Origin of the sequence: Pseudomonas petrae (genome assembly GCF_021728295.1) — a bacterium.
GTDB lineage: Bacteria > Pseudomonadota > Gammaproteobacteria > Pseudomonadales > Pseudomonadaceae > Aquipseudomonas > Aquipseudomonas petrae.
The window spans coordinates 287,303-344,973 of record NZ_JAKJXE010000004.1 but is presented as its reverse complement, the minus strand read 5'-3'; the positions used below and the strand labels follow the sequence as shown (position 1 = coordinate 344,973).

Annotated in this window: 50 protein-coding genes and 1 pseudogene (2 of these 51 running past the window's edge); 29 read left to right on the top strand and 22 right to left on the bottom strand. The window is 61.8% G+C overall.

Annotated features, from left to right (window positions below; translation table 11 throughout):
- The 10 genes from L4G42_RS09245 to L4G42_RS09200 form a co-directional block, all read left to right on the top strand.
- Positions 1-154 carry the final stretch of a chemotaxis response regulator CheY gene (locus tag L4G42_RS09245; RefSeq protein ID WP_172612850.1) on the top strand. Its footprint begins 221 nt before the window's first position, so 154 of the gene's 375 nt are visible here — the last part of the coding sequence; its start codon lies off the left edge, out of view; the stop codon is at positions 152-154.
- A gap of 19 nt (positions 155-173) precedes the next feature.
- Positions 174-962, top strand: coding sequence for a protein phosphatase CheZ (locus L4G42_RS09240; protein WP_237254370.1), 789 nt, complete (start codon positions 174-176; stop codon positions 960-962).
- A gap of 144 nt (positions 963-1,106) precedes the next feature.
- Positions 1,107-3,419: a chemotaxis protein CheA gene (locus tag L4G42_RS09235; protein ID WP_237254369.1), complete on the top strand. Its 2,313-nt coding sequence runs from the start codon at positions 1,107-1,109 to the stop codon at positions 3,417-3,419.
- A 472-nt stretch (positions 3,420-3,891) separates the two neighbouring features.
- Positions 3,892-5,055, top strand: coding sequence for a protein-glutamate methylesterase/protein-glutamine glutaminase (locus tag L4G42_RS09230; RefSeq protein ID WP_237254368.1), 1,164 nt, complete (start codon positions 3,892-3,894; stop codon positions 5,053-5,055).
- On the top strand, positions 5,055-5,795 hold the full coding sequence (locus L4G42_RS09225; RefSeq protein ID WP_237254367.1) for a flagellar motor protein: 741 nt from the start codon (positions 5,055-5,057) through the stop codon (positions 5,793-5,795). Before L4G42_RS09230 ends, L4G42_RS09225 begins: the two co-directional genes overlap by 1 nt.
- A 7-nt stretch (positions 5,796-5,802) precedes the next feature.
- On the top strand, positions 5,803-6,684 hold the full coding sequence (gene motD / locus L4G42_RS09220) for a flagellar motor protein MotD (protein WP_237254366.1): 882 nt from the start codon (positions 5,803-5,805) through the stop codon (positions 6,682-6,684).
- 37 nt (positions 6,685-6,721) lie between these two features.
- Positions 6,722-7,510: a ParA family protein gene (locus L4G42_RS09215; protein WP_237254365.1), complete on the top strand. Its 789-nt coding sequence runs from the start codon at positions 6,722-6,724 to the stop codon at positions 7,508-7,510.
- Positions 7,511-7,623: 113 nt separating this feature from the next.
- Positions 7,624-8,580 (top strand): CheW domain-containing protein, encoded by a 957-nt coding sequence (locus tag L4G42_RS09210; RefSeq protein ID WP_237254364.1) that lies wholly within the window; start codon positions 7,624-7,626, stop codon positions 8,578-8,580.
- A gap of 85 nt (positions 8,581-8,665) precedes the next feature.
- Complete coding sequence (locus L4G42_RS09205) at positions 8,666-9,145, top strand: chemotaxis protein CheW (RefSeq protein WP_065987319.1); 480 nt, start codon at positions 8,666-8,668, stop codon at positions 9,143-9,145.
- The gene (locus L4G42_RS09200) at positions 9,146-9,547 is read left to right on the top strand and encodes a DUF2802 domain-containing protein (protein WP_237254363.1); all 402 of its coding nucleotides are present in this window, start codon (positions 9,146-9,148) and stop codon (positions 9,545-9,547) included.
- Positions 9,548-11,243: 1,696 nt separating this feature from the next.
- Here the strand turns inward: L4G42_RS09200 and L4G42_RS09195 are convergent.
- Both L4G42_RS09195 and fliK read right to left on the bottom strand, forming a co-directional pair.
- Positions 11,244-11,564 (bottom strand): EscU/YscU/HrcU family type III secretion system export apparatus switch protein, encoded by a 321-nt coding sequence (locus L4G42_RS09195; protein WP_237254362.1) that lies wholly within the window; start codon positions 11,562-11,564, stop codon positions 11,244-11,246.
- Complete coding sequence (fliK, locus tag L4G42_RS09190; RefSeq protein ID WP_237260770.1) at positions 11,564-13,183, bottom strand: flagellar hook-length control protein FliK; 1,620 nt, start codon at positions 13,181-13,183, stop codon at positions 11,564-11,566. The genes L4G42_RS09195 and fliK overlap by 1 nt, the downstream gene beginning before the upstream one ends.
- A gap of 161 nt (positions 13,184-13,344) precedes the next feature.
- On the opposite strand from fliK, the gene ccmA reads away from it, so the two are divergent.
- The 10 genes from ccmA to L4G42_RS09140 all read left to right on the top strand — a co-directional run bounded on the left by ccmA (position 13,345) and on the right by L4G42_RS09140 (position 20,937).
- Positions 13,345-13,980, top strand: coding sequence for a cytochrome c biogenesis heme-transporting ATPase CcmA (ccmA, locus tag L4G42_RS09185; protein ID WP_237254360.1), 636 nt, complete (start codon positions 13,345-13,347; stop codon positions 13,978-13,980).
- Positions 13,977-14,648 carry a heme exporter protein CcmB gene (gene ccmB / locus L4G42_RS09180; protein WP_237254359.1) on the top strand — a complete coding sequence of 224 codons (672 nt, stop codon included), beginning with the start codon at positions 13,977-13,979 and terminating at the stop codon, positions 14,646-14,648. The genes ccmA and ccmB overlap by 4 nt, the downstream gene beginning before the upstream one ends.
- 165 nt (positions 14,649-14,813) lie before the next feature.
- The gene (locus L4G42_RS09175) at positions 14,814-15,593 is read left to right on the top strand and encodes a heme ABC transporter permease (RefSeq protein WP_237254379.1); all 780 of its coding nucleotides are present in this window, start codon (positions 14,814-14,816) and stop codon (positions 15,591-15,593) included.
- A complete protein-coding gene (ccmD, locus tag L4G42_RS09170) occupies positions 15,590-15,766 on the top strand; it encodes a heme exporter protein CcmD (protein ID WP_237254358.1) in 177 nt (58 codons plus the stop codon). Before L4G42_RS09175 ends, ccmD begins: the two co-directional genes overlap by 4 nt.
- Positions 15,763-16,233, top strand: a complete 471-nt coding sequence (gene ccmE / locus L4G42_RS09165) for a cytochrome c maturation protein CcmE (RefSeq protein ID WP_237254357.1) — start codon at positions 15,763-15,765, stop codon at positions 16,231-16,233. The genes ccmD and ccmE overlap by 4 nt, the downstream gene beginning before the upstream one ends.
- 3 nt (positions 16,234-16,236) lie before the next feature.
- Positions 16,237-18,210 (top strand): heme lyase CcmF/NrfE family subunit, encoded by a 1,974-nt coding sequence (locus tag L4G42_RS09160; RefSeq protein WP_237259702.1) that lies wholly within the window; start codon positions 16,237-16,239, stop codon positions 18,208-18,210.
- Positions 18,207-18,743 (top strand): DsbE family thiol:disulfide interchange protein, encoded by a 537-nt coding sequence (locus L4G42_RS09155; protein WP_237254355.1) that lies wholly within the window; start codon positions 18,207-18,209, stop codon positions 18,741-18,743. The genes L4G42_RS09160 and L4G42_RS09155 overlap by 4 nt, the downstream gene beginning before the upstream one ends.
- Entirely contained in the window at positions 18,740-19,276 is a 537-nt protein-coding gene (locus L4G42_RS09150; protein WP_237254354.1) for a cytochrome c-type biogenesis protein, read from the top strand. The genes L4G42_RS09155 and L4G42_RS09150 overlap by 4 nt, the downstream gene beginning before the upstream one ends.
- Entirely contained in the window at positions 19,273-20,478 is a 1,206-nt protein-coding gene (gene ccmI / locus L4G42_RS09145) for a c-type cytochrome biogenesis protein CcmI (protein ID WP_237254353.1), read from the top strand. The genes L4G42_RS09150 and ccmI overlap by 4 nt, the downstream gene beginning before the upstream one ends.
- 30 nt (positions 20,479-20,508) lie before the next feature.
- Complete coding sequence (locus tag L4G42_RS09140) at positions 20,509-20,937, top strand: hypothetical protein (protein ID WP_237254352.1); 429 nt, start codon at positions 20,509-20,511, stop codon at positions 20,935-20,937.
- Between the two features lie 944 nt (positions 20,938-21,881).
- On the opposite strand, the gene L4G42_RS09135 is transcribed toward L4G42_RS09140, so the two are convergent.
- From L4G42_RS09135 to L4G42_RS26290, 5 genes and pseudogenes are all read right to left on the bottom strand, one after another.
- Positions 21,882-22,883 carry a sulfate ABC transporter substrate-binding protein gene (locus L4G42_RS09135; protein ID WP_237259700.1) on the bottom strand — a complete coding sequence of 334 codons (1,002 nt, stop codon included), beginning with the start codon at positions 22,881-22,883 and terminating at the stop codon, positions 21,882-21,884.
- Positions 22,884-23,016: 133 nt separating this feature from the next.
- A complete protein-coding gene (locus L4G42_RS09130; protein WP_237254350.1) occupies positions 23,017-23,883 on the bottom strand; it encodes an ion transporter in 867 nt (288 codons plus the stop codon).
- Positions 23,884-23,928: 45 nt separating this feature from the next.
- Positions 23,929-24,810, bottom strand: coding sequence for an urea transporter (locus L4G42_RS09125; protein WP_237254349.1), 882 nt, complete (start codon positions 24,808-24,810; stop codon positions 23,929-23,931).
- Positions 24,811-25,335: 525 nt separating this feature from the next.
- Complete coding sequence (locus tag L4G42_RS26295; RefSeq protein ID WP_419789360.1) at positions 25,336-26,070, bottom strand: methyl-accepting chemotaxis protein; 735 nt, start codon at positions 26,068-26,070, stop codon at positions 25,336-25,338.
- A gap of 123 nt (positions 26,071-26,193) precedes the next feature.
- Positions 26,194-26,829, bottom strand: a pseudogene (locus L4G42_RS26290) (cache domain-containing protein); the annotation flags it as partial.
- Between the two features lie 780 nt (positions 26,830-27,609).
- Here L4G42_RS26290 and L4G42_RS09115 point away from each other — a divergent pair.
- Positions 27,610-27,987, top strand: a complete 378-nt coding sequence (locus tag L4G42_RS09115) for a response regulator (protein ID WP_237259699.1) — start codon at positions 27,610-27,612, stop codon at positions 27,985-27,987.
- Positions 27,988-27,990: 3 nt separating this feature from the next.
- Here the strand turns inward: L4G42_RS09115 and L4G42_RS09110 are convergent, their stop codons facing one another.
- Positions 27,991-28,599: a TetR/AcrR family transcriptional regulator gene (locus L4G42_RS09110; RefSeq protein WP_237254346.1), complete on the bottom strand. Its 609-nt coding sequence runs from the start codon at positions 28,597-28,599 to the stop codon at positions 27,991-27,993.
- 238 nt (positions 28,600-28,837) lie between these two features.
- Here L4G42_RS09110 and L4G42_RS09105 point away from each other — a divergent pair, with 238 nt between their 5' ends.
- Positions 28,838-29,062 carry a hypothetical protein gene (locus L4G42_RS09105; RefSeq protein WP_065988731.1) on the top strand — a complete coding sequence of 75 codons (225 nt, stop codon included), beginning with the start codon at positions 28,838-28,840 and terminating at the stop codon, positions 29,060-29,062.
- 111 nt (positions 29,063-29,173) lie between these two features.
- Here the strand turns inward: L4G42_RS09105 and L4G42_RS09100 are convergent, their stop codons facing one another.
- The 8 genes from L4G42_RS09100 to puuE all read right to left on the bottom strand — a co-directional run bounded on the left by L4G42_RS09100 (position 29,174) and on the right by puuE (position 37,457).
- A complete protein-coding gene (locus L4G42_RS09100; RefSeq protein WP_237254344.1) occupies positions 29,174-29,932 on the bottom strand; it encodes a COG4705 family protein in 759 nt (252 codons plus the stop codon).
- Positions 29,933-30,142: 210 nt separating this feature from the next.
- Positions 30,143-30,931: an outer membrane protein OmpK gene (locus L4G42_RS09095; RefSeq protein ID WP_237254343.1), complete on the bottom strand. Its 789-nt coding sequence runs from the start codon at positions 30,929-30,931 to the stop codon at positions 30,143-30,145.
- 358 nt (positions 30,932-31,289) lie between these two features.
- On the bottom strand, positions 31,290-32,645 hold the full coding sequence (locus L4G42_RS09090) for a nucleobase:cation symporter-2 family protein (RefSeq protein ID WP_237254342.1): 1,356 nt from the start codon (positions 32,643-32,645) through the stop codon (positions 31,290-31,292).
- 234 nt (positions 32,646-32,879) lie between these two features.
- Positions 32,880-34,223, bottom strand: a complete 1,344-nt coding sequence (locus tag L4G42_RS09085) for a urate hydroxylase PuuD (RefSeq protein ID WP_237254341.1) — start codon at positions 34,221-34,223, stop codon at positions 32,880-32,882.
- 47 nt (positions 34,224-34,270) lie between these two features.
- Positions 34,271-34,774 carry an ureidoglycolate lyase gene (locus tag L4G42_RS09080; protein WP_237254340.1) on the bottom strand — a complete coding sequence of 168 codons (504 nt, stop codon included), beginning with the start codon at positions 34,772-34,774 and terminating at the stop codon, positions 34,271-34,273.
- Positions 34,775-34,981: 207 nt separating this feature from the next.
- The gene (gene alc / locus L4G42_RS09075) at positions 34,982-35,977 is read right to left on the bottom strand and encodes an allantoicase (RefSeq protein WP_237254339.1); all 996 of its coding nucleotides are present in this window, start codon (positions 35,975-35,977) and stop codon (positions 34,982-34,984) included.
- Between the two features lie 41 nt (positions 35,978-36,018).
- Entirely contained in the window at positions 36,019-36,534 is a 516-nt protein-coding gene (uraD, locus tag L4G42_RS09070; RefSeq protein WP_237254338.1) for a 2-oxo-4-hydroxy-4-carboxy-5-ureidoimidazoline decarboxylase, read from the bottom strand.
- On the bottom strand, positions 36,531-37,457 hold the full coding sequence (puuE, locus tag L4G42_RS09065) for an allantoinase PuuE (protein ID WP_237254337.1): 927 nt from the start codon (positions 37,455-37,457) through the stop codon (positions 36,531-36,533). Before puuE ends, uraD begins: the two co-directional genes overlap by 4 nt.
- 397 nt (positions 37,458-37,854) lie before the next feature.
- On the opposite strand from puuE, the gene uraH reads away from it, so the two are divergent.
- A complete protein-coding gene (gene uraH, locus L4G42_RS09060) occupies positions 37,855-38,208 on the top strand; it encodes a hydroxyisourate hydrolase (RefSeq protein WP_237254336.1) in 354 nt (117 codons plus the stop codon).
- Between the two features lie 119 nt (positions 38,209-38,327).
- Here the strand turns inward: uraH and L4G42_RS09055 are convergent, their stop codons facing one another.
- Positions 38,328-38,954 (bottom strand): LysE family translocator, encoded by a 627-nt coding sequence (locus tag L4G42_RS09055; RefSeq protein ID WP_237254335.1) that lies wholly within the window; start codon positions 38,952-38,954, stop codon positions 38,328-38,330.
- Positions 38,955-39,064: 110 nt separating this feature from the next.
- Positions 39,065-40,411 carry an NCS2 family permease gene (locus tag L4G42_RS09050; protein WP_237254334.1) on the bottom strand — a complete coding sequence of 449 codons (1,347 nt, stop codon included), beginning with the start codon at positions 40,409-40,411 and terminating at the stop codon, positions 39,065-39,067.
- 358 nt (positions 40,412-40,769) lie between these two features.
- Here L4G42_RS09050 and L4G42_RS09045 point away from each other — a divergent pair, with 358 nt between their 5' ends.
- Complete coding sequence (locus L4G42_RS09045; protein ID WP_192174191.1) at positions 40,770-41,534, top strand: GntR family transcriptional regulator; 765 nt, start codon at positions 40,770-40,772, stop codon at positions 41,532-41,534.
- Between the two features lie 219 nt (positions 41,535-41,753).
- On the opposite strand, the gene guaD is transcribed toward L4G42_RS09045, so the two are convergent.
- The 4 genes from guaD to xdhA all read right to left on the bottom strand — a co-directional run bounded on the left by guaD (position 41,754) and on the right by xdhA (position 47,920).
- Entirely contained in the window at positions 41,754-43,070 is a 1,317-nt protein-coding gene (gene guaD / locus L4G42_RS09040) for a guanine deaminase (protein WP_237254333.1), read from the bottom strand.
- 24 nt (positions 43,071-43,094) lie between these two features.
- The gene (xdhC, locus tag L4G42_RS09035; protein ID WP_237254332.1) at positions 43,095-43,934 is read right to left on the bottom strand and encodes a xanthine dehydrogenase accessory protein XdhC; all 840 of its coding nucleotides are present in this window, start codon (positions 43,932-43,934) and stop codon (positions 43,095-43,097) included.
- A gap of 70 nt (positions 43,935-44,004) precedes the next feature.
- Positions 44,005-46,458 (bottom strand): xanthine dehydrogenase molybdopterin binding subunit, encoded by a 2,454-nt coding sequence (xdhB, locus tag L4G42_RS09030; protein WP_237254331.1) that lies wholly within the window; start codon positions 46,456-46,458, stop codon positions 44,005-44,007.
- Entirely contained in the window at positions 46,451-47,920 is a 1,470-nt protein-coding gene (gene xdhA / locus L4G42_RS09025; protein ID WP_237254330.1) for a xanthine dehydrogenase small subunit, read from the bottom strand. Before xdhA ends, xdhB begins: the two co-directional genes overlap by 8 nt.
- A gap of 318 nt (positions 47,921-48,238) precedes the next feature.
- Here xdhA and L4G42_RS09020 point away from each other — a divergent pair, with 318 nt between their 5' ends.
- From L4G42_RS09020 to L4G42_RS09000, 5 genes are all read left to right on the top strand, one after another.
- On the top strand, positions 48,239-48,898 hold the full coding sequence (locus L4G42_RS09020; RefSeq protein ID WP_237254329.1) for a GntR family transcriptional regulator: 660 nt from the start codon (positions 48,239-48,241) through the stop codon (positions 48,896-48,898).
- Positions 48,899-48,901: 3 nt separating this feature from the next.
- The gene (smc, locus tag L4G42_RS09015; protein WP_237254328.1) at positions 48,902-52,390 is read left to right on the top strand and encodes a chromosome segregation protein SMC; all 3,489 of its coding nucleotides are present in this window, start codon (positions 48,902-48,904) and stop codon (positions 52,388-52,390) included.
- A gap of 274 nt (positions 52,391-52,664) precedes the next feature.
- Positions 52,665-53,513: a cell division protein ZipA gene (gene zipA, locus L4G42_RS09010; protein WP_074889308.1), complete on the top strand. Its 849-nt coding sequence runs from the start codon at positions 52,665-52,667 to the stop codon at positions 53,511-53,513.
- A 169-nt stretch (positions 53,514-53,682) separates the two neighbouring features.
- The gene (gene ligA / locus L4G42_RS09005; protein ID WP_237254327.1) at positions 53,683-56,031 is read left to right on the top strand and encodes an NAD-dependent DNA ligase LigA; all 2,349 of its coding nucleotides are present in this window, start codon (positions 53,683-53,685) and stop codon (positions 56,029-56,031) included.
- A 1,013-nt stretch (positions 56,032-57,044) separates the two neighbouring features.
- Positions 57,045-57,671: the 5' portion of a zinc-binding metallopeptidase family protein gene (locus tag L4G42_RS09000; RefSeq protein ID WP_237251441.1), read on the top strand. The gene runs 540 nt beyond the window's last position; only the first 627 of its 1,167 coding nucleotides appear in the window; the start codon lies at positions 57,045-57,047; its stop codon lies beyond the right edge, outside the window.

The following is a 57,671-nucleotide window of genomic DNA, read 5'->3' as shown; positions in this document are numbered from 1 at the left end:
CAGCCTGCCGGTGCTGATGGTCACTGCCGAAGCCAAGCGCGAGCAGATCATCGAAGCCGCTCAGGCCGGTGTGAACGGCTACGTGGTGAAGCCGTTCACCGCGCAAGTGCTCAAAGAAAAAATCGAAAAGATATTCGAGCGCGTCAATAGCTGATGTCCGCTGCGAGGGCGCTATGGATTCCAAAGATTCGACAATGGGTGACTTTGAGTTAACCCTGAAGAAACACGCACAAGAGCTGGTCTCGAGCCTTGAAAAAGGCAAGTTCGGCGACGCTGTGCAACTGATCCATGAGCTTAACCAGACCCGCGACCGCGGCCTGTATCAGGAAGTCGGCAAACTGACGCGCGAGCTGCACAGCGCGATCGTCAACTTCCAGATCGACCCGAACATGCCGCAGGCCGAGGAGGTCTCCCAGATCACCGACGCCACCGAGCGGCTGTCGTACGTCGTCAGGCTGACCGAAAACGCGGCCAACCGGACCATGGACCTGGTTGAGCTGAGCACGCCGTTGATGAGCGGGCTCAGTGCTGACGCCAAGTCGTTGAGCGCCGATTGGGGACGCTTCATGCGTCGCGAGATCAGCGCCGAAGAGTTTCGTGATCTGGCCCGCCGCGTCGATGTGTTCCTGACCCGCAGCGAGAAGGAGACGACCGAGGTCTCTGCGCATCTGAACGACATTCTGCTGGCCCAGGATTTCCAGGACCTTACCGGTCAGGTGATCAAGCGCGTGACCACGCTGGTCACGGAAGTCGAGCGCAATCTGCTCAAGCTGGTGCTCATGGCGAGCCAGGTGGATCGCTTCGCGGGCATCGAGCACGACCAGGAAGAGTTCCGTCAGCAAAAAGAACAAGAAAAACTTCACTCCAAGGGTGAAGGTCCGCAGATTCATGCCGATAAACGTGAAGACGTTGTATCCGGACAGGATGATGTTGACGATCTGCTATCCAGCCTCGGATTCTGATTCGGTCATTCTGATTCGGACTCCAGGTTTTCTGTGAAAGTGGCTGCTGGACCGGCGCGCCAATGCTTCGACGAAAGCAATGCGCGCAGGCCGTCAGTGCAGCCTCCGGATCGGTTTGACGGTTAATTTTAGGAGCACCCCCCAATGAGCTTCGGCGCCGATGAAGAAATCCTTCAGGATTTTCTGGTAGAGGCCGGCGAGATTCTCGAGCTGTTGTCAGAGCAGTTGGTCGAGCTGGAAAGCCGGCCAGACGATGCGGACCTGCTCAATGCAATTTTTCGCGGTTTTCACACTGTAAAAGGGGGCGCCGGCTTCCTCCAGCTCAACGAGCTGGTTGAATGCTGTCACATCGCCGAGAACGTGTTCGACATCCTGCGCAAGGGTGAACGCCGCGTCGACTCGGAGCTCATGGACGTGGTGCTCGAAGCACTCGACACCGTCAACAGCATGTTCGGTCAGGTGCGCGAGCGTTCCAGCGTCACCCCGGCCACGCCTGAATTGCTGGCCGCGCTGGCTCGCCTGGCCGAGCCGGCATCGGCAGAAGAAATCGCTGCGGAGCCGGTGGTTGAAGAGCCGGTTGCCGAAGCACCGTCCGAAGACATCACCGATTATGAGTTCGAACAGCTTCTGGATTCGCTGAACGCCGTCAAGGCGCAAGCGGCAGGGGCGCCTGCTTCGGCTGCAGCGGTGTCTGCACCTATAGCAGCGGCACCTGCGGCTCCGGTTTCCGCTGCACCGGCCGGCACTGCGGCCAGCGATGAAATCACCGACGCCGAATTCGAATCACTCCTTGATCAACTGCATGGCAAAGGCCAGTTCGCCGTCGATGCCGTGCAACCGTCGGCCGCTGTGGCGCCATCTGCCGCACCGGCCAGTGACGAAATCACTGACGACGAATTCGAGTCGCTGCTGGATCAGTTGCACGGCAAAGGCTCGTTCTCGCCGGATGCCGTTGGCGCTGCTGCTCCGGCTGCCGCTGCACCTGCCGCGCCGGTTGCGCCCGCTGCCCCGTCGAAAGCCGCTGCCTCGGACGAAATCACCGACAACGAATTCGAAGACCTGCTGGATCAGTTGCACGGCAAAGGCAAGTTCGAACCTGCCGTCGCTGGCGCCCCACCTGCTGCTGCACCTGCTGCTGCACCGGCCAGGAAGCCTGAGCCTGTCAAAGCCGAACCGGCTAAAGCAACGCCTGCCGCTGTGGTTCCGGCCAAAGCCGCTCCTGCTGCCGCCCCTGCACCGGCTCGTGCTGCTGCTCCGGCGCCCAGCGAAAAACCGCCGTCTGAAGCGGAAACCACCGTGCGCGTCGACACCGCGCGGCTGGACGAGATCATGAACATGGTCGGCGAACTGGTGCTGGTGCGTAACCGCCTCGTGCGTCTGGGCGCCAACAGCGCCGACGAAGCCATGTCCAAGGCCGTGTCCAACCTGGACGTGGTCACCGCTGACCTGCAGACCGCGGTCATGAAGACCCGCATGCAGCCGATCAAGAAAGTGTTCGGTCGCTTCCCGCGACTGGTTCGCGATCTGGCGCGTCAGCTGAAGAAAGAAATCAGCCTTGAACTGGTGGGTGAAGAAACCGACCTGGACAAGAACCTCGTCGAGGCCCTGGCCGACCCGCTGGTCCACTTGGTGCGCAACGCGGTCGATCACGGTATTGAGTCGCCGGAAGAGCGGGAAGCGTCGGGCAAGCCCCGGAACGGTCGTGTGATTCTGGCGGCCGAACAGGAAGGCGATCACATCCTGCTGTCGATTTCCGATGACGGCAAAGGCATGGACCCTGCGGTTCTGCGTGCGATCGCGGTCAAGCGTGGTGTGATGGACAAGGATGCAGCGGATCGCCTCAGCGACACCGACTGCTACAACCTGATCTTCGCGCCGGGCTTCTCGACCAAGACCGAGATTTCCGATGTGTCCGGGCGTGGCGTGGGCATGGACGTGGTGAAAACCAAGATCGCCCAGCTCAACGGCTCGATCAGCATCAATTCCACCAAAGGCCTGGGCTCGAAGATCATCATCAAGGTGCCGCTGACCCTGGCGATCATGCCGACGCTGATGGTCATGCTCGGCAACCAGGCCTTCGCGTTCCCGCTGGTCAACGTCAACGAGATCTTCCACCTGGACCTCTCGACCACCAACGTCGTCGATGGTCAGGAAGTGGTGATCGTGCGCGACAAGGCACTGCCACTGTTCTACCTCAAGCGCTGGCTGGTCAGTTCGGCGGCCCACGAGGAGCAGCGCGAAGGTCATGTGGTGATCCTGTCGGTGGGCACGCAACGCATCGGCTTCGTCGTCGACCAGTTGGTCGGCCAGGAAGAAGTGGTCATCAAGCCGCTGGGCAAAATGCTGCAAGGCACGCCAGGCATGTCGGGCGCCACCATCACCGGTGATGGCCGCATCGCACTGATTCTCGATGTCCCGAGCATGCTCAAACGCTACGCGGCACGACGGATTGGTTAAGCAGTGTGGGACCGGCTTCAGCCGGGAATATGGCGGGGGAACACCCGTGATTTTGTGGTGTGACACCTGACGCTTTCCCGAGTAGGACCGGCTTTAGCCGGGAAGAGGCCGGTGTGGACACCATAGATTTTGCGGTGTGGCATCCGACGCTTTCCCGTGTAGGACCGGCTTTAGCCGGGAAAGGGCCGGTATGGACACCGTGAATTTTGCGGTGTGACAACTGACGCTTTCCTGAGTAGGACCGGCTTTAGCCGGGAAAGGGCCGGTATAGACACCGTGGATTTCTCGGTGTGACATCCGACGGGTTCCCGGCTAAAGCCGGTCCTACAGGTATAGGTCCTACAGGTCCCGCGGGTCCTGTTTTAAGCGCGAAACCAGTCCCACTGGCCTGTTCCGCATCGCCAATGTGACCCAAGCTACGTGATTCAGGGCGTGCGGCCCCTCTGGGTGGCGCGCGCTCTTTGGAGTGTTTATGGCAGTCAAGGTTCTCGTCGTGGACGATTCGGGTTTTTTCCGACGTCGTGTCTCGGAAATTCTCTCTTCAGATCCCACGATCCAGGTGGTCGGTACTGCCACCAATGGTAAGGAAGCCATTGAACAAGCCCTGGCCCTCAAGCCCGACGTGATCACCATGGACTACGAAATGCCGATGATGGATGGCATTACCGCGGTCCGTCACATCATGCAGCGCTGCCCGACCCCGGTGTTGATGTTCTCCTCCCTGACCCACGAAGGCGCCCGAGTCACACTCGATGCGCTGGACGCTGGCGCGGTGGATTTCCTGCCGAAAAATTTCGAAGACATCTCGCGCAACCCCGAAAAGGTCAAACAGATGCTGTGCGAGAAAGTACACAGCATCTCCCGCAGCAACCGTCGTTTCAGCGGTTACGGCAGCACGCCTGCTACATCGTCGGCGCCGGCTCCATCGGCCCCCTCATCGGCACAGCCCGCTGCGCCGCGCAGCACGCCTGCCGCACCGAGCCCGTCGCGTCCCGCGCCAGCCCCTGCGACTGCGCGTTCCGCCGCGCCGGCGTCGCATCACCACGCGCCAACGTCGGGTGCGCCCAAGCGCAAGGCCTACAAACTGGTCGCGATCGGCACTTCTACCGGTGGCCCGGTTGCCTTGCAGCGGGTGCTGACCCAACTGCCGGCCAACTTCCCGGCGCCCATCGTGCTGATCCAGCACATGCCGGCCGCCTTCACCAAAGCCTTCGCCGAGCGTCTCGACAAGCTTTGCCGCATCAGCGTCAAGGAAGCTGAAGACGGCGACATCCTGCGTCCCGGCCTGGCACTGCTGGCCCCGGGCGGCAAGCAGATGATGGTCGATGGTCGCGGGGCGGTGAAAATCCTGCCGGGCGACGAGCGCCTGAACTACAAGCCGTGTGTTGACATCACCTTTGGCTCGGCGGCGAAGTCCTACAGCGACAAAGTCCTCGCCGTCGTCCTCACCGGGATGGGCGCTGACGGCCGTGAAGGTGCGCGTCTGCTCAAACAGAGCGGCAGCCAGATCTGGGCGCAGGACGAAGCCAGCTGCGTGATCTACGGCATGCCCATGGCGATCGTCAAAGCCGAACTGGCCGACGCCGTTTACAGCCTCGACGACATCGGGCGCCATCTGGTGGAGGCCTGCAGCTGATGGATGTCTTGACGCTCATAGGGATCATTCTCGCGTTCGTCGCGATCATCGGCGGCAACTACATCGAAGGCGGGCACCTGGGCGCCTTGCTCAACGGCCCGGCGGCGTTGATCGTCCTTGGCGGTACGCTGGCGGCCTGCCTGCTGCAGACGCCCATGAGCGCGTTCAAGCGGGCGATGCAGATCTTCATCTGGATTCTGTTTCCGCCACGCATCGATCTGGCGGGCGGCATTGATCGCGTTGTGTCCTGGAGCCTCACCGCGCGCAAGGAGGGCCTGCTCGGCCTTGAAGCCGTGGCTGATTCGGAACCTGATGCCTATTCGCGCAAAGGCCTGCAACTGCTGGTCGACGGCGCTGAGCCCGCAGCCATTCGCGGCATCCTGGAAGTGGATTTCATCACCCAGGAAAGCCGCGATATCCAGGCCGCCAAGGTCTACGAAAGCATGGGTGGTTACGCGCCAACGGTCGGCATCATCGGCGCGGTCATGGGCCTGATCCATGTGATGGGCAACCTCGCCGATCCCAATCAGCTGGGCAGCGGCATTGCTGTTGCGTTCGTGGCGACTATTTATGGCGTTGCCTCCGCCAACCTGATTCTTCTGCCGGTGGCGAACAAGCTCAAGGCCGTGGCGATTCGCCAGTCGCGCTATCGGGAAATGCTCCTCGAAGGCCTGCTGTCGATTGCCGAGGGCGAGAACCCGCGCTCGATCGAACTGAAGCTGCAAGGCTTCATGGAGTGATGGACTGATGGCCCGCCGACGTCGCCAGGAAGAGCACGAAAACCACGAACGCTGGCTGGTGTCCTACGCCGACTTCATCACCTTGCTGTTCGCTTTTTTTGTGGTCATGTATTCCATCTCGTCGCTGAACGAAGGCAAATACAAGGTGCTGTCCGAGGCGCTGGTCGGGGTCTTCAACGAGCCTGAGCGCAGCGTCAAGCCGATCCCCATTGGCGAGCAGAAACCGCAAACCGTGCGACCCGCCGACCCGCTGGTTCAGGACAGCGAGCAGACCGACGCAGCGCTGGGGCAGGGCGCCCAGGACCCACTGAAGTCGATAGCCGATGACGTCAACGCCGCGTTCGGCGACCTGATTGCCTCCAAGCAAATGACCATACGCGGCAACGAGCTGTGGATCGAGATCGAGCTCAATTCCAGTTTGCTGTTCGGCAGCGGCGACGCGATGCCGAGCAATCAGGCGTTCGATTTGATCGACAAGGTCGCGAAAATCATCAAGCCGTTCGACAACCCCGTACACGTCGAAGGCTTCACCGATAACCAGCCGATCAACACCGGGCAGTTCCCGACCAATTGGGAGCTGTCGTCGGCGCGTTCATCGAGCATCGTGCGCATGCTGGCCATGGACGGGATCAACCCGGCGCGGCTGGCCTCGGTGGGATACGGCGAATTCCAGCCGCTGACCTCCAACGCCACCGCCGATGGCCGCGCGCGCAACCGCCGCGTGGTGCTGGTGATCTCGCGCAACCTGGACGTGCGCCGCAGCCTGACGGGCTCGGGCACCACGGCCAACGCAAAACCGGATGCGGCGCTGCGCCGTGCTGGCACACAAACTGCACCGGTCCCGACCAAGCCGCCGCAAGGCGTCAAATCTTCGTCATCTGCCCCTTAAACCCGGTCGTCGCTTTGGTCGGGGGGAAAACGAGTACATGAGAGTCTGGGCAGTAGCCAATCAGAAAGGCGGGGTCGGCAAGACCACCACCTCCATCGCTTTAGCCGGCTTGCTGGCAGAGGCGGGCAAGCGCGTGGTCATGGTGGATCTCGATCCCCATGGCTCGATGACCAGCTATTTCGGGCAAGACCCCGATACGCTGGAACACAGCAGCTTCGACCTGTTCCTCAATAAGGGCGTGGTGCCGAACGGCCTGCCCGGTCAACTGCTGCTGCCCACCAGTGACAAACGCATCTCGCTGCTGCCGTCGAGCACCGCGCTGGCCACCCTTGAGCGCCAGTCGCCGGGGCAGAGCGGCCTGGGGCTGGTGATTGCCAAGAGTCTGGCGCAGCTGTGGCAGGACTTCGATTACGCCATCATCGACAGTCCGCCGTTGCTCGGCGTGTTGATGGTCAACGCCCTGGCGGCGAGCCAGCAACTGGCGATCCCGGTGCAGACCGAATTCCTCGCGGTGAAGGGCCTGGAGCGCATGGTGAATACGCTGGCGATGATCAACCGCTCGCGCAAGGTGCCGCTGCCCTACACCATCGTGCCGACGCTGTTCGATCGGCGTACCCAGGCGTCGATGAGCACCCTCAAGCTGCTGCGTGACAGTTACCCGGAGCACGTCTGGAATGCGTTTATTCCAGTGGACACGCGCCTGCGCGATGCCAGCCGCGCGGGCCTGACGCCCTCGCAGTTCGACGGCAAGAGCCGTGGCGTGCTGGCCTACCGCGCGTTGCTCAAGCACATGCTCACCGAACAGCTTGCCGGGCAGGTGGCCTGAGTGTCCGCTGATCGTTATTTGTCGAGCGGCGCGCCTGCACGCTCAAGTCCATCGGCTATGCAGCCGATATCTGTTTCAGGCGGTAATCGCATCACTACTTTTCGGGCTCCCGTATGAACCGCCCTCTGGACATCGCTTCACGACCACAACTGGCGCTGCAGAACTACCTGGACGCGTTGCTGTATGACGCGACCGAGGAGCTGCAGGTCGTCGAGTCCGTCGATGAATTTCAAGCGGCCGTGCTCGAAGAGCAGGCCCATGACGCACGCATGCGTTCCGCGGTAGCGGCGGCGGTTGCTGCCGCGTTGCCCGCTGCTATACCCGCGCCGCAGCCCGCTCCCATGAGCCGGCCTGCGCCAGTGTCTCTTGCCTATTCGGCTCAGCCTGAACCGGCTGCCGCGAGGGTGATGGAACGGCCCGTACTGATGCCACCGGTGATTCTGCCGCCGGTCGTCATGCCGGAGGTCGAGCCTGTGGTTGAGGCACCGGTCCTTGAGGCCCGGGTGGTGGAAGAACCGCCGGTGACGTTGGTCGAGCCGGTCGCTGACGTGCATCTTTCGGCGCAGCGCACACCGACGCCTCCGCCCACCGGTGACGAGCGCCCGGCCTGGGCTGCCGAGCCGTTCGAATGCCTGCTGTTCGACGTCGCGGGTCTGACCCTCGCCGTGCCGCTGGTGTGCCTGGGTTCGATTTATCCGTTGGCCGGCCATGACTTGACGCCGCTGTTCGGTCAGCCGGACTGGTTTCTCGGGATCCTGCCGAGCCAGGCCGGCAACCTGAAGGTGCTGGACACCGCGCGCTGGATCATGCCGGACCGTTATCGCGACGATTTCCGCCAGGGCCTGCAATACGTGATCTCGGTTCAGGGCTATGAGTGGGGGCTGGCGGTGCATCAGGTCAGCCGCTCGTTGCGCCTGGACCCCAATGAAATCAAATGGCGCACCCATCGTGGTCAGCGCCCCTGGCTTGCCGGGACGGTGATCGAGCACATGTGTGCGCTGCTGGACGTTTCCGAGCTGGCCGAGCTGATTGCCAGTGGCGCGGTCAAGCAGATGCAGAAGCTCAAATAGCATCAGTCATAAAAGAACATCACATAAACACAGGCCGGCGTACGAAGCGTCGACCGCACGGCACAACACGCAAGGGGTTAGGGGTATGAAGAAGTCGTCAGCACAGGGTTCCGAAGATCCGATTCTGCAATGGGTCACCTTCCGCCTGGACAACGAGTCGTATGGCATCAACGTGATGCAGGTTCAGGAAGTGCTGCGCTACACCGAGATCGCTCCGGTCCCGGGCGCGCCAAGCTACGTGCTGGGGATCATCAACCTGCGCGGCAACGTCGTCACGGTCATCGACACCCGTCAGCGCTTTGGTCTGCCGCCGGTTGAAGTCAGCGACAACACGCGTATCGTGATCATCGAGGCCGACAAGCAAGTGGTCGGGATCCTGGTCGATAGCGTCGCTGAAGTGGTTTACCTGCGTCAGTCGGAAGTCGAAACCGCGCCGAACGTGGGCAACGACGAATCCGCTAAATTCATCCAGGGCGTGTGCAACAAGAACGGCGAACTGCTGATCCTCGTGGAACTGGACAAGATGATGTCCGAGGAAGAGTGGTCCGAGCTGGAGAACATCTGATTGATTTTTGATGTGGCGGTCATTTTTCTGGCGGTGTTGTGGGTCGCGAGCGTCGCGATGTTCATGGCCCACACCAAACGCCTGCGCACCCTGGCCACGCAGCAGCTGGAGGCGGATTCGCTGCGTGATCAGCGCATCCGCGAGCTGGCCCGGCGCCTGGAAAATTACCAGAGCGGCACGGTGAAGATGGGCGAGGAGCTGCACGAGCTGCGCTCCATCATCGCGCTGCTGCCGGACAAGATCACCGCGCTCGAACAGCGCGACCCCTCCACGCTGTCCTTCGCCCAGGCCGCCCGCCTGGTCGGAATGGGCGCCAGCATCGACGAACTCACCCAATCCTGCGGCCTGACCCAGGCCGAAGCGCAACTGATGACCAAGCTGCACGGGAACAATCGGTCGTAAGCGTGCTCCTGCCTTGGTACGCGGTGTGTCAGTGGGACCGGCTTTAGCCGGGAAGAGGCCAGTGCGTGCGACACAGGCATTCATGAGGCGCCGCTGATCGGTGCAGGAGCGCGCTTGCCCGCGAACAGGCCAGTACATCCCACGCCTATTGATCGCCCGTGCCAACGCCTTCGCGGGCAAGCGCGCTCCTACAATCGGTTTTGCGGCGTCTGGATACTCACGGTTGTACGCACAATCCGCAGGAGCCGGCTTGCTGGCGAACCCGGGTTGCCTGTGACATGTTCAGCGACTGACACGCCGCCTTCGCCAGCAAGCGCGCTCCTGCATTTCGGTGTGCCGCATCTGGTGGATGGCATTAGCTCTGCGGCGTGATACCCGACGCCTTCCCGGCTGAAGCCGGTCCTACCATGATACGCGGTGTGTCAGTGGGACCGGCTTTAGCCGGGAAGAGGCCAGTGCGTGCGACACAAGCATTCATGACGCGCCGCTGATCGGTGTAGGAGCGTGCTTGCCCGCGAACAGGCTAGTACATCCGACGCCTATTGATCGCCCGTGCCAACGCCTTCGCGGGCAAGCGCGCTCCTGCATTTCGGTGTGCCGCATCTGGTGTATGGCATTCGCTTTGCGGCGTGATACCCGACGCCTTCCCGGCTGAAGCCGGTCCTACCATGGTACGCGGTGTGTCAGTGGGACCGGCTTTAGCCGGGAAGAGGCCAGTGTGTGCGACACAAGCATTCATGATGCTCCGCTGATCGGTGTAGGAGCGCGCTTGCCCGCGAAGAGGTCAGTACATCCCACGCCTATTGATCGCCCGTGCCAACGCCTTCGCGGGAAAGCGCGCTCCTGCATTTCGGTGTGCCGCATCGGGTGGATGGCATTAGCTCTGCGGCGTGATACCCGGCGCCTTCCCGGCTGAAGCCGGTCCTACAGTTGTTCGCGGTGTGTCAGTGGGACCGGCTTTAGCCGGGAAGAGGCCAGTGCGTGCGACACAAGCATTCATGATGCTCCGCTGATCGGTGCAGGAGCGTGCTTGCCCGCGAACAGGCTAGTACATCCGACGCCTATTGATCGCCCATGCCAACGCCTTCGCGGGCAAGCGCGCTCCTACAATCGGTTTTGCGGCGTCTGGATGCTCACGGTTGTACGCGAAATTCGTAGGAGCCGGCTTGCTGGCGAACCCGGTTTGCCTGTGACATGTTCAGCGACTGACACGCCGCCTTCGCCAGCAAGCGCGCTCCTGCATTTCGGTGTGCCGCATCGGGTGGATGGCATTAGCTCTGCGGCGTGATACCCGGCGCCTTCCCGGCTGAAGCCGGTCCTACAATTGTTCGCGGTGCGTCAGTGGGACCGGCTTTAGCCGGGAAGAGGCCAGTGTGTGCGACACAAGCATTCATGATGCGCCGCTGATCGGTGCAGAAGCGCGCTTGCCCGCGAACCGCGAACAGGTCAGTACATCCCACGCCTATTGATCGCCCGTGCCAACGCCTTCGCTGGCAATCGCGCTCCTGCAGGTTTTGCGGCGTCTGGATACTCACGGTTGTACGCGAAATCCGTAGGAGCCGGCTTGCTGGCGAACCCGGTTTGCCTGTGACATGTTCGGCGACTGACACGGCGCGTTCGCCAGCAAGCCGGCTCCTGCGGTTTATTCGCGTCAACAGGGTAATGGGCGTCGTGTCCATGATCGGTAGAGTCGGCATCAACGCGGCGTGATATCCCGCTCCACCGGCCCGGCATTCGGGTCGAAGCCCACCGGAAACTTGCCTTTCAGGTGCCAGGCAAACGCGATGATTTCGGCGATGGTCAGGTACAGCTCCTGGGGGATGCTGTCGCCCAGTTCGAGGCGGGCGAGCATTTTCACCAGTTCGGCGTTTTCGTAGATCGGGACGTTGTATTCCCTGGCGATCGCGAGAATGGCTTCGGCCAGGGTGTCATCGCCCTTGGCCGTCAGCGTCGGGGCCTGGTGGCCGTCGTAGCTCAGGGCAATGGCCTGACGCGGTGTCTGCTCGGGTCTGCTCATCAGGCGTTCTCGTCGATCCAGCGTTGTTCGAGCACGGTACGTGGGCCTTGGGGCGGCACGCCACGGTTGCATTCCAGTTCCTTGACGTTCAGACCGCACGCCACCAACCGCGCACGCAGATTGTCCAGCTCGCGGGAAATCAACTCGGCGCTGCCTTCGCGTTCCGCCCACAACTGGCTGGCGATACTGCCGGCGATCAGTTGCGCCTGCACTTGCAGCGGGCCGAGGGGCTCCAGATCAAACGCCAGCTCCACCCGCCAGAGCTTTTCTCGCTCCTTGGCTTCCGGCACGGGTGTATCGGAAGGGTCGTCGCGCTCCGGCGTGTCCTCGCGCTGAACCTTGACCTGCAACGGCACGATATCGTGGGCGTTGCGCATCGGGATTTCCAGCTGCCACGTGGTCACCTGAGTGCCGTCGGCTTGGGTCCGGGTCTGCTCCAGGCCGCCCAACTGATGGCTCTGCAGGCGCGAAATCGCCCCCGCCGCCAGCTTCAACAGCATCTCCAGATCGTCCTTGCTGTCCGGATGACCGAGGGTGCGCGGTGGTAATGGGAAGTTGATTGTGTCGCTCGGCGGCGCCACCAGTCCCAAGGTGCCAAAGGCGCTGCGCAACACGCTGGGCATGGCCCGCGCCAGGGTATTGCCGGCGGCGGCCGCGTTATAACTGACGTTGTCCGGCAGGCCCGGCAAAATTTGCGTGATCAGGCGCAGCAGATTGGCTTTCATGTCCGGCACCAGCGTCGGGTTCTGCCCGGCGAGCAAGCGCGATTCCATGAATAACCCGCTGGCATTCAGCGCCTGGGCGACGCCCTTGGCGGTGGTCATCTGCGGGAGGTCCGGCAGATCGGCCAGCAATTGCTCGATGCTGGCCCGCAGCGACGGCGAAAGGTTATCGCCATCGGCAGCCGCTGGCGGCATGTTTTGCAGCGCAGTGATCAGGCCCTGCAGCGAGCCCTGACGGCTTTGCTGGGTCGATAACTGCTGCGCCAGGGCCAGTTCGTCCAGACGATTGGGCAGGGCGACGAAATTCAGCGCCTGACTGTTCTGCACCTGAGCGCTGAGCAGACTGCCGACCCGCAGCGGCTGCGGGCTGTCGACGGTCAGGCTGCTGCCGGCCAGCGCCGTGTTGAGCAGGATGACGATGGAACGGTAGTTGGCTGGCTGCCCGCTGGCTGAGGATTGCCCGGTTAACTGCGCGACATTCTGCGCGGCGACCTGGGTGGTCAACACCTTACCTTGCAGCAGCGTGCCGGCGGGCAATTGCCGCGTGTCGATGCTGGTGAGGCTATGGGTGACGGCTTTCTGCAGGTCCAGCACGCTGATGGTCAGGGTGTCGGCTGAACCCTGGGCGACATTGACGCTGGTGCCGGGCGTCAGCGGCAACGAACTGCTGACGGGGAGGGTGGTTTGCCGGCCGTTGTCCAGGGTCAGTTTGAGCAACAGCTGAAAGTCCTGCCCCAACTGCTTGAGGCTCACCACTTCAGCGCTGGCCACCTGGCCCGAGGTCAACAGCCCTTCGCGCGGCTCCATCAGCTTGAGCACTTCGCCCGCCGGCACGCCTGCTCGCAGCAAGGCCGTGGCCGCTGCGACTGGAGAAAGATTGGGTATATCGCCTGTCATCAGATCCCGACTCGGTAAATTTGCGCTCTGGGTGGCGGGTCCGGGTATGTATAATCCGGCACCGACTGCGTCGGCGGTCCACCGTTAAGCTGCATCAGTATAACGGCCGTCATGATCCCGACTTGAACCGCCGTGCCGCTGCAACTGAAAAGAAGGTCCCCATGTCGATCCCCGTTCTTGAAGCCGTGGCGCTGACTTGCGAGCGTGACTGGCGCCTGCTGTTCGAGCATCTCGAATTGCGGCTGAGCGCGGGCGACATGGTGCAGATCAGTGGCCCCAACGGCAGCGGCAAGACCAGCCTGCTGCGCCTGTTGTGCGGGCTGATGCAGCCCACCGCCGGCAGCGTGCTTCTGGACGGCAAACCCCTTGCCAGCCAGCGCAGCGAATTGACCCGTCACCTGCTGTGGATCGGCCACGCCGCTGGCATCAAGGATTTGCTCACCCCTCTGGAAAACCTCGCCTGGCTCTGCGCGCTGCACACGCCTGTGGAGACCGCCGACATCTGGCGCGCCCTCGAAGCGGTCGGCCTGCGTGGGTTTGAAGACGTGCCGTGTCACACCTTGTCGGCCGGCCAGCGCCGCCGCGTGGCACTGGCACGCCTGTATTTGCCGGGCCCCGGCCTGTGGATGCTTGACGAGCCCTTTACTGCGCTGGACAAACAGGGCGTCGTGCAACTCGAAGCCCATCTGGCCGCCCACTGTGAGAACGGCGGCGCCGTGGTACTGACCACTCACCACACGCTGAGCCGCACACCGTCGGGCTATCGCGAACTGGACCTGGGGCAGTGGGCGGCATGAGCCATGTGTTCACCCTGCTGATCGCCCGTGAGGCACGCCTGCTGTTTCGGCGTCCGGCCGAGCTGCTTAACCCGCTGGTGTTCTTCGCCATCGTCATCGCGCTGTTTCCCCTGGCCGTCGGCCCTGATACGCAACTGCTGCAGCGCCTGTCGCCGGGGTTGCTGTGGGTGGCGGCGCTGTTGTCCGTGCTGCTGTCACTGGACGGCCTGTTTCGCAGCGATTTCGAAGACGGCTCCCTCGAACAATGGGTGCTGTCGTCGCAACCGCTGGCGCTGCTGGTGCTGGCCAAAGTGCTGGCGCACTGGGCGTTTTCCGGGCTGGCGCTGGTGTTGCTGTCCCCGCTGCTGGCGCTGATGTTGGGCCTGCCCACTGCGTGTTTGCCGGTGCTGCTGCTGTCGCTGCTGCTGGGCACGCCGGTGCTGAGCCTGCTCGGCGCGGTGGGCGCGGCCTTGACCGTAGGGCTCAAGCGCGGCGGTCTGCTCTTGGCATTGTTGATTCTGCCGTTGTACATCCCGGTGCTGATTCTCGGCAGCGGCGCCTTGCAGGCTGCACTTGAGGGCATGCCCGCGACCGGTTATCTGCTTTGGCTTGGCAGCCTGACCGCACTGGCGGTAACCCTGACGCCCTTTGCAATTGCCGCTGGTTTGAAGATCAGCGTTGGCGAATAATCGCACCCTGACCGAGCGGACAGTTTTTCCGTCGGCAGGTCCCGGCTGCTTCAGCCATAAGAAGCGCCTTGCCCTGATAGCGCCTCTTGCTGAGACGCACCGTGATAATGAGCACCGTGATGAAAAGGCAGCGTGATGAACACAAGCGCCAAGGCTAAAGGCGGCATGAGTTGGGCCTGGTTCCACAAACTTGGTTCGCCCAAATGGTTCTACGGCATCAGCGGCCGTCTGCTGCCGTGGCTGAGCATCGCTGCGGCGCTGTTGATCGCCATCGGCGTGGTCTGGGGCCTGGCGTTTGCGCCGCCTGACTATCAGCAAGGCAACAGCTTTCGCATCATTTATATGCACGTGCCGGCAGCGATGCTGGCCCAGTCCTGCTACGTGATGATGGCCGTATGCGGGGTGGTCGGGCTGGTCTGGAAGATGAAGATGGCCGACATCGCCCTGCAATGCGCGGCGCCCATCGGTGCGTGGATGACCGCCCTGGCGCTGGTCACTGGCGCGATCTGGGGCAAGCCGACCTGGGGCTCGTGGTGGGTCTGGGATGCGCGGCTGACGTCGATGCTGATTTTGCTGTTTCTGTATTTCGGCCTGATCGCGCTGGGCAACGCGATTACCAACCGCGACAGCGCCGCCAGGGCCTGCGCCGTGTTGGCGATTGTTGGCGTGATCAACATCCCGATCATCAAATACTCGGTGGAATGGTGGAGCACCCTGCACCAGGGCGCGACCTTCAGCCTGACGGAAAAGCCGGCCATGCCCGCTGAAATGTGGCTGCCGTTGCTGTTCACCGTGCTGGGCTTTTACTGCTTCTTCGGGGCGGTGCTGCTGATGCGCATGCGCCTGGAAGTGCTCAAGCGCGAGGCCCGCGCCGGTTGGGTCAAGGATGTCGTAATAAAGCACCTGGGCCACAAGGCGTCACCTCACAACGGAGCGGAACGATGAGCTTCGAGTCTTTCAGCGATTTTCTCGTCATGGGCAAGCACGGGCTGTATGTCTGGTCGGCTTATGGCATCTGTTTCATCGTGCTGGCGATCAACGTCCTGACACCGTTTTTCGCGCGTCGGCGTTACCTGCAACAAGAGGCGCGCCGTCTGCGCCGGGAGAGCATTACGTGAATCCGCTGCGAAAAAAGCGCCTGTTGATCATCGTGGCGATCCTCGCCGGGGTCGGCATTGCGCTCAGCCTTGCACTCAGCGCGCTGAAGGAAAACATCAATCTGTTCTACACCCCGACCCAGATCGCCGGCGGCGAAGCGCCCCGTGACACACGGATTCGCGCCGGTGGCATGGTCGTCCAGGGCTCGCTGCAGCGCTCTTCGGATTCCCTGGACGTCACGTTTGTGGTCACGGATTTCAACAAGTCGGTGCCCATCGCGTACCGCGGCATCCTGCCGGACCTGTTTCGTGAGGGGCAGGGCATCGTTGCCCTCGGCAAGCTCAATGGCGAAGGGGTGGTCGTCGCCGATGAAGTGCTGGCCAAACACGACGAAAAATACATGCCGCCGGAAGTCGCCAAAGCGCTGAAGGACAGCGGCCAGCCCGCGCCCGCCGCGACGCCCGCTCTCCCGGACAAACAGGGGTAAACGATGATTCCCGAACTCGGCCATCTGGCCATGATTTTGGCCCTGTGCTTCGCCATCGTGCAGGCTGTCGTGCCGCTGATGGGCGCCTGGCGCGGCGATCGTCTGTGGATGAGCCTCGCTCAGCCCGCCGCGTGGGGGCAGTTTGCCTTTCTGGTGTTTGCCTTCGGCTGCTTGACCCATTCGTTCCTGGTCGACGATTTCTCCGTGGCTTACGTCGCCGAAAACTCCAACAGCGCGCTGCCCTGGTATTACAAATTCAGCGCCGTCTGGGGCGCACACGAAGGGTCGTTGCTGCTCTGGGCGCTGATCCTCGGCGGCTGGACCTTCGCCGTGTCGATCTTTTCCCGGCAGTTGCCTCAGGTCATGCTGGCCCGTGTCCTGGCGGTGATGGGCATGATCAGCGTCGGCTTTCTGCTCTTCCTGATCCTCACCTCCAACCCGTTCAGCCGCATCCTGCCGCAGGTTCCCCAGGACGGTCGCGACCTTAACCCGTTGCTGCAGGACATCGGCCTGATCGTCCACCCGCCAATGCTCTACATGGGCTATGTCGGCTTCTCGGTGGCGTTCGCCTTCGCCATCGCCGCCTTGCTCGGCGGTCGGCTAGATGCGGCGTGGGCGCGCTGGTCGCGGCCGTGGACCATCGTCGCCTGGGCCTTCCTCGGCATTGGCATCACCCTCGGTTCGTGGTGGGCCTATTACGAACTCGGCTGGGGCGGCTGGTGGTTCTGGGACCCGGTGGAAAACGCCTCGTTCATGCCGTGGCTGGTGGGCACTGCGCTGATTCACTCGCTGGCGGTCACTGAAAAGCGCGGCGTATTCAAAAGCTGGACCGTGCTCTTGGCCATCGCGGCGTTTTCGCTGAGCCTGCTCGGCACCTTCCTTGTGCGCTCCGGCGTGCTGACCTCGGTGCATGCCTTCGCCTCCGACCCGGCCCGTGGCGTCTTCATTCTGATCTTCCTGTTGATGGTTGTCGGTGGCTCACTGACCCTGTTCGCCATCCGCGCGCCGGTGGTGAAAAGCCACGTTGGCTTTGGCCTGTGGTCGCGGGAAACGTTGCTGCTCGGCAACAACCTGGTGCTGGTGGTGGCGGCGTCGATGATTCTGCTCGGCACGCTGTACCCGCTGGTGCTGGATGCGCTGAGCGGGGCGAAGATGTCGGTCGGCCCACCGTATTTCAACGCGTTGTTTATGCCGCTGATGGGCTTGCTCATGGCGGTGATGGCGGTGGGCGTGCTGGTGCGCTGGAAGGACACGCCGGTCAAGTGGCTGTTGAGCATGCTCGCGCCGGTATTGGTCGGCAGCGCGGTACTGGCAGTGATCGCCGGTTTTGCCATGGCCGACTTCCACTGGGCGGTGCTTGCCACCTGCCTGCTGGCGGCCTGGGTGTTGCTGGCCGGCGTGCGCGACCTGTTCGACAAGACGCGCCACAAAGGCCTTCTCAAAGGCATGCGCTCGCTGACCCGCAGTTACTGGGGCATGCAAGTGGCGCACCTCGGTATCGCGGTGCTGGCGCTGGGCGTGGTGTTGTCCAGCCAGAACAGCGCCGAACGCGACCTGCGCATGGCCCCCGGTGAGTCGGTGGAGCTGGGCGGTTACCTGTTCGTATTCGAGGGCGCTCAGCATTACCAGGGTCCGAACTTCACCTCTGATCGCGGCACCCTTCGCGTGCTGGAAGACGGCAAGGAAATCACCGTGCTGCACCCGGAAAAACGCCTGTACACCGTGCAGCGTTCGATGATGACCGAGGCCGGCATCGACGCTGGTTTCACCCGCGATCTGTATGTCGCGTTGGGCGAACCGCTGGAAAACGGCGCGTGGGCAGTGCGCGTGCACGTCAAGCCGTTCGTGCGCTGGATTTGGTTCGGCGGGCTGATCACCGCACTGGGCGGGCTGCTTGCGGCGCTGGACAAACGTTATCGCGTCAAAGTCCGCGCGAAAGTGCGTGACGCGCTGGGCATGACGGGGGCGGTGGTATGAAGCGCTGGATGTTGCTGCTGCCACTGGTGCTTTTTCTCGGCATGGCGGGGTTGCTGTACCGAGGCTTGTATCTGGATCCGTCGGAATTGCCGTCGGCGCTGATTGGCAAACCATTCCCTGAATTCAGCTTGCCCGCCGTGCAGGACGGCAAGCCGCTTACCCGCGCCGACCTGCTTGGCAAACCGGCGCTGGTCAACGTCTGGGGCACCTGGTGCGTGGCCTGTCGCGTCGAGCACCCGGTGCTGACCAAACTGGCGCAGCAGGGCGTGGTGATTTACGGCGTCAACTACAAGGATGTGAACGCCGATGCGCAGAAGTGGCTCAAGGAGTTTCACGATCCGTATCAGCTGAACATCAATGACGAGGCCGGCAGCCTGGGTTTGAATCTGGGTGTGTATGGCGCGCCGGAAACCTTTTTGATCGATGCCAAGGGTGTCATTCGCTACAAGCATGTGGGCGTGATCGACGAGACGGTCTGGCGTGAGAAGCTGGCGGGCCAGTATCAGGCGCTGGTTGACGAGGGTCGGGAATGACCAGGCGCGATGATGTGGCGGCTGTTCGGGCCTCTTCGCGGGCAAGCGCGCTCCTACAGTGGGGGCGGCAACTGGCTGGCGCCGCGCTACTGGCGCTGGGTTTTGCGGGGGTGGCTCAGGCGGCCATCGACGCCTACACCTTCAAGGACGAGGCCGAGCGTGCTCGCTACGCCGAGCTGACCCGTGAGCTGCGCTGCCCGAAATGCCAGAACCAGGACATCGCCGATTCCAACGCGCCCATCGCGGCCGACCTGCGCAAGGAGATCTACCGCATGCTCGGCGAAGGCCAGAGCAATCAGCAGATCATCGATTTCATGGTCGATCGCTATGGCGAGTTCGTGCGCTACAAGCCCGAGCTCAACGCCCACACCTGGCTGCTCTGGTTCGGTCCGGCCGGGCTGCTGTTGGGGGGCGCGGTGTTGATTGGTGTGATTGTCGTTCGCCGCCGCCGCTCAGGCCGCGAAGACGCCGACGTGCTTTCCGACGAGGAGCGTCAGCGCCTCGCCCACTTGCTGGATAAGAACCGCGAATGATCGATTTCTGGATGGCCGCCGGCCTGTTGCTGCTGGTGGCCCTGAGTTTTCTGCTGATCCCCGTGGTGCGCGGTCGTCGCGCACAGACTGAGGAAGATCGCACCGCCCTTAACGTCGCCTTGTATCAGGAGCGCATCGCCGAGCTGCAAGCGCAGCAGGAGGAGGGCGTGCTCTCGGCGGCGCAACTGGACGGCGGTCGGGCCGAGGCCGCGCGCGAATTGCTCGCCGACACCCAAGGCGTGGGTACCGAGCGGGTATCGCGCCTGGGCAAGCCGCTGCCGTTGCTCGCCGCGATTCTGGTCCCGGTATTGGCGTTGGGCCTGTATCTGCATTTCGGTGCGTCGGACAAGGTCGAGCTGACCCGAGAGTTCTCCCGGCCGCCGGGCTCGCTGGCGCAGATGACCGAGCGGCTGGAGCGCGCGGTCAAGGCGCAACCGGATTCCGCCGAGAGCGCGTATTTCCTGGCGCGGACCTACATGGCCCAGGACCGGCCGGCCGACGCCGCGCGTATGTTCGAGCGTGCGGCCAAGTTGGCGGGCCGTCAGCCCGAACTGCTGGGGCAGTGGGCCCAGGCGCTGTATTTCGCCGGCAACAAGGCCTGGACCCCGCAGATCCAGGGAATCGCTGAAGAAGCGCTGAAGCTCGATCCCAAGGAAGTCACCAGCCTGGGCTTGATGGGCATCAATGCGTTCGAGAGCCAGCAGTTTGATCAGGCGGTCAGTTACTGGACGCGTTTGTTGGCCGTGTTGCCGCCTAACGATCCCTCCCGTGGGGCGCTGGAAGGCGGGATCAAACGCGCCAGTGACAAGCTCGTGCAAAGCGGCGGCAAGCTTGAAAACACCCCGACGGTGGCGGTGCAGGGCGCGCATCTGAAGGTGCGTGTCACCCTGTCGGAGGCGTTGAAAACCAAGGTCCAGCCGGGCGACACGGTGTTTGTGTTTGCCCGCGCGGTGTCAGGCCCGCCGGCGCCGCTGGCGGTCAAGCGGGTGACCGTGGCCGACTTGCCGGTGGAGGTCGAGCTGACCGACGCCGACGCGATGATGCCGCAGCTGAAACTGTCGAACTTCGCCGAAGTCCAACTGGTGGCCCGGGTGTCCCGCGCCGGTCAGCCCACGGCGGGCGAATGGATCGGTCGCAGTCAGCCGTTGCCCAGCAACGTGACGGCGCTGCAGGCCCTGACCATCGACAGCCCCGATCAGTAATCCCGTTAACGCAGCGAGTAGAGAGCCCTTATGTATCGCGTCGCCCGTTTTGCCTTGTTGAGTCTGGTGGTGGGATTGACCGCAGCCTGTGCGGTGCAGCATCCGGGGTCCCATAGCTCCGAACAGAGTTCCGAACCGATCCCGTCCATCCCCGGCCCGTCGCCGACGCCGCAGCCCGGCACCCCGCGCACGGCGCCGCAGACGCCGCCGTCCATGCCGATCCCGGCGCCCGGCCCGAAAACCTCCTCGCACTTCGCCCCGCCGCCGGGTGGCAACAGTCACTGGGATGCGCGCCTGGGTGTGCATGTGCTGGATAACGTGCCGAACACGTTCTACCGCCAGCGCACCTATTACCGCTGGAACAACGGCTGGACCTGGTCGACTTCGCCAAGCGGCCCGTGGCAAGAGACCGATGCCAGCGGCGTACCGCCGGGGTTGAGCAAGCAGTTCGGGAATTGAATTAGGCGGGGGGCCTAGTACGCCAGGATCAAGATCAAGATCAAGATCAAGATCAAGGGCGTCTGCCTGGGGGCAGACTGTTTCGCCTTCGGCGAGTTACTTGGAAAAGCACCCCAAGTAACCAAGGGTGCTTGCTCTCGGTTGGGCCCGACTTCGTCGGGTTCCCTCACTTCGACGACGCTCCGTGGGCCCGCGCCGAACGGACATCCATGTCCTGACGGCGCTCTCGCCGCATCCATGCGGCTCGGCCCACTCCGCGTCGTCTACGTTCGGCCTGCACCCAAGTCGCGTTTGGCGGTGTTTGAGCCTTTTGCGTATGAAGATCAAAAGCAGATCAAGAGCTTCCCGGCTGAAGCCGGTCCTACGGGCGCGCGCGGTCTGTTAGTGGGACCGGCTTCAGCCGGGAAGAGGCCGGTTTGCTCAGCATCAATTTCTGATCGTTCCCACGCTCCGCGTGGTAACGCCGCCCCGGACGCTCCGCGTCCCGCATACGACGCGCATCAAGGCTTGGGCAGGTGACACGGAGCGTCCCGGTATGCATTCCCACGCGGAGCGTGGGAATGATCAAAGATCACTGAAACACCGCGCACCTGTAGGACCGGCTTCAGCCGGGAAGCGGTTGATCTGCTCTAGATCTTGATCTTGATCTTCAAACACATGACGTCCAGACGACACCTATCGCGACTTGGGTGCAGGCTGAATGCAGGTCTCGTGGAGTGGGTCGAGCGGCATGGATGCCGCGAGAGCGCCGTCAGGACATGGATGTCCGTTCGGCGCGGGCCCACGGAGCAAGACCGGAGTGAAGGAACCCCGAGGGACGAGGGGCCCAACCAGGAGCAGGCACTTTTGCTTACTTTTGGTGCTTTTCAAAAGTAAGTCGCCGAAGGCGAAACAGTCTGCCGTTAGGCAGACGCTCTTGATCCTGGCGTACTAAGCCGAGGGCTCTATTTCGCCGGGTAGATCTGGTCAAACACCCCACCGTCATTGAAGTGGGTTTTCTGCACGGTGCGCCAGTCGCCGAAGGTTTTTTCCACTGACAGGAAGTCCACTTTCGGGAAGCGGTCGGTGTATTTGGCCAGCACTGCCGGATCCCTTGGGCGCAGGTAGTTGGCGGCAGCAATTTCCTGTCCTTCAGGGGACCACAGGTATTTCAGGTAATCCTCGGCCACCGCGCGGGTGCCTTTCTTGTCGACCACTTTGTCGACCACGCTCACCGGCGGCTCAGCTTCCGCAGAGACGCTCGGGTAAACCACTTCGAACTGGTCACGACCAAACTCGCGGGCGATCATTTCCGCTTCGTTTTCGAAGGTCACCAGCACGTCGCCAATGTGGTTGGTCATGAACGTGGTGGTCGCGCCACGGCCGCCGGTGTCGAGCACGGGCACATGGCTGAACAGCTCGCCGACGAACTTCCTCGCCGCCGCTTCATCGCCGCCGTTCTTCAGGGTGTAACCCCAGGCCGAGAGGTAGGTGTAGCGGCCGTTGCCAGAGGTCTTCGGGTTCGGCACCACCACTTCGACGCCATCCTTGACCAGGTCCGGCCAGTCCTTCAGCGCTTTCGGGTTGCCCTTGCGTACGATGAACACCGTGGCCGAGGTGAACGGCGCGCTGTTGTTCGGCAGGCGGGTGACCCAGTCCTTCGGCACCAGTTCGCCGTTGTCAGCCAGCGCGTTGATGTCGGTGGCCATGTTCATCGTGATGACATCGGCGGGCAGGCCATCGATCACCGAACGCGCCTGTTTGCTCGATCCGCCGAAAGACATCTGAATCGCCGGCTTTTCCTGGTGCTCGGCTTCCCAATGCTTCTGGAAGGCGGCGTTGTAGTCCTTGTAGAAGTCGCGCATCACGTCATACGAAACGTTGAGCAGCGCTGGCGCGACGGCCTGTGCAGCGCTGCCCAGCGCCATTCCTGCGGCGAGCAGAGAAGCGGCGAAGATCTTTTTCACTGTGGATTCCTTGTGGCGTTGAGCATGAGGCGTTTAGTGTTTCGCTCTTGAAAGAGCCGCAGTTATATCAGACAAGATGGCCAATGGCTGGCGACTATAACCAAAGTCGCCAGCGGCCCAATAGATCAAAAACTCATGTGCTTATGTCGGGTTGAGCGGGGTGAGGAGCGTCCCTTGATCCGCTGCGGGCAAACAGCGCATTGCCGCAGCGCGAACAGAACGCCGCATTGGGTTCATGGGCGTTCTTGGCGCAGACCGGGCAGTCGTGCTGCAGCTGATCGCCGCGCATGGCATTGGCCAGTTCGGCGGTGAAAATCCCGGTCGGCACGGCGATGATCGAGTAACCGGTGATCATCACCAGCGACGACAGGATCTGCCCGATCGGCGTCTTCGGCACGATGTCGCCAAAGCCCACCGTGGTCAGCGTGACGATCGCCCAGTAGATGCCTTTGGGAATGCTGGTGAAGCCGTGCTCTGGTCCCTCGACGACGTACATCAGCGTGCCGAACACCGTCACCAGCGTCGAAACAGTGGCCAGAAACACGATGATCTTCTGCTTGCTGCCACGCAGGGCGGCAAGCAGGTAATTGGCCTGTTTCAGGTAAGGGCTGAGCTTGAGCACGCGAAAGATCCGCAGCATCCGCACCACACGTACGATCAGCAGGTACTGCGCGTCGCTGTAATAGATCGCCAGAATGCCCGGCACGATGGCCAGCAGGTCGATCAGGCCGTAGAAGCTGAACGCGTACTTCAGGGGTTTGGGCGAGCAGTACAGGCGCACCAGGTACTCGACCGCGAAAATGAACGTCAAAGTCCACTCGATCCAGGCCAGCGGTGCGGCGTAACTGCGGTGCACGGCCTCGATGCTGTCGATGATCGCCACGAGCAGGCTGAAGAGGATGAGCACCAGCAGGATCTTGTCGAAGCGCCGGCCGGGTGGGGTGTCACTCTGAAAAACGATGATGCGTAGCTGTTCGCGCCAGCTGATGCTGCTGTCCATGGAGTCGTTCCGCGTGCAAGGTCGGCAGAGCGTGGGACAAAGCGCTCAGGAGCGCAACCTGTCATCGCTGATCGCCTGACGCAGCAGCCGAGCGCTGGCTTGCACCAGCCAGCAGGCCAGAATGAACGGCGCGGTGAGCGTCGCCAGCCCCATGGCTGCAAACCCCGGCTGCAACAGAATCGACAGCGCAATGGCGCTCGCCGGTAGCCAGGGTTTGTGCCGCGCCTGACTGAACGCCAGCCCGGCCAGCGCCGGGTTGTAGCCGCACAGGCCTGGCAGCGCCAGGTCAGGCTGCGACTGCCATAGCGCGAACGCCACTCCGCTGATGCAGCCGACAAATGCCCACAGCGCGGCGCGACGGTTGGCGATCAACAGGCCGACGCCGATCATCACCCCGGCCAGCGGATGATCGAGCAGAAAGACCTGACCAAAACCCAGCGGCAACGCGTGGATCGGGTTCGGGTCTGCGATAGCCGCTTGCGTCGGTTCGACAAACATCAACAACAGCCAGCCAAACAGCACGAAGGGCGCGGTGTAGGCGTTCAGGCAGGACGCCCGGGGCGTGCGTTCGAGCCAGGCGTGCATGAGCATTGCGCTGAGTCCGCCGCAGGCAATGGTCATCAGCGGCACCAGTGGCGACCATTCAACGTGATAGCTGATCAACAGCCCCAGCAGAATGCCGTTGTAGCTATAGAGCCCGGACTGGCGCCTGACTTTCGGATAGCCCCGTCGTTGCGCCGTGAGCAAACCGGCGACAGCGCCCAATAGCGCTGCGCCCAGGGAGGAGGGCGCGCTGATCAGAATCGCCAACAGACAAAAAACCCCGCAGAGGGGGCTGCGTTGCAGGAGCACCTGGCTGAACCCGTTGAGCAGGACTTCAGCCCAGTCGGGGCAGTTGGGCGAAGGGGTAGAGAGAATGGTTGACATATATGTATTCAATAGTTGTATTTATTGTATACATAATGGCTTGACGTGCGGAGTTCAGCAAGGTTGTAAGCGCGCCACCTTCGCTTATCGCCAGTCCCGCTGACATACCGCGTAGCTTTGTGGGACCGGCTTTAGCCGGGAAGACGTCAGCCGTCATACCGCAAAATTGATGGCGCCCAAGCTGGGCTCTTCCCGGCTAAAGCCGGTCCTACGAAAACACCGCATTCCCCTTTGGGACCGGCTTCAGCCGGGAAGACGTCAGGCGTCACACCGCAAAATTGAGGGTGCCCAAGCTGGCCTCTTCCCGGCTAAAGCCGGTCCTACGAAAACACCACATTCCCCTGTGGGACCGGCTTCAGCCGGGAAGACGTCAGGCGTCACACCGCAAAATTGACGGCGCCCAGGCTGGGCTCTTCCCGGCTAAAGCCGGTCCCACTGAGAACACCGCGTATCCCTGTAGGACCGGCTTTAGCCGGGAAAGCGTCGGGCGTTACACCGCAAATCTTATGGGGCTCAATCTGGTTGTTACACCCGAAACTGCCGCAACAACCCGTTCAGCTGTTCACTTAACCCCTTGAGCTGATGGCTCGCCGCGCTGGACTGTTCTGCCGCGACCGCCGTGCTCTGGGACAACTGCGCGGCCTGGGTGACGTTCTGGTTGATGTCTTCCACCACGTGGGATTGCTCAAGGGTGGCGCTGGCGATGGAGGCGTTGAGGCCGTTGAGGTTGCGCAGTGCCTGGCTGATCGAGGTCAGACTCTTGCCCGCCAGGTTGGCCTGTTCGATGGTCAGTTGCGATGAACGACTGCTGTCGGCGATCACTTTTACCGCAGCGTCCGAATGGGCTTGCAGGCGCTCGATCATCGCTTGGATTTCCGCCGTGGATTTCTGCGTGCGCTGGGCCAGCAGGCGTACTTCGTCTGCGACCACGGCGAAGCCACGGCCCTGATCTCCGGCGCGGGCGGCTTCGATGGCGGCGTTCAGCGCCAGCAGGTTGGTCTGCTCGGCAATCGAACTGATCACCTCCAGCACCCCGCCGATCTGCGTGCTTTCACTGGCCAGGGTGCGAATCACGTCGACGGCCTGATCGATAGTCCCGGACAGGTGCCCGATCTGCTTCAGGCTGCTGTCGATATTGGCCTGACCCTGCTGCGCCTGGGATTCGGCGTTGCGCATCTCGCTGGCGGCGTGCTCGGCGTTCTTCGCCACGTCCTGTACGCCATACGTCACCTCATTGACCGCCGTCGCGACCTGCTCCATCTGCAGCGACTGCTGCTGACTGCGCTCCTGGGCCTGAACCGCGTTACTGCCCAGCTCACTCGACGCCTGACCGAGGCCGACGGCCGACGACTGCAGCTCGCTGACCACCCGCCGCAGCTTGGCGGTGAACGCATTGAAGTGCCGGGCCAGCTGCGTGACTTCGTCGTTGCCTTGGGTTTCCAGGGTCCGGGTCAGGTCGCTTTCGCCGCTGGCGATATTGGCCATCGCCTCGACGGTGGCCTTGAGCGGGCCGGCGATGCTGCGCGCGATCAGAATCAACAACAGCGTCATGACCAGAATGATGCCGGCACTGATCGACAGCGCCTTGACCACCTGCTTGTAGAACTCGGCCTGCACGTCATCGATGTAAACGCCGGAGCCGATGATCCAGCCCCACGGCGCGAACAGCGAGATGTACGAGGTCTTGCCGACCGCCTCACTGGCGCCGGGCTTGGGCCAGCGGTAGTTGACCATGCCGGCGCCTTTGGCCTTGGCCAGCGTGACCATCTCATTGAAGACCTGAAAGCCGTCCGGGTCTTTGATGGCGGAAAGGTCCTGACCCACCAGCTTGGGATTGGCCGGGTGCATGATCATCACCGGGCGCAGGTCGTTGATCCAGAAGTAGTCGGTCTGGTTATAGCGCAGCCCGCGAATGGCATCCATCGCCTGCTGCTGCGCCTGCTCGCGGGTCAGGGTCCCTGCGGTTTCCAGGCCATGGTAGTAATCGAGCAGGCCGCTGGCGGTCTGCACCACGTGCATGGTCTTGATGGTTTTGGCTTCGTACAGATCGTCGTTGATCTGCTTGAGCATCGCCGCCGCCAGCGTAAACAGCATCACCACGGCGACGATGAGAATCAGCCACAAGCGCCGGCTGATTGAAAGATTGCGCATATTCATGATCGTCACTCCGTTTGTGTGTTCTTTTTATTGGGGCAGGCGTCTTGGGGCAGCGCGCCGGGCAAACCGGTTGTGGGACAGCGGATCGGGGACCGTCAAAGGACAGAGAGATGACGCTGTGTCATTAAGCGTCTCGGCTTACCGGTGATAAACCTGAGAGTGGCGCAGGGATTTATCTGCAATTGCAGGCACATGAGCCGAATTAGCTGTAAGAAATGCCTTCGCATGGCGTCAGACTCGATACAGATATAGCGAAAGGCTTACACAAGCTGAGGAACTTGGCTCTAGGTTGAAACACATCATCGCGATACATTGGATCCATCAACTGCAGCAACGGACCGCTGCAGGATCAAGGATGATCGACCGTTGCCAGGCATTGGCGGCCAACAGGAAGTTGGACGGTGTTGCACAAACCCGCTTCGGCGGGTTTTTTATTGCTTGCGATTTAGTGAAGGACCTTTCGCATGCATTTATTTCCCGAATCTGTACGACGTTTCGACCAAATGTTGTTTCCCAATGGAATTTCCGGCGCTTGCGCCGCTCACAGTACGGACTACACCCGAGTCCAGGACAGGGCCGGCCGGGCAGGCATGGGAAATAATTATTGTGGATGTGGCGCAAATGGCAGCAGACGTACCAAACATGGGACTCATTCTGGTGGTTGAGGACGAGGAAATCATTCGCGAGTTCGTGTGCGAGATCCTCGAGGATGAAGGCTTTACCACCCATGCGCTGGAGACGGCAGACGAGGCGGCGACTTACCTCGAGAGCAGCTCGGCCGACGTGGCGCTCCTTTTGACCGACATCCTCATGCCGGGCACCTTGAACGGTGCCGACCTTGCGAACCTGTCGCGCAACAAGTATCCGCACATCCCGATTCTGATCATGTCAGGTCACGAGACACCTGAGAGCTCTGGCGTCGCGCATCCGGTCGTGTTCATTCGCAAACCCTGGAGCTTCGGTCAGCTTTTACAGGGCGTGAACAGGGCCTTGGGCTATGACAAAGACGAAAGCCTGTGACCCTCAGCGGTCCGGCTCACATCCTTTGAGCACCAACCGGATAATGGTCTTGGCGGCCGCTTCGTAATCAGCGTCGTCCAGGTTCGCTTTACCGGTCACAGTGGAAATCTGCCAGTCGAAATCGGCGTAGGTCTGGGTCGCGGCCCAGATGCTGAACATCAGGTGATGGGGGTCGATCGGCGCGATCAGGCCATCATCAATCCAGCCCTGAATGCACTCGATGTTGTGCCTGGCCTGCCCATTCAACTGCCTAACCTGCTCGGGCGTCAGATGCGGCGCGCCGTGCATGATCTCGCTGGCGAACACCTTTGAGGCGAAGGGCAGGTCGCGGGAGATGCGGATCTTGGAGCGGATGTAACTCGTCAACACTTCAGCCGGCACACCCTCGCGATTGAATGGCGTCGATGCCTGCATGATCGGCTCGATGATGCTTTCGAGCACCTCGCGGTACAGGTTGTCCTTCGATTTGAAGTAGTAATAGACGTTGGGCTTAGGCACACCAGCCTTGGCGGCGATGTCGCTGGTCTTGCTGGCGGCGAATCCCTTATCGGCAAATTCTTCACTGGCTGCGCGCAGGATCAGTTCTTTGTTGCGCTCGCGGATGCTGCTCATAAACCGGTATGTCCTTGCCTGCTCGGCGGTGGCGAATGTTAGCACCGGCCTCGCGGCAGGCTCAACATTGCCACTGCCACGCAACGACATCCCTTTCCCGCACCGGCTTGCCGCTGTCGCGACCGCGCGCCAGTGGTATTGTGTGGCGGGTTGTACCGGGAGCATTACCAAAGCAGCACTATCAGAACTGGCGCCTTATCAAGGCTGAACGCGTATTCGGTGGCGAGGTGTTGGCAGCATGAATAGCCCATTGTTTTCCAGCGTCGTTGCGTATGCCCAGCATTGCGAGCGGCAGTTGGTGGAAATCCTGCACCGCCGACCGACGCTCGACCGGCAGCAGGTCATGACCTGGGTCGACGAGCAGAGTCATGCGATGAAGGACCGTGATCCCCTCGACCTTTTGCGCTCGCTCAACGCGAGGGTGCGAGCGGGCAAGCCGCTGCCGTGGGAAGGGCACTCCTGAGCGGGTGACCCTGGCCGCGTTTGCCTGTGACCGTTGAACGTCAGCCTGGGTGGGTCGTTGACGTTCTTTGGTCCCGGGCAAACGCGCGCCATGTCAATCAGTCGTCTGCGCTTAATTGTCGCTGATCGCCGCAAAGGCCGGCGCGGGCTTGCGGTTGTAATACATGGCGGCGCCTACCAGCAGCACCAGAATGCCCAGCAGAACCATCGACGAACCCACGGTGCCGAAGTCCAGCCCGCCTTTTTCATGGGGTTTGGTCAGCACATCGCCCAATGTCGCCCCGAACGGGCGAGTCAGCACGAAGGCGATCCAGAACAACGCCACCGAAGACAACCGGGTGGTGTAGTGAAGCACCACGATTACGGCAATCGCCGAGCCGATCAGCAATGCCCCGCCCATGAAGCCCAGCCCAGAGTCGTCCGCCAGGAAGTCGCCCAGCGCAGTGCCCAGGGTGTTCGAGAACAGGATGGCGAACCAATAGAACAGCTCGGCTTTCAGGGTCGTGACGCGGCTTACTGACAATGACCTTTCGCTCCAGTACCAGGCCGAGAAGATCGCCAGCAGGATCGCCACCAGAATGGCCGAACCCGCCGCATAACCGAGGCCAAGTGTGCGGTCCATGAAGTCGGACATGGTGGTGCCCGCGGTGCTGGTGGAAAGAATCACCAACCAGTACAGCGCCGGATTATAGCGTTTGGAGGCCAGTTGCGTGATCAGCGTGACGACAAACACGCTGATCAAGATAAGGGAGCTGATCAGATAGCCAACGTCGAGGGTCATCGACAGCAAGTCGCCTGCTGTTTCGCCTAACGTGGTGGCACAGATTTTCATGACCCAGAACGCGAGCGTAATCTGCGGAAGTTTGTTCATTGTGATTACCGGGTGGTTCAGACAGGGAGGTTCGAGTGTCTGCCTGACTGTGGCCGACGGTGCCTATCATCCCGGAGCGGAAGTTAAAAATCGGTCGTATGAAAATGAAAAGCGCATTAATTGCCCGGAGCGCAATGCCCCGGACATTTTGCAGTGGACGCCTGATGGCAACGGCCCGCGAAGGCGCTTGCCAGCAGCGTCCCGAAGCGATCAGAAGAACACTTTCACCAGTAAGCTCGCCGTGTTCTGGTCGGTGTCGAAAGAGCGCGTGTCGTTGATGCCGTACTTGTTGCTCCAGTAGTCGTACTCGACGCCCACATACAGCTGTCGGTCCGGAAGATTAAGCGCCTTGCCCAGGTCGTATTTGATCTGCGGGTTGAAGTGCAGGTTGGAGTGGTAGTCGCCTTTGCTGTTGGACTGTTTGTTGTCCACGACCCAGTCCATGAAACCGTCGATGAGAATGTCGGACTTGCCTACCGGAATCGTGTAGGACCACACCGGGGTAATCTGCCAGGCGCCGTAGCCTGCGCGGTGGCCGTCGTTGTAACGCTTGTAGAAGTTCAGCTGGAAGTAATCAAAGCCAGGCACCTTCAAGTCAAAACCCGGGCCGATCAGGTAGGACTCGACATCCCCTTCGCCAAACTCGTAAGTCGTCGCCAACAACACGTCAGTGATGGGCCCCAGCTGAAATTTCTGATCGAAGATCTTGCCCATCGACAGGCGCGGGGAAATCTCGCCGTACGTCGAGGCGTTGCCCAGGCTGCCGTCCTTCTTGCCGTTGTAATTGATGTAATCGAGGAAGACGAAGTTATCGCCGTATTTCCAGCCATCGGCATGTTCGTAGGTGAACGTCTGCTGGTTCTCAGGGTTCACGGCGAAGTTCTTGCCGTAGAGGTACGTCAAGCTGTTGCTCTGCCACTGCAGCAGATCACCCGACATGGCCGGCGTGGCGGCAAGCAGGCTACTGGCGGCCATCAGGCTGGAAAGCGTGCGGTTCATGTAAATACTCCCTTGGATTGACGTCGTGGTTTTTTGCGAACTGACGCTCTGTTATGGCGCCTTGGTTTTAATTGACTAAGTTGTCTGTTTGGTCAGCTTTGAGTGGATAGCAAAAGCTGAGCCAACACCTTGAAAAAAGACGAAAAAGCCCCGCCGGCTGTTTAGAAAACAGTCGATTGGTCGATATGTCGATGCCGTTTGGAAGATGCACGGGCTGATCGGAGAGTTGTCCGGTCAGTCAGGTTGGTGGCAGTGTTGTTATTGGACTGAATTCGAGCGGCGGCGGAGGATACTGACTCGCGCTGCCGTGCTCAAGTGCTCTGTGACAGAGCACTCCCGTCGAAAACAGGGCAACCCCTCAGTGTGAATGCAGCGGCCCGGCAATCGCCGCGCGGTCGGCACCGCCGAGGACATTGAACAGCAGGTTCAGCAACACCGCGCTCAATGTCGCCATGGCGATGCCGCTATGGGTGATCGGCCCCATCCACTGTGGCAGTTGGCTGAAGAACTCCGGCCGCACCACCGGGATCAGGCCCATGCCGATGCTCACCGCGACCAGCAGCTGGTTGCGCCGATCGGCGATGTCCGCTTCCTGGAGGATCTTGATCCCGGTGGCGGCGACCATGCCGAACATCGCGATGGCCGCGCCGCCCAGTACCGCAGGCGGAATCGAGGCCACCAGATACGCCGCTTTCGGCAGCAAACTGAGCACGATGAGAAACCCGCCCGCGACGATGGTCACCGAGCGGCAGCGCACGCCGGTCATCTGCACCAGGCCGATGTTCTGCGCAAACGAGGAATGGGTGAAGGTGTTGAGAAAGCCCGCGAGAAACGAGGCGGCCGCGTCGCACAGCAGCCCCCGGCGCAACATGCCCGGCGTGACTTCGCGGTCGGTGATCTTGCCCAGTGCGAGGAACATCCCCGTGGATTCGACAAAAATGATCACCACCACCAGGCACATCGACAGGATCGGCGCGAGGCTGAATTGCGGCATGCCGAAGTGCAGGGGCGTGACCACCTTCAGCCATTCGGCCTGACCCAGACCACTGAGGTCGACCATGCCGATGAAGCCGGAGAGGATGTAGCCCAGGCCCATGCCGATCAGCACGGAGATGTTCACCCAGAACCCGCGCATGAAGCGGTTGATCAGCAGGATGGTCAGCAACACCAGCGCGGCGACGCCGAGGTAGACCGGGTCGCCGAAACTCACCGCCTTGCTGCCGCCGCCCGCCCAGTTGACCGCCACCGGGAACAGCGACAGCCCGATCGAGGTGATCACCGTGCCGGTCACCAGCGGCGGAAAGAAGCGCACGATTTTCGACATGAACGGCGCGATCAGCATGCCGAAGAAGCCCGCTGCGATGGTCGCGCCGAAGATGCCCGGCAGGCCGACGCCACTCATCCCGGCCATCGCCACCATGCTGCCGACGGCGGCGAAACTGGCGCCCATCATGATCGGCATGCGAATCCCCAGCGGACCGATGCCGAGGGACTGCACCACCGTGGCAATGCCGGCGACGAGCAGGTCGGCGTTGATCAGAAAGGCGATTTCCTCCCGGGAAAGCCCGGCGGCCTGGCCGATGATCAGCGGCACCGCAACGGCACCGCCGTACATCAACAGGACGTGTTGCAGGCCCACCAGAATCAGTTGCAGCAATGGCAGGGGCTGTCGTGGCGGCGCGGCAGGAATGCGCGCGTGAGTTGACTCGGACATGCAACACCTCATTGTTTTTATTTTTTGAGTACGCCCGGTGTGGCAGGGCGGTGGAACGCTGTTTCTGTAGGAGCGTGGCTTGTCCCGCGATCAACCGGGAACCGGTCGCAAATCGGATAACCCTGTGCATCTGATGAAACGCGGGAACCCATTTGCTGCCGCTGCGCGCCAGATCGCGGGACAAGCCACGCGCCTACAGGAGATTCATTCGTCCATGAACCTGCAGTCAGCCGATCAGTTCGTCTGTGCCCCTTTATCGATCCATTGCCCCAGCAGGTCACGTTCCTGTTGGGTCATCTGGGTGATATTGCCCAGCGGCATGATCTGCGCGGTCACGGCCTGGGCCTGAATGCGTGGGGCGAGTTGCTGGATCTGTTGCGGCGTGTCGAACATGATCCCGGCCGGCGCGCTGCTGAACAGCGGGCTGGTCGGTTTGGCGGAATGGCAGACGGTGCAGCGTTCCTGAATCACGCTGTGGACCTTCTCGAAATCCACACCGCCGGTGCTGGCCTGCGCCGGTTGGGCTTCAACCGCTGCTGCAGGTGCCGGGGCTGCGGCTGCGGCTGCGGCTGGGACTGGCGCGACTTCAGGCTTCGGCTGTTCGTCGGTGCGATGGCCGCCAATGGCGGTGCCCGGCAGTGGCTGGTACTGGATGTTCGCCGCGACGTCCGGGCCGCGCGGCATTTGCGCGGGGCCGGTGACGTAGGCCAGGCACATCATGCCCAGCGCGCCGACCGGCAGGGCCCACGCATATTTGTGGCTGTTGTGACGGGTGTTGAAGTAGTGACGCACCAGCACCGCACACACCGCGATCCCGGCCAGAATCAGCCAGTTGTACTGACTGCCGTACGTGCTCGGGAAGTGGTTGCTGATCATGATGAACAGCACCGGCAGGGTGAAGTAGTTGTTGTGCCGTGAACGCAGCAATCCTTTGGCGGGCAGCGACGGGTCCGGCGTGCGGTGCTCGGCGATGGCGGCGACCAGCGCGCGCTGGGCCGGCATGATGATGCGCAGCACGTTGCCGACCATGATCGTGCCGATGATCGCACCCGTGTGCAGGTAAGCCGCCCGCCCGCTGAACACCTGGCTGAAGCCGAAGCAGGCAGCGATGATCAGCACGAACAGCACCAGGCCCAGCAGGGCAGGGCGCTTGCCCAGCGGCGAATCGCACAGGATGTCGTAGATCGTCCAACTGGCGATCAGTGAGCCGACACCGATGGCGATGCCTGCGCCGCCGCTCAGCGTGCTGCCGGGTGCCAGCAGGTAAAGGGTGGGGTTGGAATAGAACACGATGCACAGCAGCGCAATGCCCGACATCCAGGTCCAGTAGGCTTCCCATTTGAACCAGTGCAGGTCGTCCGGCATGGTCGGCGGCGCCAGCTTGTACTTTTCCAGGTGGTAGATACCGCCGCCGTGAATCGCCCAGAGGTCGCCCGACAGACCGTCACGGGGGTTGGCGCGGTTGAGGTTGTTCTCCAGCCAGACGAAATAAAAGGACGCGCCGATCCAGGCGATCCCGACGATCATGTGAATCCAGCGCACGCCCAGATTCAGCCATTCCATCAGATGTGCAGCCACAGTCTTACCCTTTGCCTGCCACCCCTTAACGGGTGGTCAGACCCTTCTTATAGTTGGGGATCGAGAACCATCTTCTGACTCTCTTCGAAGAAATGCTCATCGCAGTTATTGCCACTGCCACTGCGATCAACCACCAGGAAGTCATCCCGCTTTTCGATCGTCAGCACCGGGTGGTGCCAGACGCCGCGATGGTAATTAACACCCTGCCTGCCATTGGTGATGAAGGCGCGGGTCAACTCGGGTTCAGGTGCATCGCCAAATGGCGCGACCACGACCAGAAAAGGATGGCCGAGCAGCGGAATGAACGCCTGGCTGCCCAGCGGGTGGCGCTCCAGCATGCTGATGGTCAACGGCATGTCCAGCGCCTCGGCGCGAAAGATGCTGATGATCGCCTGGTCGTCGGGCGTCGCCGTTTCAACCTCGGCCAGACGGTGAAAGCGCATGGTCGAGCCGTTATTGATCATGAAATGATCGCTGCCGTCGGTTTCGATGACATCGCCGAACGGGGCGAAGGCTGCCTGGGTCAACGGCTCGATGATCAGTGTGCGCATGCTGGGTCTTCTTTCTCGAAATCAAAAATTGAATATTCGGTTCGTGCAGGATCTAAAGACTTGCAAATCCCTTGTAGGAGCGCGCTTGCCCGCGATGCGGTGTGTCAGCCGATGAATGTGTCACAGGCATATTGCATTCGCGGGCAAGCGCGCTCCTACAGGTTTATGTGTTGTCCGTTCCCGCATTGTGTGGTAACGGCACCCTCGTTATTTCGCGACCTTGCCCAACACGCGCAACCGGCTCACGCCGCCATCCGGGAACACGTTCAGGCGGATATGGGTAATCGGCCCCAGTGCCTTGATCTGCTCGACGAAGGTGTGTTCGGCGTGCATTTCCAGCTTCTGGCTCGGCAGCAGTTCGCGCCAGAACAGGCTCTGGGTTTCGATCTGGCTGTCGGTGCCGCCTTTGACGAACGCTGCCTGAATCGAGCAGCTGTCCGGGTAGTTGCCCTTGAAGTGCAGGGTGTCGACGACGATCTGCTCCACTTCACCGGCATGCCCCAGCGCCACGATCACCCAGTCATTGCCAGGGGTGCGGCGACGTGCGGTTTCCCAGCCGTCGCCCATGTTCACGCCACGGCCCGGGTTGAGGATGTTGCTCATGCGCCCGAAATGCTCGTCCGAGCAGGCCAGCGCACGACCCCCATTCAGCGCGGCGGCCAGGTCGATCTGCTCGTTGTCGCCCACGGACGTCCAGTCCCGATGGGGCACGCCGTACACCCGCAGACGTGCCACGCCGCCGTCCGGGTAGATATTGAAACGCAAGTGGCTGTAGGCCTTGGCGTCCGCGATCTCGTGGTAATGGTGGCTGTCGCCCTTGAGCTCCACGGCCGGCAGCACGTCGGTCCACACGGTGAGCTCGTCCGGCTCGCCCGACGCCAGGAAGCACGCTTCCAGCGAGGCCGATGGCGGGTAGTTGCCGGTGAAGAACGAGGTGTCGATGTCCACGCCTTTGATCGAACCGGCGACGCCCAGGCGGATCACTGCACTGTCGTAACCTTCGAAGCGCTTGCGGCGCGACTCCCAGCCGTCCATCCACTTGCCGTTGTCGTCGAACACGCCTTCTTTCCAGACCGCAGGCGTCGGCTGGAACAGACGGTTGGCATCGGCGAACCAGTCATCGGTGACGGACAGGATCTTCGTCCCCAAGCGCGCATCGGCCAGGTTGACGAACTTCTCGAAGGGTGCGGCGTAAGCTTTCATTCTTTTTGTCTGCCTTTGATAGTGGGCGTGGGAAAGGTCGGTCAGAGGGCTTGCAGTCGAAACATCGCGATCTTGTTGATCTCGCCGAGGGCGCAGGCGAACTCGGCGTCTGCCGGGTTGTGAATGCGCGTCTCGAAGGCCGCGAGGATCTGATGCCGGTTGCTGCCTTTTACCGCCATGATGAAAGGGAACGCGAACGTTGCTTTGTAGGCGTCGTTCAGCTCGGTGAAGCGCTGAAACTCTTCGGCCGTGCATTGGTGGATACCGGCGCCAGCCTGTTCAGAGGTACTGGCTTCGGTCAGTTGGCCTTGCACGGCGGCTTTGCCGGCAAGGTCCGGGTGAGCGTTGATCAGCGCCAGTTGCGCGGCGTGATCGGCACTCAACAGGATGTCGCTCATGCGTGCATGCAGCGTCTCGATGTCGTCGAGCTCATGTAACCGGCCCAGGTCATAGGCCTGTTCGGCGACCCAGGGCGAGTGTTCGTAGATGTCGGCGAAAGCCTGGACGAATTCGTCGCGGCTGAGGGAAGAGGGCTTCAGGGTCTGAAAACGGCTCATTCGGCGGCTCCATTGAAGGGGTGTACCTGATGCCAGTGCCGCGCGATTTCCACACGGCGGGCGAACCAGACGTGCTCGTGGCCTTTGACGTACTCAAGAAAACGCTGCAGCGCGGCCAGTCGGGCAGGGCGGCCAATCAAGCGGCAGTGCAGGCCGATCGAAAGCATTTTCGGCGCCTCGGCCCCTTCGGCGTAAAGCACGTCGAAGGCGTCTTTCAGGTAATCGAAAAAATCATCGCCCTTGTTGAAACCCTGCACCTGGGTGAAGCGCATGTCGTTGGTGTCCAGCGTGTACGGGATCACCAGATGCGGCTTGCCGGTGGAGTTGTTCGGCTCCCAATAGGGCAGGTCGTCGTCGTAGGTGTCGCAGTCGTAGAGAAAACCGCCTTCTTCCATCACCAGCCGCCGGGTGTTCGGGCCGGTGCGCCCGGTGTACCAACCCAGCGGACGTTCACCGGTGAGTTCGGTGAGGATGCGGATCGCTTCGAGCATGTGCTCGCGTTCCTGCGCCTCGTCCATGTTCTGGTAGTCGATCCAGCGATAGCCGTGGCTGCAGATCTCATGGCCGGCGTCGACCATGGCGCGGATCACGTCCGGGTGACGCTGGGCGGCCATGGCAACGGCGAAAACCGTCATCGGGATGTCGAATTGCTTGAACAGCTTGAGCACGCGCCACACGCCGGCACGGCTGCCGTATTCGTAGAGCGATTCCATGCTCATGTTGCGCTGGCCCTGCAGCGGTTGCGCGGCGACCATTTCAGAGAGAAACGCTTCGGATTCCTTGTCGCCATGCAGAATGTTGCGCTCGCCGCCTTCCTCGTAATTGAGCACGAACGACAGCGCGATACGGGCGTTGCCTGGCCAGCGGGGATGGGGCGGGTTACTGCCGTAACCGATCAGGTCGCGTGGGTAGTCGGCGCTCACTGCAATCTTCCTTATCTACATGTGTTCTGTGGCGGTGGTCGTCAGGGCAATGCATCAAGGTGCCGTGACGGTCGCTGCGATGGTGAGATTGTATACAACTTTATTTACAAGTTGTAACCCTGTTTTTTCATTCCACGCCACTCCCAGCCTCATGGGATCACTGTGCAAGAAACCTGCCCGAGTGGTCAGATAAAGCGCTCGCCACGGTTTAGCTCTGTGGCCTGCGCTGCTTTCCGGGCCGTGGGGCCGCAGCACTGGAGCGACGGAAATTTAGGTGATTTTAATTGTGTACAATCCGCGCATAAACTGTCTTAATCCTGTTCATGTCTTACCGCTGATGCCCCTTTCGGGTGCAGGCCATCTCTTTATTTCTCACTGAATGAGGCAACGACACGCCATGGGACGACTCACCACTCACGTGCTGGACGCTGCACATGGCTGCCCCGGCAGCTCAATCCGCGTCGCACTTTATCGGGTCGATGGCGACCAGCTGGAGAAAGTCGCCGAGGCAGTGACCAATAGCGACGGCCGCTGCGACGCCCCGCTGTTGCAGGGCGATGACTACCAGTCTGGCGTCTATCAATTGCAGTTTCAGGCCGGCGAGTACTTTCACGGCAAAGGCGTGAAATCCGGCAAGCAGGCGTTTCTCGATGAAGTGGTGCTGCGCTTCGGCATCGACGCCGGGCAAGACCACTACCACGTGCCGCTGCTGATTTCGCCCTACAGCTACTCGACCTATCGCGGCAGCTAGATCGCTCCCGCTTTACTGCTTTGGCCCCTGCCTTCCACGCAACCACAGTTCCTCTTGCCCGCCCACACTGCGGGCTTTTTTTTGCCCTTGAATGTTGCTTTGGGCTTTTGTTCTTTAAGTCAGCGGCTGATCAGGGCGACGGTGCCCGCAGTGCCGAACAGACCGGCGCTGATGCGGTTGAACCAGGTCTGGCCCTTGCCGGTGCGCAGATAGCGGGCCGCGCCCCGGGCGCTGAGGCCGTAGAACAATTTGCAGCTCAGGTCGAGGACGGTCCAAGTGACGATCATGGTGATCAACTGGCCGAAGAACGGCTCATCCGCCTTGAGAAATTGCGGCAAAAAGGCGGCGAAAAACAGGATGTCTTTCGGGTTGCTGCCGCCCAGCACGAACGCGCGCCAGAACAGTGAGCCGAACGCGGGTTTGCTGGTGGCCTCGGGCACTTCGGTGGCGGTGGCGGGCCGGCGCGACTGTTTCCAGCTCTGCCAGGCCAGGTAAAACAGGTACAGACCGCCGACGATTTTCAATGCGCTGAACAATTGCTCGGACGCGAGCAGCAAGGCGCCCAGTCCCAGGGCCGAGGCGCTAAGCAGGCAGATCGACGCGCAGACGCCGCCGAGGAAGGCCGGGTAGGAACGCAGCAGGCCGTAATTCAGGCTGTTGCCGATCATCAGCAGTGACAGCGGCCCTGGAATCAGAATGACCACCAGCGCAGCGCCGCTGAACAGCAGCCAGGTTTCCAGTGTCATGGGGTGTTCTCCTTGTTTACTTGAAAGCAGAAACGCCGCTGACTGCGCGGCGCTTCATGTCATGCAGGGCTGCGACTGCCATCCATCAGCAGTGCGGCATCCGGGAAGCGTTACAAAAACACGAACTTGGCGATGAAGATCGCGCACAGCACCCACAGGCTGATGGAGATTTCCCGATGGCGGCCGGTGCCGGCCTTGAGCACCACATAGGTGATGAACCCCAGCGCAATCCCGTCCGCGACCGAAAACGTCAGCGGCATCATGATCGCCGTCACGATCGCCGGAATGCTGTCGGTGGCTTCGTCCCAGTCGATGTGCGCCATGCCGCCCATCATCAGCATCGCCACGTAAATCAGTGCACCTGCGGTCGCGTAAGCGGGAATCATGCCAGCCAGCGGGGCGAAGAACATTGCCGCCACGAACAGCACGCCCACCGTTACGGCGGTCAGACCAGTCCGACCCCCGGCCGCCACGCCCGAGGCGCTTTCCACGTAACTGGTCACCGGCGGCACACCGACCATTGCGCCGAACACGCTGGACGCACTGTCAGCCTTTAAGGCCCGCGAGAGGTTCTCGATGCGGCCGTCTTCACGCACCAAACCGGCGCGCTGTGCCACACCCATGAGCGTGCCGGCCGTGTCGAACATGTGCACGAACAGAAACGCCAGCACCACGCTGATCATGCTGACGTTGAACACGCCGGCCAGGTCCATCGCCATCCAGGTCGGCGCCAGGCTCGGCGGCATGGAGAAGATGCCGTTGTAATGCACCAGCCCCAGGCCCCAGCCGGCCAGCGTCACCGCGATGATGCTGATGAGGATCGCGCCGAACACCCGGTGATAACTGAGCACGGCAATCATCAGAAAGCAGATGGCGGCGAGCAGCGGACCGGGCTCGCGCAACGAGCCGAGCTTGATCAGCGTCGCCGGGCTGTCGACCACGATGCCGGCAGTCTTCAGGCCGATCAGCCCGAGAAACAGACCGACCCCCGCGCCCATGGCGTAACGCAGGCTGACCGGGATGCTGTTGAGCAACCATTCGCGGATCCGCGACAGCGTCAGGAACATGAAGATCACGCCCGAGACGAACACCGCACCCAGCGCCGTCTCCCAGCTATAGCCCATGGTGCCGACCACGGTGTAGGTGAAGAACGCATTCAGGCCCATCCCCGGCGCCAGGCCCACCGGCCAGTTGGCGTACAGCCCCATCAGCAGGCAACCCAGCGCGGCGGCGATGCAGGTCGCGACGAACGCCGCGCCATGATCGATACCGGCGTCAGCCATGATGTTGGGGTTGACGAAGATGATGTAGGCCATGGTGATGAAGGTCGTGAGCCCTGCCAACAGCTCGGTTCGGACGGTCGTGCCGTGCAGGCTGAGCTTGAAGAGGCGTTCAAGCAGGCCTTTGCGTGGCAGCGTGAGATCCAGCGGCGTGGCTTCGGTTTTGCGACTTTCCACAGTGAAATCCTCGGGACGTTTTTTGTTGTTATTACAAAGCCGGTTGCCGGCTCCGGGAGGCGGGTGACCTGTCAGGCTGATTTGTTGACTGAAAGGTCAGAAACGTGCACGAAGGGATTATGCTTTTGTATACAAATAATGCAAATAATGTTTTCGATCCTGTGCTGAATATTTGTCGGATTGTGTGCATAACGCCCTGTCATTTCGGGGCCTGTGCAGACTTTGCCGGCTGTGTACAATGCGCCATTACTTTTACTGTGACTTTGCCGGGATATCTGCTATTGGTTGCTCCAACAGTGGTCGTACCCGCCCTGATCACGGCAAGGCCCCGCGCCGGATTCTGTTACCACGAGTGCCCATGAACGATCAGTTGCAACCTCTCAAGAAACACTCACGCACGGCCAAGTCCGGCCGCAGCGGCACCCAGGACGACATCGTCTACGCGCACATCTTCGAGGCGATTCTCGAACAGCGTCTGGCGCCCGGCACCAAGCTGAGTGAAGAAGCCCTCGGTGAAATCTTCGGCGTCAGCCGCACCATCATTCGTCGCGCACTGTCGCGACTGGCCCACGAAGGCGTGGTGTTGCTGCGCCCGAACCGTGGCGCGGTGGTGGCCAGCCCGAGCGTCGAAGAGGCACGACAGGTGTTCTTCGCCCGGCGTCTGGTGGAGAAGGCGATCACTGAACTGGCGGTCGAGCACGCCACGGCGGAACAGCTCAGCGAGCTGCGCCAGATGGTCAGCGACGAGCGCGACAGTTTTTCCAAAGGGGATCGCGGGGCGGGCATTCGTCTGTCGGGGGAATTTCATCTGAAGCTGGCGGAAGCGGCGAAGAACGCTCCGCTGATCAGCTTTCAGCGCAGCCTGGTCTCGCAGACCTCGCTGATCATCGCGCAGTACGAAAGCGGCAACCGCTCGCACTGCTCGTACGATGAACACACCCAGCTGATTGACGCCATCGAAGCCCGCGACGCAACCCTGGCGGTGAACCTGATGATGCATCACATGGATCACATCGACAGCAAGCTCAACCTCGACGAAGACAGCGCCTCCGACGACCTCCACGCCGTGTTCTCGCACCTGATGCTGCCGAAGAAAAAGGCAGGGCGCAGTACGGCGGTGTAAGCCCTGCAGTAAGCCTTGCAGCTCGCGGCGTACACCTCACCGGCGTCACGCACATCATTTTCGGCGAACGAAGCACCTGTAGGAGCGCGCTTGCCCGCGAATGCGTTTCGTCAGTCAGCCAATGTGTTGCTGACCGACCGCTTTCGCGGGCAAGCGCGCTCCTACAGTGCGGCGTTTGAAAGCGCGAGTCCTAAACTAATAGGCGGCTGCCTATCGTTTTCAGCGCTTATGCACCAACCCCCCCGCCGAATACGTTTCGTTCACGGTCCGGTCATCCCCCAGGGTCATCAGCACAAACAACTGCTCTTCAATGCTCGTCGTCTGTTTCATGCGATAGGACAGCAGCGGCGTGGCGTTGAAATCCAGCACCACAAAGTCCGCCTCACTGCCCGGCTGCAGGTTGCCGATCTTGTCTTCAAGCCGCAGCGCCCGTGCGCCGCCCAGCGTCGCCAAATACAGCGATTTGAACGGGCTCAGTTTGGCGCCTTGCAGCTGCATGACCTTGTACGCCTCGTTCAACGTCTGCAGTAAGGAGAAGCTGGTGCCGCCGCCGACATCGGTGCCCAGGCCCACGTTGACCTTGTGTTTTTCGGCCATCGGCAAGTTGAACAGCCCACTGCCGAGGAAGAAGTTGGACGTCGGGCAGAAGGCGATGGCTGACCCGGTTTCCGCCAGGCGCTCACACTCTTCGTCGCACAGGTGCACGCCGTGGGCGAACACCGAGCGCTCGCCGAGCAGCTTGAAATGGTCATACACGTCCAGGTAATTCTTGCGCTCCGGGAACAGGGCCTTGACCCATTCGACCTCCTTCAGGTTTTCACTGATGTGGGTCTGCATGTACAGGTCGGGGTATTCAGTCAGCAACTGCCCGGCAAGGGTCAGTTGTTCGGGCGTGCTGGTCGGTGCGAAGCGCGGGGTGACGGCGTAATGCAGGCGGCCCTTGCCGTGCCAGCGCTCGATCAGCGCCTTGCTGTCGACGTAGCTGGATTCGGCGGTGTCAACCAGATAGTCCGGCGCGTTGCGGTCCATCATCACCTTGCCGGCGATCAGGCGCAGATTGAGCTTCTCGGCGGCACTGAACAGCGCCTCCACCGACTCCTTGTGACGACTGCCGAACACCAGTGCGGTGGTGGTGCCGTTGCGCAGCAATTCCTTGAGAAAGAGGTCAGCCACCTGCGCCGAATGCTCAGGGTCTTCGAACTGCTTCTCGCAGGGAAACACGTAGGTATTCAGCCAGTCGAGTAACTGCTCGCCGTAGGAGCCGACCATACCGGTCTGCGGCAAATGGATGTGGGTGTCGATGAAACCGGCGGTGATCAGCGCGTCCTGATAGCTGACGATTTCGACGTCGTCAGTGAGCGTGCCGAGCAGGTCTTCGGCGTTGCCCAGGGCGAGGATCTTGCCGTTTTCGACCAGCATCAGGCCGTCTTCGAAATACTCATACGACGCTTCCACCGCCACGTCGGCAGGGTCGGCAATGCTGTGAATGATGGCGGCGCGGTAGGCTTTTATGGCGGTGCTGATATCGGTGGTCATGTCAGTTGATCATTCTTCCGGGATTCATTGGGCCTGGCTGCGGCGGGACACCGGCAGCAGCTTGGCGACAGGTTCGGCGGTGGTGCTTTGCTCGCCGAAATGAGCGTTGTAGGTGGCGATCACTTCGCCGGCGATGGACACGGCGATTTCCATGGGCAGTTTGCCTTTGACCTCGGTCAGGCCCATCGGGCAACGCATGCGCTGCAGCACTGCGGCGTCGAAGCCACGATCACGCAGGCGATGCTCAAATTTCACGCGCTTGGTTTTCGAGCCGATTAGGCCGAAATAGCTGAAGTCGCCTCGCTTGAGAATGGCGGCGGCGAGTTCCAGGTCCAGCTGATGATTGTGGGTCATGACGATGCAATAGCTGCCAGCGGGAAGGTTATCGACTTCTTCGATGACGTCCTCGCTGAGTATCTGCGTCACGCCTTCTGGCATGTGCGCGGGAAACTCGGCCTCGCGGGAATCGATCCAGCGCACGCGGCAGGGCAGGCTGGCGAGCAGCGGCACCAGCGCCCGCCCGACGTGGCCGGCGCCGAAAACGGCAATGTGTGCCTGGGGCTGGCCCATGGGTTCGAACAGCAACACGTTCACGCCACCGCAGCACTGACCCAGGCTGGCGCCGAGGCTGAAGCGCTCAAGACGGGTTTGCTGGCTGCCGCTGGCGAGCATTTCCCGGGCGATTTCCATGGCCTTGTATTCCAGATGCCCGCCGCCGATGGTGTCGAAGATCCTCGCGGCGCTGACGACCATTTTCGAGCCGGCATTGCGCGGCGTTGAGCCACGCTCCTCGATGATGGTCACCAGCACGCAGGCCTCGCCCTGCTGCTGCAAATCGGCCAGGGCGCTGATCCAGTTATTCATGTGATTCTCCTCACGCATCGATCGTACCCACGCTCTGCGTGGGCACGCCTTCCATGACGCACCGCGTCGCCTAATCGACGCGGAGCGTCGCGGGCTGCATTCCCACGCGGAGCGTGGGAACGATCTCGCCCGCCCGCTCATGGGCAACGTCTTCCGCTTCCGGCAGTGCAGCCTGCAACGCGCGCATCTGCTCACACCCCCACAACACCCGCTCCGGGGTCGCCGGCGCATCGATATTCGGCTGATGCCGGTAATCGCCCAGACTCGCCACCGCATCCTTGATCGCGCACCACGCGGCGATGCCCAGCATGAACGGCGGCTCACCCACGGCTTTGGAATGAAATACCGTGTCTTCGGGGTTCTTGCGGTTCTCCACCAGCTTCACGCGCAGGTCCGCCGGCATGTCGGCCACGGCCGGAATCTTGTAGCCGGCCGGGCCGTTGGTCATCAGCTTGCCTTTGTCGTTCCAGACCAGTTCCTCGGTCGTCAGCCAGCCCATCCCTTGAATGTAGCCGCCCTCGACCTGACCGATGTCGATGGCCGGGTTCAGCGAGGCGCCGACGTCATGAAGAATGTCCGTGCGCAGCATTTTGTATTCGCCGGTCAGGGTGTCGACCAGCACCTCGGTGCAGGCCGCGCCGAAGGCAAAGTAATAGAACGGCCGGCCGCGCGCCTGGCTGCGGTCGTAGAAAATCTTCGGCGTCTTGTAATAGCCGGTACTCGACAGCGACACCTGGCCCATCCACGCCTGCTGCGCCAGCGTGTCGAAGCTGATGACCTGCTCGCCGACGCGCACGTGGCCGTTGCGAAACTCCACCCGCGACTCGTCGCACTGGTAGTGCTTGGCTGCGAATTCCACCAGCCGCTGCTTGAGGATTTCCGCAGCGTTCTGCGCGGCCTTGCCGTTCAAGTCAGCGCCGCTGGAGGCGGCTGTCGGCGACGTGTTCGGTACCTTGTCGGTGTTGGTCGCAGTGATCTGCACCCGATCTATATCGACCTGAAACACCTCGGCCACCACCTGCGCCACTTTGACGTTCAGGCCCTGGCCCATCTCGGTGCCGCCGTGATTGAGATGGATGCTGCCGTCGGTGTAAATGTGGATCAGCGCGCCGGCCTGATTGAGGAAGCTGGCGGTGAAGGAGATGCCGAATTTGACCGGAATCAATGCCAGGCCTTTCTTCAGAATCGGGCTGTTGGCGTTGTAGGCCTTGATCGCTTTGCGCCGCTCGGCGTAGTCACTGCTTTCTTCCAGCTCGGCGGTCATTTCTTCGAGCATGTTGTGCTCGACCGTCTGGTAGTAATGCGTGACGTTGCGCTCGGTCTTGCCGTAGTAGTTGGCCTTGCGCACCGCCAGCGGGTCCTTGCCCAGGTGCCGGGCGATGACGTCCATCACTTCCTCGATGGCGACCATCCCTTGGGGGCCGCCGAAGCCCCGGTAGGCCGTGTTCGACGCGGTGTTGGTCTTGCAGCGATGGCCGTTGATCGTGGCGTCGCCCAGGTAATACGAATTGTCGGCGTGAAACATCGCACGGTCGACAATGGACGCGGACAGGTCCGGCGAATAACCACAGTTGCCCGCCAGCTCCAGCTGAATCCCGTGCAAGCGTCCGTCGTTGTCAAAGCCCACGTCGTACTCGACATAAAACGGATGCCGCTTGCCGGTCATCATCATGTCTTCCATGCGCGGCAGGCGCATCTTGGTCGGCTGGCCGGTCAGGCGCGCAACCACCGCACACAGGCACGCGGGGCTCGCGGCCTGGGTTTCCTTGCCGCCGAAGCCGCCACCCATACGGCGCATGTCGACGACGATCTTGTTCATCGACACATCCAGCACTTCGGCGACGAGCTTCTGCACTTCGGTCGGGTTCTGCGTCGAGCAGTAAACGATCATGCCGCCGTCTTCCGTGGGCATGACCGACGAAATCTGCGTCTCCAGGTAGAAGTGTTCCTGACCGCCGATGTGCAGCGTGCCCTGAATCCGGTGGGTGGCGGACGCCAGCGCCGTCGCCGAATCACCGCGCTGGTGGGTGTGGCTGTCGAGCACGAAGTGTTTATGGCGATAGGCCTGGACGACGTCGAGCACCGGCTCCAGGTCTTCGTATTCGATGATCGCGGCCATCGCCGCCTTGCGCGCTGTTTCCAGATCCCGGGCGGCCACGGCAATCACCGGCTGACCGACGAACTCGACCTTGTCGATGGCCAGCAACGGATCGCCGGGCAGCAGCGGGCCGATGTCCTTGAGGCCCGGAATGTCTTCGTGGGTGATGGCGATGCGCACGCCGTCGAAGGCGTAGCAGGGCGACACGTCGACCCGGAGGATGCGCGCGTGGGCTCGGTCGGACAAGCGCGCATACACGTGCAGTTGATTGGGGAATTCGAGGCGGTCGTCGATGTAGATCGCTTCGCCGGAGACGTGCTTGTCGGCGCTGTCGTGCTTGACGCTGCGGCCGACGCCGGTGGTCAGGTCCTGTTGAAACAGGGCGACCATTTCTTCCTGGGACCTGGCTGAATGATGATTAGACATAAGCTGTCACCCGCGTCTGGATATGAGGCGTTTGCACTTCAATGAAGTATTTGCGCAGCAGGTTCTGCGCGCTGAGCAGGCGGTATTCCTTGCTCGCGCGGAAGTCCGTCAGCGGGGTGAAATCTTCGGCCAGTGCGGCGCAGGCGCGCTCAATGGTGGCCGACGTCCACGGTTGGCCGATCAGCGCCTGCTCGCAATGGGCCGCGCGTTTGGGGATCGCCGCCATGCCGCCGAACGCCGCGCGGGCGTCGACGATGGCGCCGTTTTCGACGTGCACACGGAACGCTGCGCACACCGCCGAGATGTCATCGTCCAGCCGTTTGGACACCTTGTACGCGCGAAACGTCTGCCGGGCGTTAGCTCGGGGCACGATGATGCGCTCGATGAACTCGCTTTCCTGACGCACCGTCACCCGGTAGTCGATGAAGTAGTCCTCCAGCGCCAGGGTGCGGGTCTGCTCGCCCTTGCGCAGCACGATCTTCGCGCCCAGTGCGATAAGCAGAGGCGGGGAGTCGCCAATCGGCGAGGCGTTGCCAATGTTGCCGCCGAGGGTGCCCTGATTGCGGATCTGCAGCGATGCAAAACGGTGCAGCAATTCACCGAAATCCGGGTACTCGCGGCTCAGTGCTTCGTAGCAATCGGTCAGGGCGGTCGCCGCGCCGATTTCGATGCGGTCTTCGAAGTGCTCGATCTTCTTCATCGCCGCAATATTCCCGACGTAGATCATCACCGGCAGCGGACGATGGAACTGTGTCACTTCGAGGGCCAGATCGGTGCCGCCGGCCAGCAGCCTGGCTTGCGGATAGGCATCGTAGAGGTCGGCCAGATCGGCGACGGTCAGCGGCACCAGGCAGCGCTTGTCGCCGCTGTTCAGCTCGCCGGTTTGCGTCGGTGCGATGGCCTTGAGGCGGGCGATGGTCTGAGCCTTCAAGGCGTCGAACTGGTCCGCCTGCGGTTGACTGCAGCTTTGCTCGGCCGCTGCGAGGATCGGCCGATAACCGGTGCAGCGGCACAGGTTGCCGGCCAGGGCTTCGTGGGCCTGGGCGTGTCTGGTTTCGGAGGAGGCGGATTCGGCGCTGTTCTTTTGCAGCGCGAACAGCGACATGACAAAGCCCGGCGTGCAGAAGCCGCACTGGGAACCGTGGCAGTCGACCATCGCCTGCTGCACGCTGTGCAAGCGGCCCTGATGCTTGAGGTCTTCAACGCTGATCAACTGCTTGCCGTGCAGCGAGGCCACGAAGGTCAGGCAGGAATTGAGGCTGCGATAACTCAGTTGCTCCCGGCCCGCCGCATCGGTGGTCAGCTCGCCAACGACCACCGTACACGCGCCGCAATCGCCGCTGGCGCAGCCTTCTTTGGTGCCGGATTTATGCAGGTGCTCGCGCAGGTAGTTGAGCACCGTCACATTGGGGTCCAGAGCCTGTTCGGTTTTCAGCTCTTGGTTCAGGAGAAACTGGATCACGGGTCGCGCCTCGTTCTTGTCGTTAAAAAGCACTGGTCACAGCTGCCGGCGGATGGGTCATCGAACATGTCGATGAATCTATCAGCTCTGACTATTGGGTCAATTAATTTCTGACTCAAAGGTCAAGAAATTCATTATTTCCTGAAATTGCCGATAACCCGCCTGACGATGATGTTTAAAGACTGGATGCTCGTGATCGGAACACGTCCGTGTTTCTGCTTAATTCGTGCCAGTTTCCACAGTATGGCCCTGCGCCACAGACCTGCAGTGCGATACACTCCGCCGCTTGTTTGCGACCAAAGAAGTTGAAGGTAAGAAATGACGTTCAAGGCACCTGACAGCCTCGCCGAGCAGATTGCTCATCACCTTGCCGAGCGCATCATTCGCGGCGAGCTCAAGCCAGGGGAGCGGATTCAGGAGCAGAAGGTCACGGCCGCGCTGAACGTGAGCCGGGGCTCGGTGCGCGAGGCCTTGCTGATTCTCGAGCGCCGCCATCTGATCGTGATCCTGCCCCGTCGCGGCGCGCAGGTGTCGGTCCTGACCCCTCACAACATCACCAGCCTCTGCGCCCTGATGAGCGAGATGTACATCCTGCTGGGCCTCGCCGTGGCCCGAAGCTGGAAAGAATCCGTCGAGCTGGCGTCATTCATGCAGATTCAGCAGCGGCTGATCGCCAGTTGTGAGCGCCAGGACGTCAAGGGCTTCGTCGAAGAGAGCTTCAACGTGATGCGCGCGGCCTATCCGTTCGCCAACAATCCCTACCTGGAAGAGACCGTCGAGAACCTGCAGCCCTCCATGAGCCGCTTCTACTTTCTTGCCCTGGATCAACGCCAGGCGGAGATGAGCGAGTACGTGACCCTCTTCGGCCAATTGCTCGAAGCGGTGGTGGCCCGGGATCTGGCGCGTATCCGCGAGGTGCTGACCTGCTACGCCGAGCGCAGTTGCCAATCGGTGCTGTCTGCCCTGGCGGCCAGCTGATTCATGCGCCTCAAATGCATCAGGCTGGCCGGGTTCAAATCGTTCGTCGACCCGACGACGGTGAACTTCCCCAGCAACATGGCGGCCGTGGTCGGCCCCAATGGATGCGGCAAATCCAACATCATCGACGCGGTGCGCTGGGTCATGGGCGAAAGCTCGGCCAAGAACCTGCGCGGCGAGTCGATGACCGACGTCATCTTCAACGGCTCCACCAGCCGCAAGCCGGTGAGCCAGGCGAGCATCGAGCTGGTCTTCGATAACTCCGACGGCACTCTGGTCGGCGAATACGCCAGCTACGCAGAAATTTCCATTCGCCGCAAAGTCACCCGCGACAGCCAGAACAGCTATTACCTCAACGGTACCAAATGCCGTCGCCGCGACATTACCGACATCTTCCTCGGCACCGGCCTGGGCCCGCGCAGCTACTCGATCATCGAGCAGGGCATGATCTCCAAGCTGATCGAAGCGAAGCCCGAAGACCTGCGCAATTTCATCGAAGAAGCCGCCGGCATCTCCAAGTACAAGGAGCGTCGGCGCGACACCGAAAACCGCATTCGCCGCACCCACGAAAACCTCGCGCGCCTGACCGATTTGCGCGAAGAACTGGGTCGTCAGCTGGAGCGCCTGCAGCGTCAGGCCCAGGCGGCCGAGAAGTATCAGGAATACAAAGCCGAAGAGCGTCAGCTCAAGGCGCAGCTGTCGGCGTTGCGCTGGCAGGCGCTGAACGAGCAGGTGGCTCAACGCGAATCAGTGATCGCCAATCAGGAGGTCGGCTTTGAGTCGTTGGTCGCCGACCAGCGCAGTGCCGACGCCGCCATCGAGCGTCTGCGCGACGGTCATCACGACCTGTCCGAGCGATTCAACCTGGTGCAGGGGCGTTTCTACTCCGTGGGCGGCGACATCGCCCGGGTCGAGCAGAGCATCCAGCACGGCCAGCAGCGCTTGCGTCAGTTGCAGGACGACCTGCGCGAAGCCGAGCGCGCGCGCCTGGAAACCGAATCCCACCTGGGCCACGACCGCACACTGCTGGCGACCCTCGGCGAAGAGCTGGAAATGCTTGAGCCGGAGCAGGAGATAACCCTCGCGGCGGCCGAAGAATCCGCCGCCGCGCTGGAAGACGCCGAAACAGCCATGCACGGCTGGCAGGAACAGTGGGACGCCTTCAACCTCACGTCCGCCGAACCCCGGCAGCAGGCGGAAGTGCAGCAGTCGCGCATTCAGCAGCTGGAAACCAGCCTGGAGCGTCTGGCGGAGCGTCAGCGGCGTTTGGGCGAAGAGCGCCAATTGCTCGCGGCCGATCCTGAAGACGCGGCGATTCTCGAACTCAGCGAAGACCTCGCCGCGCGGGAAATGGCCTTTGAAGAGCTGACCGCTGAAGAAGATCAACTGATCGAGCGCCTTGAGCAACTGCGCGTCGATCTGCAACAGGCCACCCAGTCGCAACAGCAGGCCCAGGGCGATCTGCAGCGGTTGAACGGCCGTCTTGCGTCGCTGGAAGCGCTGCAACAAGCAGCCCTCGATCCGGGCGCCGGTACCGCCGAGTGGCTGCGCGATCATCAACTCAGTGAGCGTCCGCGTCTGGCCGAAGGGCTGCGGGTCGAGGCCGGCTGGGAAATGGCCGTGGAAACCGTGCTGGGCGCCGACCTGAATGCGGTGCTGGTGGATGATTTCGCCGCTCTTGATCTGGCCGGATTCAGTCAGGGCGACCTGCGCCTGGTCAGTCCCGGCGCTGATGTCACGCGGATACCTGGAAGTCTGCTGGACAAGGTCGACACGCAGGTCGATCTGACCCACTGGCTGGGCCAGGTCAAACCCGTTGAAACCCTCGACGATGCGCTGGCGCTGCGCGGGCAACTGGGCGCCGGCGAGAGCCTGATCAGCCGCGACGGCTATTGGGTCGGGCGGGATTTCCTGCGCGTGCGCCGCGCCAGCGAGGCCGAAAGCGGCGTGCTGGCGCGGGGTCAGGAATTGCAGCGCCTGGAAGCCGAGCGCGAAGAGCGTGAGGCAACCCTGGCCGCGCTGGATGAGCAACTGTCGACCCAGCGTGAACAGCAGCGCACCCAGGAAGACAACCGCGAGCAATTGCGCCGTCGCTTGCAGGACGAAGCCCGCCAGCAAAGCGAGCTCAAGGCGCAGTTGTCCGCTGCCAAAGCCAAGGTCGAGCAGTTGACCCTGCGCCGCACGCGGCTCGATGAAGAATTGACCGAACTGGCCGAACAGCGGGCCATGGAGCAGGAAACCCTCGGCGAATCCCGCCTGCAATTGCAGGATGCCCTCGACAGCATGGCGCTGGACACCGAACAGCGCGAGTTGCTGCTGGCCCGGCGCGACAGCCTGCGCGAGCGTCTGGATCGCGTGCGTCAGGAAGCCCGTCAGCACAAGGATCACGCCAACCAGTTGGCCGTGCGCCTGGGTTCGCTGCGCGCGCAGCATGATTCCACGCGTCAGGCGCTGGAGCGTCTGGAGATGCAGTCCGAGCGCCTGACTGAGAAGCGCGAGCAGCTGAGCCTGAATCTGGAGGAGGGCGCCGCGCCGCTGGAAGAGTTGCGCATGAAGCTCGAAGAGCTGCTGGAAAAGCGCATGGTGGTCGACGAAGAGATGCGCACCGCCAAGAACGCTCTGGAAGACGCCGACCGCGAACTGCGCGAAGCCGAGAAACGTCGTACCCAGGCCGAGCAGCAATCGCAGCTGCTGCGTGGGCAGCTGGAGCAGCAGCGCCTGGAATGGCAATCGTTGACCGTAAGGCGCAAGGCGCTTCAGGAGCAACTGCACGAAGACGGCTACGACCTGGATGGCGTGTTGGCGACCCTGACCGCCGAAGCCACCGAGAAGGCCGCCGAAGAAGAACTGGAACGCATCGCCGCGCGGATTCAGCGCCTCGGCGCCATCAACCTCGCGGCCATCGACGAGTATCAGCAGCAGTCCGAACGCAAACGCTACCTGGACGCTCAGGATGCCGATCTGGTCGAAGCACTGGACACGCTGGAAAACGTGATCCGCAAGATCGACAAGGAAACGCGTAACCGTTTCAAAGAGACCTTTGATCAGATAAACAGCGGAATTCAGGCACTGTTTCCAAAAGTTTTCGGTGGTGGCAGCGCTTACTTGGAACTGACGGGCGAAGATTTACTCGATACAGGGGTGACCATCATGGCGCGTCCTCCCGGCAAGAAAAACAGCACGATCCATTTGCTGTCCGGGGGTGAGAAAGCCTTGACCGCGCTGGCGCTGGTTTTCGCCATCTTCAAACTCAACCCGGCGCCGTTCTGCATGCTCGACGAAGTCGATGCGCCGCTGGACGACGCCAACGTGGGGCGCTATGCCCGGTTGGTCAAAGAGATGTCGCAGACGGTGCAGTTCATCTACATCACCCACAACAAGATCGCCATGGAAATGGCTGACCAGTTGATGGGCGTCACCATGCACGAACCAGGTTGTTCAAGGCTGGTGGCGGTGGACGTAGAGGAGGCGATGGCGCTGGTGGAGTCGTAGCGGGATGCGCAGTTGATCGCGTGGCGATCATGCAGATTTGCAGGGAAAAGTGGCGCACGGGCGTCCAGTACAGGAACCACCGTTGCAGTGTTACAGATGCTTGTGACCTGCCAGATGTAACAGACGGTGTAAAGTTGCCTTTGGTCGTGCTAGCTTAATGTCCACTTTTTCATTTCGCGTGGGTAAAAGGCCATTCAGAACATAGAGTTGGCTCCACGTTTTAAAGGGGTTTGCGCCCTTAATTTTCAGAATTTCATTAGAGGCACGGGACTACATGGAAATCGGTCTGCGAGAGTGGCTGATCGTCATCGGCATTATTGTCATTGCCGGTATTCTTTTTGACGGCTGGCGCCGTATGCGCGGTGGCAAGGGCAAATTGAAATTCAGGCTGGACCGCAGCTTCTCCAACGCGGCGGACGACGACGAACCGACGTCCGCCGAGGTGTTGGGCCCTGCGCGCGTCCTGGACACCCATAAAGAACCGAAACTCGACGAGCACGACCTGCCGACGATGAGTGCAGCGCCCCGCGAGCGCGCCGAACGTGAACCGCGACGCGGCAAGCGCAAGGACGAACCGCATCAGGGCGACCTTAATCTGAGCGCCGGTCCTGACCTGTTCAGTGCCCGCGACGATGATTTCCCGGACGACAAGCCGAACCAGCGCATCACCGAAGACAAGGACCTGCCACCGGTTGAAGAAGTGCTGGTGATCAGCGTGATCTCCCGGGACGAAAGCGGCTTCAAGGGTCCGGCGCTGTTGCAGAACATTCTGGAAAGCGGCCTGCGCTTCGGCGAAATGGACATTTTCCACCGTCACGAAAGCATGGCCGGCAACGGCGAAGTGCTGTTCTCGATGGCCAATGCGGTCAAGCCGGGCGTGTTCGATCTGGACGATATCGACCATTTCAGCACCCGCGCCGTGAGCTTCTTCCTGGGTCTGCCAGGGCCGCGTCATCCGAAGCAGGCGTTTGATGTGATGGTCGCTGCCGCTCGCAAGCTGGCCCACGAGCTTAACGGTGAATTGAAAGACGATCAGCGCAGCGTCATGACCGCGCAGACCATCGAGCATTACCGTCAGCGCATCGTCGAGTTCGAACGTCGCGCCCTGACCCAGCGTCGTTGATTCATTGATTAGCGCGCCCCTGTAGGAGCGCGCTTGCCCGCGATTGCGGTGGGTCAGTCACCACCGCGTCGATTGCTCGGACACTTTCGCGTCCAATCGCGCTCCTACAGTTACAAGCATTACAAATTGAGCAGCTTCGGCTGCTCTTTTGCATTTCGAGACCATTTTTATGAAAGCCGCCGAAACCCGCATCCTTGAACTGCGCGCTGAGCTGGATCAGCACAACTACCGCTATCACGTCCTCGACGAGCCGAGCATCCCGGACGTCGAATACGATCGGCTGTTCCACGAGCTGAAGGCGCTGGAGGCGGAGAACCCGCATCTGGTGACCCCGGACTCGCCGACCCAGCGGGTGGGCAGTGCGGCGCTGTCGGCGTTCACCCAGGTGCGCCACGAAATCCCCATGCTGAGCCTGGGCAACGCCTTTGAAGAAACCGACATGATCGAGTTCGATCGTCGGGTCAACGAAGGCCTGGATCTGCCCGCTGCTTCGAAGAAGGTGGAATACAGCTGCGAGCCGAAACTCGACGGCCTGGCGGTCAGCCTGCTGTACCAGAACGGCGCCCTGGTTCGCGGCGCCACCCGCGGCGACGGCACCACCGGCGAAGACATCAGCGTCAACGTGCGCACCGTTCGCAATATCCCGCTGAAGCTGCACGGCAAGGGCTGGCCGGACACCCTCGAAGTGCGCGGCGAAGTGTTCATGTCCAAGGCCGGCTTCGAGCGTCTGAATGCCAGCCAGCTGGAGGTCGGCGGCAAGACTTTCGCCAATCCGCGCAACGCGGCGGCCGGCAGCCTGCGCCAGCTGGATTCGAAAATCACCGCCAACCGTCCGCTGGAATTCTGCTGCTATGGCATTGGCCAGGTGTCCCACGACATCGCCGACACCCACACCGGCAACCTGCAGCAGCTGAAAGAGTGGGGCATGCCGATCAGCCGCGAGATGAAAATCGCCCACGGCATCAAAGACTGCCTGAAGTATTACCACGACATCGGCGAGAAGCGTCTGTCGCTCCCGTACGAAATCGACGGCGTGGTGTTCAAGGTGAACAGCATTGCCGCCCAGCGCGAGCTGGGTTTCCGCGCCCGCGAACCGCGCTGGGCCATCGCCCACAAATTCCCGGCCATGGAAGAACTCACTGAGCTGCTGGACGTGGAATTCCAGGTCGGCCGCACCGGCGCCGTCACGCCGGTGGCCCGTTTGAAACCGGTAAAAGTCGCCGGCGTGACTGTCGCCAACGCGACGCTGCACAACATGGACGAAGTGGCGCGCCTGGGCCTGATGATCGGCGACACGGTGATCATCCGCCGCGCGGGCGATGTGATTCCGCAAGTGGTGCAGGTGGTGCAGGAGCGACGCCCGGAAGACGCGCGCGCCGTCGAGATCCCGCAGACCTGCCCGGTGTGTGGCTCGCAGGTCGAGCGCACGCAACTGATCAAGCGCAGCAAGGGCAAGGAAACCGTCAGCGAGGGCGCGGTGTATCGCTGCGTCGGCCGTCTGGCCTGTGGCGCGCAGCTCAAGCAGGCGATCATCCATTACGTGTCCCGTCGGGCGATGGACATCGAGGGCTTGGGCGACAAGACCATCGAGCAACTGGTGGACGAGAAGCTCATCGGCTCGCCGGCCGATCTGTACAAGCTGAAGTACGAGCAGATCATCGATCTGGAGGGTTTCGCCGAGATCTCCAGCAAGAAGCTGCTCAAGGCCATCGACGACAGCAAGAAGCCGACGCTGGCGCGCTTCATCTATGCGTTGGGCATTCCGGACGTGGGCGAGGAGACGGCCAAGGTATTGGCGCGGTCGTTGGGTTCGCTGGATCGGGTGATTGTGGCGCTGCCGGAGGTGCTGACGTATTTGCCGGACGTGGGTCTGGAAGTCGCCCATGAGATTCACAGCTTCTTCGAGGACGAGCACAACCAGAATGTGATCGGCGCGTTGCTGGGCGAATGCCAGATGGCGCTGCAGGACATGGGCGATCTGGGTGCAGAGTTCGCGGCGAGTGCGACCTTGGGCGGCCTGCTGGATAAGTTGAATATTCCGTCGGTAGGGCCGGGTGCGGCGCAGAAGCTGGCGGACAGGTTCGGCACGCTTGAGGCGGTCGTCAAGGCGGACTGGCTGGATATGCGGCAGACGCTGCCGGAGAAGCAGGCGCAGGCAGTGAGGGCGTTTTTCGACGTTCAGGAGAATGCGCAGCGGGCCATAGCGATCGAGCAGCAGCTGAAGGATTTCGGCATGCACTGGCAGAGCGAGAAGAAGGTGGTCGAGGGTTTGCCGCTGGCCGGGCAGACGTGGGTCCTGACCGGGTCGCTGGAGTTGATGAGCCGGGATGTGGCGAAGGAGAAGCTGGAGGGGCTGGGGGCGAAGGTGTCCGGCTCGGTCTCGGCGAAGACGCACACGGTGGTGGCCGGGCCGGGGGCGGGGTCAAAGTTGACCAAGGCCAACGAGCTGGGGCTGACGGTGCTGGACGAAGAGGCGTTTGTGGGGTTCCTGAAACAGCATGGCGTCGAGTTGAGCTAGATCAAGATCAAGATCAAGATCAAGATCAAGGTCCTTAAGATCAAGGGCGTCTGCCTGAGGGCAGACTGTTTCGCCTTCGGCGAGTTACTTGATAAAGCCCCAAGTAACCAAGGGCTTGTGCTCCTGGTTTAGCCCGACTTCGTCGGGTTCCTTCACTCCGGTCTCGCTCCGTGGGCCCGCGCCGAACGGACATCCATGTCCTGACGGCGCTCTCGCCGCATCCATGCGGCTCGGCCCACTGCGCGAGACCTGCGTTCAGCCTGCACCCAAGTCGCGATTGGCGGTGTTTGAGCCATTTGCGCTTGAAGATCAAAAGCAGATCAAAGGCTTCCCGGCTAAAGCCGGTCCTACAGTCGGGGTGACCGCGACTCTCACTGAATGCACGCGCTGCTATTAGTGGGACCGGCTTCAGCCGGGAAGGGGCCGGTTCAGTCACCATCAATTTCGCAGTTCAGCAGTTGACCGTACCCACGCTCCGCGTGGGCATGCATCCCGCGACGCTCCGTGTCACGTAGGGACGCGGAGCGTCCGAGGCGGCGTTACCACGCAGAGCGTGGGAACGATCAACGATCAGCTGGAAAAACGCGCACCCCGTAGAACCGGCTTCAGCCGGGAAGCCTTTGATCTGCTCTTGATCTTGATCTTCATACACAGCCGGACCAGACACCGCCAATCGCGACTTTGGTGCAGGCCGAACGTAGACGACGCGCAGTGGGTCGAGCCGCATGGATGCGGCGAGAGCGCCGTCAGGACATGGATGTCCGTTCGGCGCGGGCCCACGGAGCGTCGTCGAAGTGAGGGAACCCGACGAAGTCGGGCCCAACCAGGAGCAAGCACCCTTGGTTACTTGGGGTGCTTTTCCAAGTAACTCGCCGAAGGCGAAATGCCTGCCGTTAGGCGGGCCTTCGGATCTGAACTGAGTGAAGGAGCGGGCCTGAGAGTAAGTAAGAAATCCCACGGAACCCCCGTTACCCTTGACGATCTAGTGCTTGCAGCCCCATCAGGATATCGCCATGTTCCAGTTCTTCGAGCAACTCAGCACACGGATCGCGGCGCCGTTCGCCGGTGAGAGCAAGCGCAACAGTAAGGTCTGGCAGTGCCATTGCGGGCAGTCGGTGTTTTTCCGCAACAGTCAGTGCCTGGCCTGCTCGGCAGCGTTGGGGTATCTCCCGGAGCAGAGCAAGATTGCCGCCCTGGAACCGGGCCCCGAGGCGCAGACCTGGCGTCTGACCGACGAGCCCCAGGCCGGGCTCTACCGTCGTTGCGCCAACCTGGACACACCCGCGGCCTGCAATTGGGTGTTTCCTGCGCTGAACGCCGGAGAATTCTGCATCGCCTGTAGCCTCAACAAGACCATCCCCGACCTGTCCGTGCCGGAAAACCCCGAGCGCTGGGGCAAGATCGAGACCGCCAAGCGCCGGCTGGTCGCGCAGTTGATCACCCTCGGTCTTCAGGTTATCCCGAAAAGCGTGGATGAAGAGCGCGGGCTGGCCTTCGAATTCCTGGGCGTCGACCTGGAAGGCAACCTGCCAACCACCGGCCATGCCAGTGGCCTGATCACCCTCAACGTCGAAGAGGCCGACGACGCGATTCGTGAGAAAGTTCGCGTGCAGATGCACGAGCCCTACCGCACGCTGCTC

Bases quoted from the DNA above. Each gene is read 5' to 3' on its own strand.
- L4G42_RS09240 (WP_237254370.1), top strand. From the start codon at position 174: ATGGATTCCAAAGATTCGACAATGGGTGACTTTGAGTTAACCCTGAAG.
- L4G42_RS09235 (WP_237254369.1), top strand. From the start codon at position 1,107: ATGAGCTTCGGCGCCGATGAAGAAATCCTTCAGGATTTTCTGGTAGAG.
- L4G42_RS09230 (WP_237254368.1), top strand. From the start codon at position 3,892: ATGGCAGTCAAGGTTCTCGTCGTGGACGATTCGGGTTTTTTCCGACGT.
- L4G42_RS09225 (WP_237254367.1), top strand. From the start codon at position 5,055: ATGGATGTCTTGACGCTCATAGGGATCATTCTCGCGTTCGTCGCGATC.
- motD (WP_237254366.1), top strand. From the start codon at position 5,803: ATGGCCCGCCGACGTCGCCAGGAAGAGCACGAAAACCACGAACGCTGG.
- L4G42_RS09215 (WP_237254365.1), top strand. From the start codon at position 6,722: ATGAGAGTCTGGGCAGTAGCCAATCAGAAAGGCGGGGTCGGCAAGACC.
- L4G42_RS09210 (WP_237254364.1), top strand. From the start codon at position 7,624: ATGAACCGCCCTCTGGACATCGCTTCACGACCACAACTGGCGCTGCAG.
- L4G42_RS09205 (WP_065987319.1), top strand. From the start codon at position 8,666: ATGAAGAAGTCGTCAGCACAGGGTTCCGAAGATCCGATTCTGCAATGG.
- L4G42_RS09195 (WP_237254362.1), bottom strand. From the start codon at position 11,564: ATGAGCAGACCCGAGCAGACACCGCGTCAGGCCATTGCCCTGAGCTAC.
- fliK (WP_237260770.1), bottom strand. From the start codon at position 13,183: ATGACAGGCGATATACCCAATCTTTCTCCAGTCGCAGCGGCCACGGCC.
- ccmA (WP_237254360.1), top strand. From the start codon at position 13,345: ATGTCGATCCCCGTTCTTGAAGCCGTGGCGCTGACTTGCGAGCGTGAC.
- ccmB (WP_237254359.1), top strand. From the start codon at position 13,977: ATGAGCCATGTGTTCACCCTGCTGATCGCCCGTGAGGCACGCCTGCTG.
- L4G42_RS09175 (WP_237254379.1), top strand. From the start codon at position 14,814: ATGAGTTGGGCCTGGTTCCACAAACTTGGTTCGCCCAAATGGTTCTAC.
- ccmD (WP_237254358.1), top strand. From the start codon at position 15,590: ATGAGCTTCGAGTCTTTCAGCGATTTTCTCGTCATGGGCAAGCACGGG.
- L4G42_RS09160 (WP_237259702.1), top strand. From the start codon at position 16,237: ATGATTCCCGAACTCGGCCATCTGGCCATGATTTTGGCCCTGTGCTTC.
- L4G42_RS09155 (WP_237254355.1), top strand. From the start codon at position 18,207: ATGAAGCGCTGGATGTTGCTGCTGCCACTGGTGCTTTTTCTCGGCATG.
- L4G42_RS09150 (WP_237254354.1), top strand. From the start codon at position 18,740: ATGACCAGGCGCGATGATGTGGCGGCTGTTCGGGCCTCTTCGCGGGCA.
- ccmI (WP_237254353.1), top strand. From the start codon at position 19,273: ATGATCGATTTCTGGATGGCCGCCGGCCTGTTGCTGCTGGTGGCCCTG.
- L4G42_RS09140 (WP_237254352.1), top strand. From the start codon at position 20,509: ATGTATCGCGTCGCCCGTTTTGCCTTGTTGAGTCTGGTGGTGGGATTG.
- L4G42_RS09130 (WP_237254350.1), bottom strand. From the start codon at position 23,883: ATGGACAGCAGCATCAGCTGGCGCGAACAGCTACGCATCATCGTTTTT.
- L4G42_RS09125 (WP_237254349.1), bottom strand. From the start codon at position 24,810: ATGTCAACCATTCTCTCTACCCCTTCGCCCAACTGCCCCGACTGGGCT.
- L4G42_RS26295 (WP_419789360.1), bottom strand. From the start codon at position 26,070: ATGGAGCAGGTCGCGACGGCGGTCAATGAGGTGACGTATGGCGTACAG.
- L4G42_RS09115 (WP_237259699.1), top strand. From the start codon at position 27,610: ATGGGACTCATTCTGGTGGTTGAGGACGAGGAAATCATTCGCGAGTTC.
- L4G42_RS09110 (WP_237254346.1), bottom strand. From the start codon at position 28,599: ATGAGCAGCATCCGCGAGCGCAACAAAGAACTGATCCTGCGCGCAGCC.
- L4G42_RS09105 (WP_065988731.1), top strand. From the start codon at position 28,838: ATGAATAGCCCATTGTTTTCCAGCGTCGTTGCGTATGCCCAGCATTGC.
- L4G42_RS09100 (WP_237254344.1), bottom strand. From the start codon at position 29,932: ATGAACAAACTTCCGCAGATTACGCTCGCGTTCTGGGTCATGAAAATC.
- L4G42_RS09095 (WP_237254343.1), bottom strand. From the start codon at position 30,931: ATGAACCGCACGCTTTCCAGCCTGATGGCCGCCAGTAGCCTGCTTGCC.
- L4G42_RS09090 (WP_237254342.1), bottom strand. From the start codon at position 32,645: ATGTCCGAGTCAACTCACGCGCGCATTCCTGCCGCGCCGCCACGACAG.
- L4G42_RS09080 (WP_237254340.1), bottom strand. From the start codon at position 34,774: ATGCGCACACTGATCATCGAGCCGTTGACCCAGGCAGCCTTCGCCCCG.
- alc (WP_237254339.1), bottom strand. From the start codon at position 35,977: ATGAAAGCTTACGCCGCACCCTTCGAGAAGTTCGTCAACCTGGCCGAT.
- uraD (WP_237254338.1), bottom strand. From the start codon at position 36,534: ATGAGCCGTTTTCAGACCCTGAAGCCCTCTTCCCTCAGCCGCGACGAA.
- uraH (WP_237254336.1), top strand. From the start codon at position 37,855: ATGGGACGACTCACCACTCACGTGCTGGACGCTGCACATGGCTGCCCC.
- L4G42_RS09055 (WP_237254335.1), bottom strand. From the start codon at position 38,954: ATGACACTGGAAACCTGGCTGCTGTTCAGCGGCGCTGCGCTGGTGGTC.
- L4G42_RS09045 (WP_192174191.1), top strand. From the start codon at position 40,770: ATGAACGATCAGTTGCAACCTCTCAAGAAACACTCACGCACGGCCAAG.
- guaD (WP_237254333.1), bottom strand. From the start codon at position 43,070: ATGACCACCGATATCAGCACCGCCATAAAAGCCTACCGCGCCGCCATC.
- xdhC (WP_237254332.1), bottom strand. From the start codon at position 43,934: ATGAATAACTGGATCAGCGCCCTGGCCGATTTGCAGCAGCAGGGCGAG.
- xdhB (WP_237254331.1), bottom strand. From the start codon at position 46,458: ATGTCTAATCATCATTCAGCCAGGTCCCAGGAAGAAATGGTCGCCCTG.
- L4G42_RS09020 (WP_237254329.1), top strand. From the start codon at position 48,239: ATGACGTTCAAGGCACCTGACAGCCTCGCCGAGCAGATTGCTCATCAC.
- smc (WP_237254328.1), top strand. From the start codon at position 48,902: ATGCGCCTCAAATGCATCAGGCTGGCCGGGTTCAAATCGTTCGTCGAC.
- zipA (WP_074889308.1), top strand. From the start codon at position 52,665: ATGGAAATCGGTCTGCGAGAGTGGCTGATCGTCATCGGCATTATTGTC.
- ligA (WP_237254327.1), top strand. From the start codon at position 53,683: ATGAAAGCCGCCGAAACCCGCATCCTTGAACTGCGCGCTGAGCTGGAT.